This window comes from Pseudoalteromonas sp. BSi20652, assembly GCF_000239855.1.
Taxonomy (GTDB): Bacteria; Pseudomonadota; Gammaproteobacteria; order Enterobacterales; family Alteromonadaceae; genus Pseudoalteromonas.
In genome coordinates, this window is the sequence record NZ_BADT01000120.1 from 1 (window position 1) to 54,051 (window position 54,051).

General features: G+C 38.5%; 39 protein-coding genes and 5 pseudogenes. 22 read left to right on the forward strand and 22 right to left on the reverse strand.

The annotated features are described in order from the left end of the window. The first annotated feature begins 541 nt into the window (after positions 1 to 541). Both P20652_RS18245 and P20652_RS08150 read left to right on the forward strand, forming a co-directional pair. Positions 542 to 3,299: pseudogene (locus tag P20652_RS18245) on the forward strand (response regulator). A 484-nt stretch (positions 3,300 to 3,783) separates the two neighbouring features. After that, entirely contained in the window at positions 3,784 to 5,919 is a 2,136-nt protein-coding gene (locus P20652_RS08150; protein WP_008169244.1) for a TonB-dependent siderophore receptor, read from the forward strand. 18 nt (positions 5,920 to 5,937) lie between these two features. On the opposite strand, the gene P20652_RS08145 is transcribed toward P20652_RS08150, so the two are convergent. The 5 genes from P20652_RS08145 to P20652_RS08125 form a co-directional block, all read right to left on the reverse strand. Then, positions 5,938 to 7,047 (reverse strand): mechanosensitive ion channel family protein, encoded by a 1,110-nt coding sequence (locus P20652_RS08145; protein WP_008169247.1) that lies wholly within the window; start codon positions 7,045 to 7,047, stop codon positions 5,938 to 5,940. Positions 7,048 to 7,142: 95 nt separating this feature from the next. After that, the gene (locus P20652_RS08140) at positions 7,143 to 7,544 is read right to left on the reverse strand and encodes a DUF6691 family protein (RefSeq protein ID WP_008169248.1); all 402 of its coding nucleotides are present in this window, start codon (positions 7,542 to 7,544) and stop codon (positions 7,143 to 7,145) included. Between the two features lie 4 nt (positions 7,545 to 7,548). After that, positions 7,549 to 7,962 carry a YeeE/YedE family protein gene (locus P20652_RS08135; RefSeq protein ID WP_008169249.1) on the reverse strand — a complete coding sequence of 138 codons (414 nt, stop codon included), beginning with the start codon at positions 7,960 to 7,962 and terminating at the stop codon, positions 7,549 to 7,551. Positions 7,963 to 7,965: 3 nt separating this feature from the next. Next, positions 7,966 to 9,225 carry an OmpP1/FadL family transporter gene (locus tag P20652_RS08130; RefSeq protein WP_008169250.1) on the reverse strand — a complete coding sequence of 420 codons (1,260 nt, stop codon included), beginning with the start codon at positions 9,223 to 9,225 and terminating at the stop codon, positions 7,966 to 7,968. Between the two features lie 233 nt (positions 9,226 to 9,458). Continuing rightward, the gene (locus P20652_RS08125; RefSeq protein WP_008169252.1) at positions 9,459 to 10,883 is read right to left on the reverse strand and encodes a sugar porter family MFS transporter; all 1,425 of its coding nucleotides are present in this window, start codon (positions 10,881 to 10,883) and stop codon (positions 9,459 to 9,461) included. Positions 10,884 to 11,321: 438 nt separating this feature from the next. Between P20652_RS08125 and P20652_RS18250 the strand changes: the two genes are divergently transcribed. The 3 genes from P20652_RS18250 to P20652_RS18260 all read left to right on the forward strand — a co-directional run bounded on the left by P20652_RS18250 (position 11,322) and on the right by P20652_RS18260 (position 12,531). Further along, positions 11,322 to 11,564, forward strand: coding sequence for a hypothetical protein (locus P20652_RS18250; RefSeq protein WP_024599791.1), 243 nt, complete (start codon positions 11,322 to 11,324; stop codon positions 11,562 to 11,564). Positions 11,565 to 11,673: 109 nt separating this feature from the next. Continuing rightward, complete coding sequence (locus tag P20652_RS18255) at positions 11,674 to 12,060, forward strand: hypothetical protein (RefSeq protein ID WP_226929071.1); 387 nt, start codon at positions 11,674 to 11,676, stop codon at positions 12,058 to 12,060. An 87-nt stretch (positions 12,061 to 12,147) separates the two neighbouring features. Beyond that, complete coding sequence (locus P20652_RS18260) at positions 12,148 to 12,531, forward strand: hypothetical protein (RefSeq protein WP_139048223.1); 384 nt, start codon at positions 12,148 to 12,150, stop codon at positions 12,529 to 12,531. 63 nt (positions 12,532 to 12,594) lie between these two features. Here the strand turns inward: P20652_RS18260 and P20652_RS08120 are convergent, their stop codons facing one another. Then, on the reverse strand, positions 12,595 to 13,089 hold the full coding sequence (locus P20652_RS08120; RefSeq protein ID WP_008169258.1) for a dual specificity protein phosphatase family protein: 495 nt from the start codon (positions 13,087 to 13,089) through the stop codon (positions 12,595 to 12,597). A gap of 128 nt (positions 13,090 to 13,217) precedes the next feature. On the opposite strand from P20652_RS08120, the gene P20652_RS08115 reads away from it, so the two are divergent. Further along, complete coding sequence (locus P20652_RS08115; protein ID WP_008169260.1) at positions 13,218 to 15,374, forward strand: exonuclease domain-containing protein; 2,157 nt, start codon at positions 13,218 to 13,220, stop codon at positions 15,372 to 15,374. 382 nt (positions 15,375 to 15,756) lie between these two features. Here the strand turns inward: P20652_RS08115 and P20652_RS19835 are convergent, their stop codons facing one another. The 6 genes and pseudogenes from P20652_RS19835 to dinG form a co-directional block, all read right to left on the reverse strand. Further along, complete coding sequence (locus tag P20652_RS19835; RefSeq protein WP_008169262.1) at positions 15,757 to 15,909, reverse strand: DUF2496 domain-containing protein; 153 nt, start codon at positions 15,907 to 15,909, stop codon at positions 15,757 to 15,759. Further along, positions 15,893 to 16,174 (reverse strand): late competence development ComFB family protein, encoded by a 282-nt coding sequence (locus P20652_RS08110; RefSeq protein WP_008169263.1) that lies wholly within the window; start codon positions 16,172 to 16,174, stop codon positions 15,893 to 15,895. The genes P20652_RS19835 and P20652_RS08110 overlap by 17 nt, the downstream gene beginning before the upstream one ends. Positions 16,175 to 16,225: 51 nt before the next feature. After that, a pseudogene (locus P20652_RS20985) lies at positions 16,226 to 16,408 on the reverse strand (histone deacetylase); the annotation flags it as partial. A 199-nt stretch (positions 16,409 to 16,607) separates the two neighbouring features. Next, positions 16,608 to 17,216 carry a primosomal replication protein gene (locus P20652_RS08105; RefSeq protein WP_008169267.1) on the reverse strand — a complete coding sequence of 203 codons (609 nt, stop codon included), beginning with the start codon at positions 17,214 to 17,216 and terminating at the stop codon, positions 16,608 to 16,610. A 1-nt stretch (position 17,217) separates the two neighbouring features. After that, positions 17,218 to 17,994, reverse strand: a complete 777-nt coding sequence (locus P20652_RS08100; protein WP_002958254.1) for a TSUP family transporter — start codon at positions 17,992 to 17,994, stop codon at positions 17,218 to 17,220. Further along, positions 17,994 to 20,069 (reverse strand): ATP-dependent DNA helicase DinG, encoded by a 2,076-nt coding sequence (dinG, locus tag P20652_RS08095; RefSeq protein ID WP_008169269.1) that lies wholly within the window; start codon positions 20,067 to 20,069, stop codon positions 17,994 to 17,996. The genes P20652_RS08100 and dinG overlap by 1 nt, the downstream gene beginning before the upstream one ends. 193 nt (positions 20,070 to 20,262) lie before the next feature. Here dinG and P20652_RS08090 point away from each other — a divergent pair, with 193 nt between their 5' ends. The 5 genes from P20652_RS08090 to P20652_RS08075 all read left to right on the forward strand — a co-directional run bounded on the left by P20652_RS08090 (position 20,263) and on the right by P20652_RS08075 (position 33,332). After that, on the forward strand, positions 20,263 to 22,512 hold the full coding sequence (locus P20652_RS08090) for a DNA polymerase II (protein WP_008169271.1): 2,250 nt from the start codon (positions 20,263 to 20,265) through the stop codon (positions 22,510 to 22,512). Positions 22,513 to 22,843: 331 nt separating this feature from the next. After that, complete coding sequence (locus P20652_RS08085) at positions 22,844 to 25,732, forward strand: TonB-dependent siderophore receptor (RefSeq protein WP_008169273.1); 2,889 nt, start codon at positions 22,844 to 22,846, stop codon at positions 25,730 to 25,732. A gap of 68 nt (positions 25,733 to 25,800) precedes the next feature. Then, positions 25,801 to 26,043 carry a hypothetical protein gene (locus P20652_RS18265; protein ID WP_033017539.1) on the forward strand — a complete coding sequence of 81 codons (243 nt, stop codon included), beginning with the start codon at positions 25,801 to 25,803 and terminating at the stop codon, positions 26,041 to 26,043. A gap of 1,638 nt (positions 26,044 to 27,681) precedes the next feature. Further along, a complete protein-coding gene (locus P20652_RS08080) occupies positions 27,682 to 30,948 on the forward strand; it encodes a TonB-dependent receptor domain-containing protein (RefSeq protein ID WP_008169276.1) in 3,267 nt (1,088 codons plus the stop codon). 632 nt (positions 30,949 to 31,580) lie between these two features. Further along, positions 31,581 to 33,332, forward strand: a complete 1,752-nt coding sequence (locus tag P20652_RS08075) for a DEAD/DEAH box helicase (RefSeq protein WP_008169279.1) — start codon at positions 31,581 to 31,583, stop codon at positions 33,330 to 33,332. Between the two features lie 35 nt (positions 33,333 to 33,367). On the opposite strand, the pseudogene P20652_RS18270 reads toward P20652_RS08075, so the two are convergent. Beyond that, a pseudogene (locus P20652_RS18270) lies at positions 33,368 to 33,702 on the reverse strand (ribonuclease E inhibitor RraB). A 214-nt stretch (positions 33,703 to 33,916) separates the two neighbouring features. Between P20652_RS18270 and P20652_RS18275 the strand changes: the two are divergent. The 3 genes and pseudogenes from P20652_RS18275 (at position 33,917) to P20652_RS08065 (ending at position 40,252) form a co-directional block, all read left to right on the forward strand. After that, positions 33,917 to 35,643, forward strand: a pseudogene (locus P20652_RS18275) (autotransporter assembly complex family protein). After that, on the forward strand, positions 35,643 to 39,332 hold the full coding sequence (locus P20652_RS08070; protein WP_008169289.1) for a translocation/assembly module TamB domain-containing protein: 3,690 nt from the start codon (positions 35,643 to 35,645) through the stop codon (positions 39,330 to 39,332). The pseudogene P20652_RS18275 and the gene P20652_RS08070 overlap by 1 nt, the downstream one beginning before the upstream one ends. Positions 39,333 to 39,364: 32 nt before the next feature. Then, the gene (locus tag P20652_RS08065) at positions 39,365 to 40,252 is read left to right on the forward strand and encodes a peptidylprolyl isomerase (protein ID WP_008169291.1); all 888 of its coding nucleotides are present in this window, start codon (positions 39,365 to 39,367) and stop codon (positions 40,250 to 40,252) included. 59 nt (positions 40,253 to 40,311) lie between these two features. Here P20652_RS08065 and queF read toward each other — a convergent pair whose 3' ends face one another. After that, complete coding sequence (gene queF / locus P20652_RS08060; RefSeq protein WP_008169292.1) at positions 40,312 to 41,157, reverse strand: NADPH-dependent 7-cyano-7-deazaguanine reductase QueF; 846 nt, start codon at positions 41,155 to 41,157, stop codon at positions 40,312 to 40,314. A 59-nt stretch (positions 41,158 to 41,216) separates the two neighbouring features. On the opposite strand from queF, the gene syd reads away from it, so the two are divergent. Further along, entirely contained in the window at positions 41,217 to 41,756 is a 540-nt protein-coding gene (gene syd / locus P20652_RS08055; RefSeq protein ID WP_008169294.1) for a SecY-interacting protein, read from the forward strand. 63 nt (positions 41,757 to 41,819) lie between these two features. Here syd and P20652_RS08050 read toward each other — a convergent pair whose 3' ends face one another. The 3 genes from P20652_RS08050 to P20652_RS08040 all read right to left on the reverse strand — a co-directional run bounded on the left by P20652_RS08050 (position 41,820) and on the right by P20652_RS08040 (position 43,206). Next, a complete protein-coding gene (locus tag P20652_RS08050; RefSeq protein ID WP_008169296.1) occupies positions 41,820 to 42,593 on the reverse strand; it encodes a Zn-ribbon-containing protein in 774 nt (257 codons plus the stop codon). A gap of 13 nt (positions 42,594 to 42,606) precedes the next feature. Further along, a complete protein-coding gene (locus P20652_RS08045) occupies positions 42,607 to 42,873 on the reverse strand; it encodes a hypothetical protein (RefSeq protein ID WP_008169298.1) in 267 nt (88 codons plus the stop codon). Positions 42,874 to 42,969: 96 nt separating this feature from the next. Further along, on the reverse strand, positions 42,970 to 43,206 hold the full coding sequence (locus P20652_RS08040; protein WP_008169299.1) for a DUF2789 domain-containing protein: 237 nt from the start codon (positions 43,204 to 43,206) through the stop codon (positions 42,970 to 42,972). 178 nt (positions 43,207 to 43,384) lie between these two features. Between P20652_RS08040 and P20652_RS08035 the strand changes: the two genes are divergently transcribed. Continuing rightward, the gene (locus P20652_RS08035) at positions 43,385 to 44,038 is read left to right on the forward strand and encodes a GNAT family N-acetyltransferase (protein WP_008169301.1); all 654 of its coding nucleotides are present in this window, start codon (positions 43,385 to 43,387) and stop codon (positions 44,036 to 44,038) included. A gap of 741 nt (positions 44,039 to 44,779) precedes the next feature. Here P20652_RS08035 and P20652_RS08030 read toward each other — a convergent pair. Together P20652_RS08030 and P20652_RS08025 are read right to left on the reverse strand one after the other, a co-directional pair. Next, positions 44,780 to 45,079 (reverse strand): DUF3301 domain-containing protein, encoded by a 300-nt coding sequence (locus P20652_RS08030; protein ID WP_008169304.1) that lies wholly within the window; start codon positions 45,077 to 45,079, stop codon positions 44,780 to 44,782. Next, a complete protein-coding gene (locus P20652_RS08025; RefSeq protein WP_008169306.1) occupies positions 45,080 to 46,108 on the reverse strand; it encodes a DUF3549 family protein in 1,029 nt (342 codons plus the stop codon). Between the two features lie 104 nt (positions 46,109 to 46,212). Here P20652_RS08025 and P20652_RS08020 point away from each other — a divergent pair, with 104 nt between their 5' ends. The 3 genes and pseudogenes from P20652_RS08020 to P20652_RS18280 all read left to right on the forward strand — a co-directional run bounded on the left by P20652_RS08020 (position 46,213) and on the right by P20652_RS18280 (position 47,740). Beyond that, entirely contained in the window at positions 46,213 to 46,533 is a 321-nt protein-coding gene (locus P20652_RS08020) for a YqcC family protein (protein WP_002963030.1), read from the forward strand. Further along, a complete protein-coding gene (truC, locus tag P20652_RS08015) occupies positions 46,526 to 47,275 on the forward strand; it encodes a tRNA pseudouridine(65) synthase TruC (protein ID WP_008169308.1) in 750 nt (249 codons plus the stop codon). Before P20652_RS08020 ends, truC begins: the two co-directional genes overlap by 8 nt. A gap of 14 nt (positions 47,276 to 47,289) precedes the next feature. Beyond that, a pseudogene (locus P20652_RS18280) lies at positions 47,290 to 47,740 on the forward strand (flavodoxin). Between the two features lie 77 nt (positions 47,741 to 47,817). Here P20652_RS18280 and P20652_RS08010 read toward each other — a convergent pair. Next, positions 47,818 to 49,398 carry a LysM peptidoglycan-binding domain-containing protein gene (locus tag P20652_RS08010; protein ID WP_008169311.1) on the reverse strand — a complete coding sequence of 527 codons (1,581 nt, stop codon included), beginning with the start codon at positions 49,396 to 49,398 and terminating at the stop codon, positions 47,818 to 47,820. Positions 49,399 to 49,552: 154 nt separating this feature from the next. Further along, positions 49,553 to 50,326 (reverse strand): hydroxyacylglutathione hydrolase, encoded by a 774-nt coding sequence (gene gloB / locus P20652_RS08005; RefSeq protein WP_008169312.1) that lies wholly within the window; start codon positions 50,324 to 50,326, stop codon positions 49,553 to 49,555. A 53-nt stretch (positions 50,327 to 50,379) separates the two neighbouring features. Between gloB and P20652_RS08000 the strand changes: the two genes are divergently transcribed. Next, positions 50,380 to 51,165, forward strand: a complete 786-nt coding sequence (locus tag P20652_RS08000) for a class I SAM-dependent methyltransferase (RefSeq protein ID WP_008169313.1) — start codon at positions 50,380 to 50,382, stop codon at positions 51,163 to 51,165. Between the two features lie 162 nt (positions 51,166 to 51,327). Here the strand turns inward: P20652_RS08000 and rnhA are convergent, their stop codons facing one another. Further along, positions 51,328 to 51,792, reverse strand: a complete 465-nt coding sequence (gene rnhA / locus P20652_RS07995) for a ribonuclease HI (RefSeq protein WP_007378210.1) — start codon at positions 51,790 to 51,792, stop codon at positions 51,328 to 51,330. A gap of 68 nt (positions 51,793 to 51,860) precedes the next feature. On the opposite strand from rnhA, the gene dnaQ reads away from it, so the two are divergent. Continuing rightward, entirely contained in the window at positions 51,861 to 52,574 is a 714-nt protein-coding gene (gene dnaQ / locus P20652_RS07990) for a DNA polymerase III subunit epsilon (protein WP_008169316.1), read from the forward strand. Positions 52,575 to 52,583: 9 nt separating this feature from the next. Further along, positions 52,584 to 53,954 (forward strand): TIGR03503 family protein, encoded by a 1,371-nt coding sequence (locus tag P20652_RS07985; protein ID WP_008169317.1) that lies wholly within the window; start codon positions 52,584 to 52,586, stop codon positions 53,952 to 53,954. Positions 53,955 to 54,051: the final 97 nt, after the last annotated feature.

Below are 54,051 nucleotides of genomic sequence, written 5' to 3' on the forward strand. Positions count from 1 at the left end.
TCTTTTAAATACCACTTACTTTAAATTAAAAGCCAGTATTAAAACTCCCTATTTTTATTATTGTTTATCGCCTTCTTAGATGCACAACAATGTGCTTATAAACTTAGTTTGTGCCCAGAGTAACCTTATTAGTGATGGTTAATATTAATCTGCAGTAATGCTTAGTTAATTTAAGGGATTAAACCTGACGCTAGGGTGTTAAAAATTCTTATATAGAACAACTAAATAACGAATTCTTTCCTAGTTATCGACATGATTTTTCACCTCAAAATAGACAACTTATTAAAGCGAATTGGTTTAATAACTCTTTATATTTTCGTATTAAAGTGTTTATGGCTCCAAAATAAAATGCTTACTAAAGCTGTTTTAGTTCTAAGTAGTAAAAAACTTTTTGCTTAATAGTTATTCAGCAACGACTGGACTAATTTTTTATTGATTTTTAAGTAATTGTAGCTAGTAGACAAGGTCGAATGAGTAGGTAATAATAAACATTATATTAACTTTAATACACCGGTGTTAATCGAGATGCCCAGAGGTTTAAGTGATGTCTCAAAGAAGTAAGTGGGCACTAGCTATTGTATTAGGGCTCTTAGGTGGTTTTGCTAACCTTTCGCCATTGTATTTTTTCGACAGTTCAGAATTTTTATTTGGTCAAGCCTTTGTTCTGTGCAGCTTAGTATTTACCGGATTACGTTACTCCTGCCTTAGTTTAGCCATTGTTTCAGGTTTTTTGTTTTACAGGTGGGGCCATTGTTGGCCGAGTATTGTGTATTTACTCGAGCTTATGTGGCTTTATACATTTTGTTTAAGGCGCTCTAAACCCATACTTCCTTTAGGGACTGTATTTTGGTTTTTGGTTGGCTTACCCATAGTATCTGTGATTGGGTATGTTGTGCTCAACTTACCTTGGCTAACACTGGTTGTTGCTGTTTCTAAGTATTTAATTAATGCACTAATAAGCTTGGCATTAGTCGATTTAATTAGTGTATTTATGCCTTATGCGAGCCGTGCTTATCAAGGCCAGCCTCTTGCACGCATTTTGAGTTATGTTGTCAGTGTTATTATTATTTTGGTTGTACTGCTCACCAGTGTGTTTTTGGTAAATGATCATTACTCGCGTTTAGAATATGAAGTTAACGCACAGCTTAAAGAGAAAGCTGAATCCATAAGTACACAACTTAATGATTACTTACAGTTTCATAAAAATGCTGTTGTGATGAGCAGTGATGCTATAAGTGCCGGATTGCTACCCCAGCAACAACTTAAACGCTTAATGGTTTTGTATCCTGGCTTTACAACCAGTTTATATGCTAATCCAAATGGTTTAGTTGAAACAAGCGTGCCTCAGGCACTTTTAAAAGGGTTAAGTGAGTCGCAACGTTATGTTAATGACCGCCCTTATTTTTCGAAAGCGCTTGAATATCCTCAGGGTTATAGCAGTGGTGTTTTTCAGGGTAGAGGACTAGGGAATGAACCTATTGTTGCGTTATCTGCACCTATATATCGTGATAATAAATTTTATGGTGTAGTTGAGGGGTCTTTAAAATTAGACCGTTTAGAGCGCTTTGTTCCTAATTTGTTTGAGTATAAAGGACAATTAATTGTTTTAGATGATCAGCAGAACGTTGTATACAGTTCTTTGGCGCAATTTCAAATACTGAGTGACTTTAAGGATCATGGTTTTACAACGTTTAATCTTGGAGATAATAAGATTTTTCGCTCCAATGATAACGAGATTTATCACAGTTATCAGTATGAAGACCCTCAAAGTGAATGGCGGGTTATAACATTTTATAACCGCAAGCACTTAAGTAAAGTGGTGGCAACAGCATGGTTACCTACCTTATTGTCGAGCTTAATTTTAATAATACTTGTTGTGATGTTTATTCATCAATTAGCTAATTTGTTGGTACAACCGATTATAGGTTTAACTCACCTGATGCATGGTTTTAGTAAAACCAAGAAACAAAAATTTAATACAGAGTCTAGCTGGTATGAAGTACTGCAGTTACAGCAGCAGTTTGAAATGCTTGGCACCGCTTTAAATCACTCAATAGAAAACTTGCAAGCCTCGAATATCAAAAACCAAGATCTCAATAGGCAATTAAGTCATTTTAATCAGCAATTAGAAGTTAAAGTAGCGGAACAAACAACGGAGCTTACTAAGGCGGTTAAGCGTGCTAATGAGGCTAATTTAGCTAAGTCACAGTTTTTAGCCAATATGAGTCATGAGTTACGTACCCCAATGAACGGTATATTGGGAATGGGAGAGGTATTGCTTCGGGATGAAACTTTAACTAGTGATCAAAGAGAGTTGCTTAATACACAACAAAAAAGCGCAACAAACTTGTTAAATATTTTAAATGATATTTTAGATTTTTCTAAGATAGAAGCTAATGCAATGCAAATTAGTCCGCGTGCTACTAATGTAGAGCCATTTATCGAAAACGTACAATCCTTGTTTACCCCGATCATAAACTCCGACGAGGTTGAATTTATAGTTGAGCGAGGTGCCCGTTTACCACAATGTATAAAAGTGGATGACTTACGCTTAAATCAAGTCATTATTAATTTACTCTCTAATGCTCATAAGTTTACTAAAGAAGGTTTTGTTCGTGTGTCGTTTGATTATTACGATCAAAAGACTAAAAGTGAGTGTTGCTGATAGCGGTATTGGTATTGCCAAAGAGCAACAAACATTTTTATTTAGTGAGTTTACACAGGCTGATGCAAGTGTTGCGCGTAAATATGGTGGCACAGGCCTTGGCTTGGCTATTTCGCAGGGCTTAATTAGAAAAATGCAGGGGGAAATACAACTACAAAGTGAAGCAGGTAAAGGCTGCACTGTTTCATTTGATATTAGTGCCCCTGAAGCCATTTACACCAAGCTGACTCCCGCTGTGTTTGAAGATAAAACAATGGCTATAGTAGGTAAAAAAATATTACTCGTAGAAGATAATTTTATAAACCGACAAGTTATTGCAAAAATGCTTGAGCCGAGTAAAGTTGTAATAACGGTGGCTGAAGATGGGCTTGAAGCACTTAATATACTAAAAAACAAATCGTTTGACCTAATTCTTATGGATTGTCAAATGCCTAATATGGATGGCTACGAATGTACCAAATACATTAGGGAGAATGAGCGTAAAAATGGCACCCATGTGCCAATTATTGCTATTACAGCTAATGCCTACGAAGACGATAAGCAGCGATGTTTAAATGTGGGTATGGATGACTTTGTATCAAAACCAATTAGTAGCCACGATTTATACACCGTTATCGGTAATGTTTTGAGTTAAACTTTGCCTTTAAATTCGTATATACATTTAGCATTAGTGTTATTGCAACAATGCAGTACTCGCTGCGCATAGAGCTATTAAAGTGGCATGCCAGTGAGTATGATTGCTTTGTTTTTTACCCTCATGGCTAACATCCATGTAAGAATAAGTAAAAACCGAGTAAAGCTTCCGCGTCCTGCTCACCCCTTTACCTACATCCATGTAGTAGACAACAAAGAGTAAATAGCGGCTAGGAAGAACCCTTTGGGCAGCGCCTGTTTGGTATTAATGCTACGTTATCGCCCATTTATGGGGAATACCATACTGCATAGGCTCTGCCTTGCCTAAATGCCAAACAGACTGCTGTAAATTTAGCTTTTAAAGATCAACAGATCCTAATAATGTAGAATTTATAATTTGTAGAGATATTTTCGCAAGAATTTATAGATAACACTACTGATAATTGTTATCATTTTTATTATGTTTTTTGTTGCTCCGGATTATAATGTTTAACTCTCGTTATTTGCCTTTTAGTATTACTGCCGCGTTGTCTGTTTTTTCTCATCTATCTTACGCCCAGCAAAATGAAAATATAGAAACTATTGAAGTAACAGGGCGAGCTCAACAGTTTTATTTAGAAACTCAAAGTAAAATTGGTACAAAGACTAATTTAGATCTTATTAAGCTTCCTCAGTCTGCTCAGGTGTTAACAGAGCAGCTTATTATTGATCAAGCTGCACGAGATATTACCGACCTATACCGCTCTATTGCTGGGGTTAGCGAGTACAGCTACTCAGGCGTTACATTTCGTGGTTTTAGGGATGACGAAAATGTATTTTATGATGGAGTACGTGGTGACCCATATTCGGGCTTTGGTGTGCCGCAGTTATTTAATGTTGAACGTGTTGAAGTATTAAAAGGGCCAGCCTCTGCTTTGTATGGCGGTGGCGAACCCGGTGGCATGATTAATTACGTAACCAAAAAGCCAAGCTACACACAAAAACGCGAATTAAAACTCACACTGGGTAATTTTAATACCCGTGGTGCATCACTCGATATGACGGGTGGTTTAAGCGATACAATGGCTTACAGGCTAGGGGGGTTTTATGAAAAGCAAGACAGCTTTCGTAATAACGCAGACTCAGCTAATACCGAACTAACAGGTGGATTGTTATTTGATTTAAGTGATTCAACAACCCTAACCACAAGTATTGACTACATAAAACAAGACCTAGGCGGAAACCGCCTACGTGGCGTACCGGTAGATGATAATGGCAACTTTCTTATAGACCCTTCTTATAACGCCAATGAGTCATTTGACTATCAAGATATGGAAGCTTGGGTACTTCAAGCAGAACTTAGCCATTATTTTAGTGATGATTTTTCTCTAAGTACTACGTTTCGCTACATGGATAACGAGCGAGACCAGGCCTACCATGAGTCTCAAAGCTGGGTAGATGTAAACGGTGATGGCGTTGCCAATATTGACGATGAAACTATTAAGCGTGAATACCGTAAGCAATTTCGTGCCAATAAAGAGGCAAGTGTAACCACCGATTTTGTTTATAATTTTGGACAAGGACAATTAGCCCATCAGTTTTTATTTGGTGGTGATTACCACACCGTTGATACCGAATATGACTACTTACGTGCCCGATATGAGGCCGATGGCGTCGCTAATTTAAATATTTTTAATTTAAACTACGGTGAAACCGATCCAAGTACTTATAACCTCACCGACATGAACCGCGATGGCGTCGATACCGACCGATTTGGTATATACGTTCAAGATGTAATTAGCATAGGCGAGCAATGGGCCGTAATTGCAGGCTTACGCTACGATTATTTTAAAGAACTAAATAAAGAAACGGGTTTTAGTTACTCTGATAACGGTGTTACGCCTCGTGTTGCTGTTACTTATCAACCTGTCGAAAATACATCGGTATATATTAATTACTCTGAAAGCTTTAATCCAACATCGTCGGGCGATCAAGAAGATGTGGTAGGCGAAGGTAACTTAGACCCAGAAACAGGTAAGCAAACCGAGCTGGGTATGAAAAACCAATGGCTTGACGGCAAAATAATGAGCACGTTTGCAGTTTATCAAATTAATAAACAAAATGTGGTAATGAGCAACCCTGACGATACCGGAGTGGGTGATGGTATTACTGCACTTTTAAATATAGGTGAGGTAGAAAGCCGAGGGTTTGAAACGACGTTAGTAGGTGATCTATCTGAGTATTGGACAATAACAGCTAACTACGCATATAACGATACAGTCGTGGTTGAAGGTGCATTAGGCGAGATTTTTTCAGATACATTTGGTGATGGCTCGCGCTTTGCTAATGCACCACGTCACCAAGCGGGTTTATGGTCACGCTTCTGGCTAGATTCGATTAATTCATCAATAGCTTTTGGTGCTAACTATGTTAGTGAGCAAGTGAGCTCCGATGGTCAAAAAGTAAAACCATTTACTGTATTTGATATGAGCTGGACGAGTCGCTTTGACGACGTATTACTGAGTGTAAATATTAATAACTTGTTTGATAAAGAATATGCGGTTAGTGGATTTAGTGAGCGAAACGGCCACTTTCCTGGCAGCCCTCGTGAGATTGTTGGGCAAATAACCTACAAGTTTTAATACTTATTAGCGCGAGGGTCACTCGCGCTTTGTTTTAGTATCGTCTTGCACCTTTTTATCGCTATTAAATTTAGCGGATTCTTGAGTAGTGTTAATAGCCGTAATAGGGAAGGGAATAACAATGCCTTCTTTTTTATAGCGTTTATGCAGGGCTTTTATAAAAGCAGATTTAACCCAAAAGCGATTAAAGTATTCTTTAGCTCTAAGCATTACCGTAAAGTTAATACTTGAGCTGTCAAACGTATGATAAACCACAAACGTGTTGTAATCATCTACACCCCATTCGTGAGATATCAGTATTTCACGGGCTACTTCAAGTGTTACTTGCTCAACAAATTCTAAATCTGAATCGTAATGCACGCTTACATCAACTGGTACACTTAACTCTTTTTCAGGGTAAAAATAATTAATAATACGCGATTTAGATAATTGGCTATTAGGTATAATAATCATATTATTGGGCAACATTTTAACCCATGTTGACCGCCAACCTATATGCTCAACAAAGCCTTGCTCTTTTGATTCAAGCTCAATAAAGTCACCCACCCGAATGGGTTTATCAATTACCAATTGTACTCCCGAGAAAAAGTTTTCAAGAGTCGGTTGAAGGGCTAGCGCAACTGCCAAAGACGTAATACCTAACGAGGCGATAATAGGAGTAATAGAAATACCCAGTGTACCCATAAGTACTAGTAAACCCACTGAAAATAACGTGACGCGTATGACCCCTTTTATAATGCTTTTCGAATTAAAAATAACAGGGGATTGTTTACTGTAGTAGTTAACTGTTCCCATAATAAAGCGATCTAAAAATAATATAATTGCTAGTAGAGCCAGCACAATATTAATACTATTAAAGGGAATATGTTGCGATATTGAAGCACTAATCACTAATGTATCGTGCTCTAAAATGGTGAGCAGCACAATAAGTGTGCAAAGTGTTAAGGGTTTGGATATTGATTCAATGAGCAGAGTATCAAATATAAAAGAGGTTTTTGAGGTCCATTTTTGCAACCAATGCATGACAAAAAATCGAATAAAAACAAGTGATATAGCTAAAATAACAAGATAAAAAATAGCTCCTAGCCAAGGGTTACTGTTAAAAATTTCTAGTGTACTTTTTAGCATAACTCAAACTCAAACAATATAATTACATATATTGCAGCAAGTTATGTACCTTTTTTAAGATGAAGTGCATGCCGAGTATAACTCGGCAACAAGCGTTATACTTTTTTAGCTAACCACATACCGCCAAGTACGGCTGCAAAGAACAACCAAAATTCCATTTTAAGAGAGACGAGTTGAACAAGCCCTGGACCTGGGCATATACCACTTAACCCCCATCCTAAACCAAACAGTACAGAGCCGATTACTAATTTACTGTCGATTTTTTTTAAATCGCTTAAAGTAAACTTTTCTGCAAAAAGCGGCTTCTCTTTTTTAGCGACCCACTGCCACGTCAGCATCATTATTAGCATAGCAACAGCCATCACTATAATTAAACTTCCATCCCACTGGTTTCCAAAAGTAAGAAAATTAAGTACTTTATCAGGGTTTGTCATGCCACTAACAATAAGTCCCAAGCCAAATATAAATCCTAAAATAACAATGGTAAATGCTTTCATTTATTTACCCTACAAGGTTTGCAGTTATTATAGCAACGGCCATAAATGTGCATGTTGAAACCCAAGATCGGGTAGAAAAGCGCGACATACCACATACACCATGACCGCTTGTACAGCCATTAGCAAGCGTTGTGCCTGCACCAACCAAAAGCCCTGCAACAATAATAAGCCATGGGGGTAAGTGCAATTCGCCCTCTAATAAAGAAGGTGCAAATACCTGTACAGTTATACCCGCTAAAAACAAACCGATGATAAAATAGATCTTCCAGCGAGAGCCTGAATTTGTTTTGGTAAAAATAGATTTAACAACGCCCGATATTCCCGCTATTTTTCCGTATAAAACAAGTAATAGCGCACAGGCTATACCTATTAAAGCACCACCTATAGCCGCAGCTACCGGCGAAAATTCTGTTACCATTTTTTAAATTCCCCACACAACAGAAACACCTAAACCAGACTGTTCCATTTCAATTGATAACGCTTGGTTTGGCGCTAAAAAATTAGCACCGGCCACCTCTTTTGCTGGCGAGTAAAAAGCCATTGCGTTTAATTGTACCTTGTTACTAAATGAATGGCTAAAGCCTGTTGTAAAATGCCATTCTTGTACGCCCGGTGCTAGAATATTAAATAACACTTCAGATGATGGAATAGGTTGCTCGGTGTAAGAAATACCAAAGCGGATTTTTTGTTGCACCGTACGTTGCCATTGGTAGCCGAGTTTATAAATGGTCATGTCGTCCCAACCAAATCCAGCACCACCGTCAGCGCCTAGCGGTGCTGACATTAAGTTATTTATTGGATTTGCTATGCTTTTTACTTCACCGTAATTTATTTTTTGCCAATCAAATACAATTTCATTGTTTGGCGTAACTTTAAAAGCGGCACCAATTTGAATCGAGCTTGGCAGGTCAAACCCACCTTGCTCTGCAAATAAACCACGGTAACTATCAAATTCTTGCATTGAAACCGCAGAGCGGTAACTAGCTCCCCAGCTGAGTGACGAGTTAATTGTTTGGTTTATACCTAATTGAATACCTACCCCAGTACTTGTATCCGTTCCATTATCAGACAAATCTTGTGGCGATTGCGAAAAAAGCGCAAAACTACTCAGACCTTGCGCTTCAAACTGTTGAACTACGTAAATTGGCGATACACCAATACGTGTTTGTTCATTAAACTGATAGCTTACTGTAGGGCTAATAAATAACTGTTTTAAATCTACGCCAGCAGTGCCTGCGTAAAATGTACCGTCAGGGGCTGTACCTGCATTATATTCGGTATTCATGCCGCCATTGCCGTACACTAAAAGACCAATATTTACTTGTTCATTAAGCTGATGACCAATGGCAAATTCAGGAATAGTAAATAAAGTGTTATCACTTTTTTGTGTTTTTGCTTCAAGATAAAGTGCATTTGGGAAAAAATTATCTACTGTTGATGCCGTGTATTTACGATCAGGTGAAAACAGCTCCAAGCCTAAAGAAAATTGGGTACCATCAACTAAAAGATTTGCTGGATTATTTGCGCCCGACATTAGCTCTTCAGATAGTGCTACACCAGCGCCAGCCATGCCTTTGTGGGTCATGCCATAGCCATGGGTAAAATAACCATTGGTTGCAAACGCACTAAATGATCCTAAGGCGCATGTTAACGCTAAACTTGATACTAACTGCTTTTTCATTTAAGTAGACACTACACTGTTGAATTGAAGAGGGCGGACAATAGCGAATTTTTTATATTTCAAAAAGGAATTAAAATAGATTACATATAGTAAAAAGGAATAGATGAAGTGATCGGCTGCTTAAACGTTAAACGCGCTATTTTAGCTGTGTTTAAACGCTAGCATTAATTAAAACAGATGTGATGCAAGAGAAAAAGCGGTGATATATTTCACCGCTTTTAAATAGGGTTTTATTACATAGATTCGAGCGTTTTACCGCGCGTTTCTTTAATATATTTAACAACAAAAAATATACTTATAAGTGCCGATAACGCATAAAAGCCATAAGCACCAGCAAGGCCGATATTGGCAAGCATAATAGGGAAGGTCATGGTAATGGCAAAGTTAGCAATCCACTGTGCGCTTGCTGCAACAGCAAGCGCCGCGCCGCGAATACGGTTATTAAACATTTCGCCTAATAATACCCATACAATTGGGCCCCAACTTAAGCCAAAAAATACCACAAATAAGTTAGCCATAATAAGCGCAAACGTACCCATGTTATCGCTAAGGGCAAGTTTGCCTGCTTCATCAAGGCCCGCACTGCCAAATATATAGGTCAGTGCGCTTAGACTGATAAACATACCAATACTGCCTACTAGTAGCAGTGGTTTACGGCCAACTTTGTCAACTAGGGCAATGGCAATAAAGGTGGATACAATATTAGTAGTACCTGCGAGTACATTTATAAATAGCGATTGCGACTCGTCAAACCCAGCGGCTTGCCAAAGCTCAGAGCCGTAATAAAACACCACATTAATACCTACAAATTGCTGAAATACGCTCAACGCCACACCCACCCAAACAATCGGGTGTACCTTTTTACTGCCATCAATAAATAAATCACGAATACTTGGCTTTGTATTGCTATGCAAGGAGCGTTTAATATCGCTTATTTGCGCATCAACGTTGTCGTTCGATATTTTACTAAATACCGCTTTAGCATCGTTTACTTTACCTTGCGCCACTAAATAACGAGGCGACTCCGGAATAAACAATACACCGACTAAAAACAGTACCGCAGGCACAAGCTCTGCCCAAAACATCCAGCGCCAAGCGGCTATATCAAGCATTAAAATATTTTGCGCGCTGCCTGCTGCATCAGCAATTAAATAGTTACTTAAAAACGCAGCAAATAAACCCAGTACAATAGCGAGTTGTTGTAGTGTAGCTAAACGGCCACGTAGTGCCGGTGGTGCAACCTCAGCAATGTAAGCTGGCGCCAATACCGATGCAGCACCAATGCCTAAACCACCAAATAAGCGGTAAAAAATAAACTCCGCAGAGCTTTCGCTAATGCCTGAGCCAAATGCACTAATGGCAAAAATAATAGCGGTGATGATCATAATTGCACGGCGACCAAACTTATCAGCCAGCGGCCCCGCAGCCAGCGCACCTAGGGCGCAGCCAAGTAACACAGACGCTACATTAAAGCCCGTAGCTACACTGCTTGAATTAAATGCATTACCGAGTGCCGACACCGTGCCGTTAATAACGCCCGAGTCAAAACCAAATAAAAAGCCACCAATAGCAGCAACGGCAGAGATAAAAATTACGTAAAAAAGAGAGGTGTTTTCAGCTGTGTTGGCCAAGTGGGAAGGCGGTGTGTGCGTTGTCATAATATGCCCTGAAAGTTAATTTAAATTTAAAGGAGCATAATATCGTAAAGCGCTATGGTTGAATATGCTTGTGCGGGTATAAAGGGTTTGGCGAGTATAAATTGAGCCATTTTTAAAGGCTTTAATTTAAAGGTATTAGCTTACCGGCGTTACTTTAAAATTAAGTTACTGCCTTTTTAGATAACACAGACTGAATTTTAATAAATAATATGCTTTGTATAGGAAGTGCCTGTTGGAACAATATTACTGATCTGTACCTTTAAGTGTGCTTTTGCAATTACATAAATTGATTGGAAGTTAGGTAATTGTTTACAAGTCATTATTTGGTGGTTAAGGTAAATGCATTGAATATAGGAACATTGTCGGTTTATAAAACGACAAATATCGTCGATTAAGTTGTTATGTTTACTTCAAGCTTAGAGTGTTAATGGAATATTTATGCCAATAAAAAAATGGATTGTTCAATACGCTATAGCTCTACCAATTATTTTTTCTCTGTTGACAGGCGTTCAATACTTAAAAGGCAGAAGTCTAGAATACTCTATTGAATTCGGTATTTTGTGGGCCTTAGTATCGGTAACCATTTTTGCTATTAGGCGTTTCTACAATTATCGCAAAAATATTAATTGTGCTGTATGTAATGATATACCTAATAACAATCAAGATTCTGGTGGTAGGTAAACATAATAAGTAACAGTTGGCTACGTTTCGCTTCGCTACACAGTTTAGCCAACCATTACTTAGCCTGTTATCTAAACGTTAGTTTTCAAATAAACTTATGGAGTCAATTTTGAGGTTATTTTGTCTTATTTTAATCATGTTCGTATCTGGATGTGCAAGTATTTATGGGATTACTGGTGCTGATGAAGGAAAAAGAGTCGGCAACTCCTTTAAGTACAATATTATCCATCCGGGCTTGGGTGTAACAATCATTGAACCATATAGTGAAAAATTAATTCCTATAGAAACTATTGGTAAAAGTTCTCCCTCTCCCTTAAACCATACGATAAAATTTGGGACTTCCGAAAATATGCATACGCTAAAGATCGTTGGGAAGTATGAGAAGGACTTGTATCTTGATGATGCATACTATGGTTCTATCTGGAATGGAGATGTACTTGTAAAAAATGGAGTACTATTTATTAATGGTAAAATTGCCGAAAAAATTGAAAACTAACAAGGCAAGTCATCGGAAAAACACTTGCTGGCTGCGCCAGAGCGCTCGCGTTTCCAGCTGCGTGGGACGTTATAAGCACGGATGGATATGAGAGCACTTTATCTACTTTTAATTTTAGTTTCTATAAATATAAGTGCTGATGCTTACTTTCCCAGCTGCTTTGAGTCCTCAACTTTTGAGAGATATGGGAAAAAGCTATTTATTACACCAGATGATTTGTTAAACCGTCCTAATTGGGACTTAGGTGATGGCGAACCACCAATATCAATTGGTAATGCAACAGAAAAAGTTATGTCATTTCTTCGTGATAAATACAGTGTTGAAGACGTGATATTTGCATTTGTTCACCTAAAGAGCCAAGTTTGTTTAATAGACCAGAAAATGCAAATAGTTTGGTTTTACGTTTTCGCTGCTGACTCACCAATTAGTCTTGTTGGTATCTCAATAACTGGACGATTGATTGAGGCCTAGAATGACATTTAAAAGAATATTTTTAGCGCTATTCATAGTGCTAAATCCTCCCCAGTCTCTGCCTCACACATCAAAGCTCTCAAAGTACTCTTTTTGCAATTTTATAGTAAGCGCTTTAGGGCGAATGCCTTGTACTAGGCTGTATACTTCTTCTTTTGTGTAACCTGCCGAATTTAAAATAAGCGCAGCGACCAACCCTGTGCGGCCGGTGCCGCCTTTGCAATGTATGGCAATGGTCTGCTTTTGTAATATGGCGTGTAGTATGTCGGTTTTGTGCGTGTTCCAGCTTGATGTAAAAGGCTGTTTTGGTGCTTCGTCGTCATTTATAGGTAAATGAAACCACGTTATACCGTGCTTTTTGCACTCACTATTAATTGTTTCTACATTGTTTTTTTCAAGCTCCTTTTGAGGCATAAGTGAAAGCAGCATGTGAGTGCCAGCAGCTTTTAATGTATTGATTGAATCCGCTAGGTTTTGTGTTTTTGTACCAGGGCAAGGCGTAAAAATAATATTTGCGCCGTTATTAAGCGATAAAACATCGTATGGGTGCGCGCTCATGGTAAGTCCTTTATTTTTAATGAATTTACTTTTATACGCTTACTATAGCGTGTTTTAGTTACAAGTTTAAGATTGAATAATAAGCGCAAATACTAGATACTGTTTTTATATACAGTTGTGGCGATATTATGAAAAAAGAATTACCAGCAAAATACTATTTAGCGCATTTTAGAGAGCTTATTGAGTTTGTAACAAGTAAATGTATGCATTTACTTGAGCCCAAACACAGCGAATTTATTAGTAAAATTAATCAGCTAGATGAGCAAAGCCAGTGCATGTTGGCGCGGGTGTACTCACGCAAGCCTTATTTAGTGCAGGCGCAATCGCTCAATTATGAAGAAATAACATCGCCGCATCAGGCCATTTATACGCTAAAAAAAGCCGATATTTTATTTGAGCCAAACAAACAGCATTATGCACAGCTTTTAGGGCACTTAACCAAGCCGGCCTTGGTTGAGTTACTAAGTAATTACGACGAGCAAATAAGCTTTAAAAAGAGCGCCGCTAAAGGCGCGCTGGTGGATGTTGCGCGTGAGTTTTTTAAAGCATGCCCACAAGAGCTTGCGCCACTTTATAGCCAGTATGTAATTAATAACCGCAGTGATTACTACGAGTATTTTGAATTTTTATTTGCAGGCAAATTAAGCAGCGGTGATGTGAATCATCAAAATCGTTTTATCATGCGAGACTTAGGCTTAACCGCTACGCGCGAAGGGCACAGCGAGAGCTTGTCACGCTTTGAAACACTTGACGAAGCGCAATCAAACTATTTGCTAAACCGTTACCGGTTAGCATTTAAAAATATAACAGATGAGAGCGACTATGCTGCTTTAGCATCGCAGGTTTTAGTGCAAGCTGCACATGGTGCAATTGCCGTTGCATTAAAAAATAAATTATTAGTTAGGCTTTATAGGCAGCTAAAAGCAGTTGATAGCGAACTTGCTTTTAGCTTACTTGAAGGGTGCGTAGATGATAGCGAAGCACAAGAAATTCAAATAAGAGAGCAATACAGGCTTGGCAATAAAGAGTGGGTAAAAGCACGATTAGAAGCCATTATCGAAAACCCGCTCACCGACGATTTACTGTATTTTGCTGACGATTTTTTAATGCGTAAGTTTAATAAAAACACACGTTCGCGCTTAAGTGCCATGCTTGCCAACACCCAATGCGTGCTAGAAATAGATGAACTGTACCGAGGTGAAGTAGAGCAGGGCGTAAACGATTATTATACTCGCCAAGGTATGGCTGTATTTAATACCGAAAACACGCTTTGGCAAAGTTTGTTTGGTTTAGTATTTTGGCATGAGTTATTTGTGGATTCGCCTTATCCGCCATGCAATGAGTTTGATATTTATCCACAAGTATTAAGGCTTGGTAATTTTTATGAAGCGCAGCAAACACAAATAAATGAGCGCTTAGCACAGTGCCAAACGTCGCAAGCATTGCTTAATTTAGTATGCAAAAATGCAGCGCAATACTTTGATCAACCTAACGGTTTGTTTAGGTGGCGCAGCAATTTATTAGAGCCACTAGAAGCGCTTATTTTAAACAGCCCTATTAAGGCGCTAATTGCGCACTTAACAGCCATGAGCAAACATTATTTACAGCTAAAAGACGGCTACCCCGACTTAATGGTCATTAATAATGGCCAAGTACATTTTGAAGAGGTAAAAGCTCCAGGCGATAAGCTTAGACGCAACCAACTAACCACCATTGATAATTTAAAAAATGTGGGCTTTACAGTACACATTGCCGCGGTGAAATGGTTTGTAGATCCTAACCGTATTTACAGCGTAGTAGATATCGAAACCACCGGCGGTTTAAAAGGCGGTAACCGTATTACCGAAATTGGCCTTGTAAAAGTGCAGCACGGTAAAGTAATTGATACGTGGACAAGCTTAGTTAACCCCGAGCGACATATACCTGGGTTTATAACGTCATTAACCGGTATTAGTGACAGCATGGTTTACAACGCCCCTGTATTTGCCGAAATAGCACCGCTATTGTTAAATAAACTCGCAGGCAGTATTTTTGTAGCCCATAACGTTAATTTTGATTACGGCTTTATTAAAAAAGAGTGCGAGGTTGCAGGGCACTTTTTTAAAATGCCTAAGCTGTGCACTGTGGTTGAGTCGCGTAAAGCATTTAAAGGATTAAAGTCGTATTCACTTGGTAACCTTAGTGCGCATTTTAATTTAAATTTAACCAGCCATCACCGCGCACTTGCCGATGCAACTGCAACAGCAGAGTTGTTATTACTTATTCAGCAATCAAAGAATCATTGATTTAGCTCAGTGGCATAAATACAACGTTGGATAACAAAGAATTCAGTTGGAATGTTTCATAAACTAGAGAGCGTAGATCTTTTGTGGTTAAAATGCGTTCTATATAGGGGCAGTTTAATCGCGGCGCGAGGGTTGTAACCCAGTGGGCTCGGTAAACGTTTCTGCGTTACCCTGCTGGCTTACATACTTGTAAGAATATGTAAAAACCGAGTAACAAAGCATAAATGCCCCTAGGACAAACCCAAAGGGATGCGCATGTTTGGCGGTTATACTGCGTTATAGCCTATTTATGGGGAGCAACCACACTGCATAGGCCATAGGCTCTGCCTTGCTTAATTACCGAATTGTCTGCTGCAAATTTAACCTCGAAAATAAATAGGCCCTAGCTTGATGCTAGTTTATTTTCAAAATCATTTTTAATTATTTCAAGTGCTTTGAGTACATTTTCTGGAGCAACCTCGTGTTGCTCTAGTATCATAATTAGATCGACAGCAAGCTTAATATGTTCAGGTGCTTGATCAAGTTGATTGGTCATTTAGGTTTTTCTTTTTTGAAATTTGGCTAATAGCCACATTGATTGCAGTTTGAACCCGTTCTTCCATATGTACTCTTTCTGATTGAGGTAAATAGAATGCCATATCTACATCGTAACGAATATATCGCGGCGGGAGTTGATTTAGCACTGTACAACAAAAGTCAGCCATCACATCGTCGTCATATTTTTCATCGAGTTTTAGCCTAATTATTTCTTCAACTACAATTTTTTCGTAATAGTTATGTATGTCTTCGTGTAATCGCATATTTCACACCGCTTTAAATAATCCATTTTACTGAGTCTATACTAAGGATTGTTATAAATCGATAGCTGCTTTAAATAGTTGTTTATGAACATTAATAAGTTCATGTAAATTACGCTGATAGCCTCCGCCAATGGCGCACATTAGTGGAATTTGTTTTTGCTTGCAAAAATTGAGTATGTGAAAGTCGCGTTTATACACACCATCGAGCGATACATTAAACAAGCCTAACTCATCTATATAATGTTGGGTATAACATAGCGCAAGTTGAGATACGGTTACTTTTTTAGGCTCTTGAAAGTGAATAGCCTAAGCACCTAGATTTTCTATTTCCGTTTTAAGCAGCTGATACTTTTGAATAGGGAATCGATGACGTTCTGAAAGGATAAGGTCTGAATACAATGGATGATAATAAAGCAGCATAGTAAAGTACGCCTTAACGCAGCTGTTGTTTTTCTACTTGTTGTATTTTGTCCTCGGTGGCAGAAATTGCTTTTCTGCAACGGCCTAATCGAGCATGAGTGCTTAATATTTCAAGATTAAGTTTTTGTGCTTTAGCAGGCGACGCTTTATCCATTTGCATTTTACGCTCTTCAATCATGAGCACTAAACGGCGTTCAAACTCATGGTTTTGTTTTAATTCGTCGTAAAGCTCGTGCGATGATTGCATTATTTTTTGTACCGCTTGCTTATAAACGGTTTGTTTTGGGCGAGGTTTATAATGGCTTTTGTTTTCTTTAATCCAAATTGGCGTTGATTTAATAACGTTAAACACAGCTTGTACCTGAGCACCGATACGTTCAAGTGCGTAGGTATAAGCATGGCGATGCTCACTTGGCGGCAACCTTGTTACTTCGTCTTCTATTTCTATTACGTAATCGACTAGGTTCATGCTTTTTGTACTAAAAACTGCGCGGTCAAACAAGCTAGGTTGTGCTTGCATATAACGATTTTTAGAAAAAAGTTTAGCTTTATCAAATTGCTCAGCTTGTTGTTTTAGCGTTGCAACTTGTTGACGTAGTTTATCTAAAGCCATTGAATGCATATTAAAAGTAAGCCTCGTAAATTAGTTTTAATGCTAAAAGTATAACCATAGTATTAAATACTGGGCGAATAAATTTGCTACCAAAACGTATTGCTGAATGCGCCCCAAACCATGCGCCTAGCATAATAAAAAAGCCCATTGTTATGCCAAGTAAAAAGTTTACATGGCCGAGTGCTACAAAGGTAATTAAAGATATAAAATTAGACACAAAGTTCATCGAACGCGCTAAGCCGCAGTTGAGTAGCAGGTTCATTTTGTAAAGCATGCCATTAGAAGCTGTCCAAAAAGTCCCGGTACCTGGGCCTGCTAAACCATCAAAAAAGCCTAATGCTAAACCTTGTAGCCATTGTTTTATTTTCATCGCTTTGTTTAGTTTAGGGAGTTCATCGCCTTCGGTGGTGCTTAAATTACCAAATAAGCTATAGCCAGCAACTAAAATAATAATAATCGGGAGTAGTTTGTTTAAAAAATCGATACTTAAATGATCAACAATAACAGTACCTATCAATGCACCTATTGCGGTAGCAATAATAGAGGCTGCCCAAAACTTAGGACTAAATAAGTTCTTTTTATAATAGGTATAGCTTGCCGTTAACGAGCCAAAACTTGCTGCTAGTTTATTGGTGCCCAGTGTTAAATGTGGAGGTAAGCCTGCAGTTAATAAAGCGGGCACAGTTAACATACCACCGCCACCGGCGATAGCGTCTATAAAACCTGCGGCAAGTGCAACAGCACATAAAACAGCCCAGGTTGTTGGATCGAGTGCGAGTTCAAACATTAATAATCTATTTGTCTTTTAAAAGGTGGTAGGGTGTCGAGCATGGCTTTGCCGTATCGCTTAGTAACTAAGCGTCTATCGAGAATAGTAATACAGCCTTCATCACTCTCTTTTCGCAGCAGTCTACCACAGCTTTGTACCAATTTCTTTGCGGCGTCTGGCACGGTAATCGTTAAAAACGGGTTACCACCTTTGCTTTGTACAAATTCTGCTTGCGCTTCTTCAATTGGCGAAGTAGGTACAGCAAACGGAATTTTGGTAATTATTAAGTTCTCTAAATATTTACCAGGTAAATCAAGACCTTCCGAAAGGCTTTGTGTTCCAAATAAAATACTGCCTTTGCCTTCGTCTACATTTTTGGTGTGTAATTTGAGCAATGCTTCTCTCGACATCTCACCTTGTACTAATAAGTTAAAACCTTTTGTTCTAAGAAACTTTGTTACGTGGTCCATTTGCCAGTAAGAAGCGAATAGTACAAGGTTTGCTTTTTTATCTTTGAGGTACTCTGGCAATGTTTTAGCTAAGTGGTCACTAAAGTCTTTATCGGTAGGTTCTATTTTAGATACCGGAATACGTAAAGTGGCTTGTTTTGGGTAATCAAAAGGAGAAGGCACTTTAATAAATTTAACGCCTTCTTCTTTAGCAAGTCCTGTTTCGTAAGCAAAGTGATCGAACGAGCCGAGTGCACTTAATGTGGCAGAGCACAAAACAGCGCCCGCGCATTCTCGCCACAATTTATCTTTTAAGTAGTAACCCACTTCAATAGGGCAGTCGCTTAATAAGTGATCGTGATGATTTTTGTATTCAAGGCGTTTTATCCACCGTGCATGAGGCGCCCCTTCGCCTTTTCTAGCGTAACTAAACCATAGTTTGTTTAGTTGCTCTAAGCGGTTTATGTATTGCCCGCTTTCGCCTAGTATTGGGTCGGCAACGTAAGGTTTTATATCACCGTCGCTTACATCTTGGGTAAGGGTGTCGTGCATTTTGTTTAAACAGCGCAGCGCATCTTGCGTGGCTTCGCTTATGTCTTTAGCTTTACTGTGCAGCGATTGTGGAATTTCACCGTGCTCAAAGCGATAAGTATCGTCTTTTGAGTATTCAAAGTCGGCATTATCAAGAATGTCGCGAACTACTTTTAAATCTTTATTCGCGTCATTAATACTGTCGCAAAGTTTAAAGTTTTGCCCAATAGCTCTTTGCCCCACTAAAACCTTCGCCATTTTCCCGCTAAACTTGGTGAGCTTATCAAGCCATTCTATTGTGCCTTTAATTGTGGCAGCAGCTGATGAAAAGTCGCGTGTTATATGTGCTAAATGGTGCGCTTCATCAATAACGTAAATGGTATTGTCGGGCTCTGGTAAAATTTTACCGCCGCCTAAGTCTAAATCAGCAAGTAATAAAGAATGATTAATTACCAGCACATCCATTTGCATTAATTGATTACGCGCAAGCTGAAATGGGCACGTTTGGTGTGCTTTCATTTGGCGTTGACATGAATGTTTATCGCACGCTATTAAGTTCCACACTCTATCGGGAACGGTATCGGCCCAGCTGTCTCTATCACCTTGCCATTTTTTATTAACATAGGCGTTATATAGCTCATTCAAACATTTAGTTTCCATTGCGCTCAGTGGTGAAGTCAGCGTTGGCATAAAATCCATTTGTGTTTGGCTATCGCCATTAACAGCGTTATGTAGTTTGTGGGCACAAATATAACGATGGCGACCTTTTACTAAATCAAATTTAAAGTCGAGGCCTGAATGCTTTTTAAAAAATGGGAGCTCTTTTGCTATTAATTGCTCTTGCAGTGCAACGGTTGCGGTAGAAATAACGAGCTTCTTTTTTTGCGCTAAAGCAAGAGGCAATGCGCCTAAACAATATGCAAGTGATTTACCGGTACCGGTGCCTGCTTCAATTACGCATATGCGCTGCTTTTTATGGTATTCGCCAGCAAGCGTTTTTGCTATTTCGGCTACAAGGTAGTTTTGACTGCTACGAGGGCGATAATCGCTTAGGTTACTAGCCACATGCTGGTGTACTTGCCTAATTGTTTTTTTTAGTGAGTCAGAAAGCATGGGATGATTTACCTAAAGTATGTATATAATTACAGTGCTATGGATTTTAGAGTTATAAGAGTGTAACTACAAGAAGTGATGAGATTAATTTAGCAAATAAAGTATCTGAGTATTTATTTAGGTTGAATGTATGGCTTTAAAGCATTTTGAATTAAGTAAAAACTTAAATATATTTGAATAAGGTTTAGTAATAATGTACTTAACAGCCGGTTTTATTGTTTCTTCTCATGCTTATGATACTGCTAACGGCATCTGCTACGAAGCGTGGTTTTGTAGTGATAAAGGGCCTATAAAAACAATATCAGTTAACGAAAATGCGCTGTTTTTTATCAAAAGTAAAGATGCTGAAATAGCGCATGAAATATTAGCAGCTGAGTCACTTATCTTTAATATTAAAAGTCTTGAGTTAAAAAACTTTCAGCAAGAAGATATGTCGGCCTGTTACTTCAAATCACTTAAACATTTTTATTGTGCTGCTAAAGCTTTAAAGCAACGTGGAGTTGTATTATTTGAAGAAGATATTCGACCAATAGAGCGCTATTTAATGGAGCGCTTTATAAAAGGAGGAGCTTGGATAACGGGTAATGTTTTTTATCAAAATGGTCATACATTAGTAACAGAGGCAAAATTAAAAGCAAATGATGAGTATTCCCCAGCTCTTAATAAACTCTCGTTAGACATTGAATGTAACGAAAGTGGCGTTTTGTTTTCTGTTGGACTTGTGGGCTGCAATTTAGACTGTGTTTTAATGATTGGCGAGCCAGATAGAGAAACTGAAAACCTAGAGTTTGATATTATTTGGTGTGTAGATGAGGCTGAGCTGTTGAGGGGGGTAGAGCATTTTATTAAGCTTAGCGATCCTGATGTCATAATTGGGTGGAATGTAATTGAGTTCGATTTTTCGGTTATTCATGAAAGAGCTGAAGCACTAGGCATTAAGTTATTACTGGGTAGGGGAGATCAACCTTTATATGTTCGCAAAGGACACTTTACTCGAGTATCGATCCCTGGGCGATGTGTGGTTGATGGAATAGACACTTTAAAAAATGGTACATATAGCTTTGAGAGTTTTTCTTTAGCTAATGTTTCAAATCAAGTGTTGGGTGAGTCCAAATTAATAGACACGGCTAATAGTCTGCAGGAAATTATTAGGCAATTTAATGAAGATAAGCTTTCTTTAGCAAAATATAATCGACAAGATTGTATTTTGGTAAATAAAATTTTTGATAAATTAAAGCTACTCGATTTTTCTATTATAAGAACAAAACTCACAGGATTAGAGCTTGAAAAAAAGGGCGGCTCTGTCGCTGCTTTTATCAATATGTATTTACCAATGCTGCATCGCAGCGGTTATGTTGCTCCTAATATGGGCGATCATGGGCTTACATTCGAAAGTCCTGGCGGTTATGTAATGGAGTCTATTCCTGGGCTTTATAAAAATGTCATTGTTTTAGACTTTAAAAGCTTGTATCCCAGTATTATGCAAACTTTCTATATTGATCCACTCGGACTGATAGAAGGTTTAAAAAATCCAAACCAAAGTGTGCAGGGTTTTAATGAAGCCCTATTCTCGCGCGATAAACATCACTTACCTTTATTAATTAAAAGCTTAGCCTCACAAAGACAGCTCGCCAAAGACAATCAAGATCAAATGCTTTCTCAAGCAATTAAAATAATAATGAATAGCTTATATGGTGTTTTAGGCTCAAAAGGATGCAGGTTTTACGATCCCAGGTTATCTAGCTCTATTACATTAAGAGGGCACGAAATAATGCTACAAACTAAAAAATGGATAGAAGAGCTTGGCTATAGCGTTATTTATGGTGATACCGATTCTACATTTATTAAGCTGGACGATGATTTAACTCACGACGAGTGTAATGAGATTGGCGTGTTTTTAGCTAAAAAGATAACTACAGATTGGGTTAACGAGATTAAACAAACGCACAACTTAACAAGTCATTTAGAAATAGAATTTGAATCTCTTTATAGCCCTTTCTTTTTGCCAACCATAAGGGGGAAGCTAGTTGGCTCTAAAAAGCGCTATGTCGGTAAATTAATTAAACCAAGCGAATCAAAACTAGTATTTAAAGGATTAGAAACAGTAAGAAGCGATTGGACTAAACTTGCTCAACAGTTCCAGTTCGAACTATTTACTAGTCTTTTTGATGGAAACTTGAGCATAGATGAACTTGTAAAAGACTATACAACAAAGTTATACCAAGGTGATTTTGATCATTTACTCGTTTTTAAGAAGAGGCTAGGTCAAAACTTAATCGATTATAAGAAAAATATCCCCCCTCATGTTCAAGCAGTTAAAAAACACCAGAAAAAAATAGCGAATTTACGGTCAATAGAGGTGAATTTGTTACATTTGTTTACACAACCGCTGGAGTTGAGCTGTATCAAGGCTTTCATAGCTATGACTATGCAATTTATGTAGAAAACAGATTGTACCGTTAATTGAAATGGTTGATCTTGTTTCGCACTCAAGTGTTTATTTTGGGTTAAATTTACAAGAGAGACTTTTTTAATAACACCATAAATAGCAACATATCTGTGTTTTCATACTGTCCACATCTTATTTATTCTAGTTTTTGAGATTTTAATTATTATATTCGCAGATATTTCTTTTTCTGCAAAGGGTTGTAAACTTTTTGTTGGCTTTTTGGTGGTTTTTGTTTATTCTTTGTTTTAGTTGCTGTTAATCTTATGTAGCTAAAATAATTAAATAATGATTACTACTATAAAGTAGTAACACCAGGGAGAATCAAATGTTAAACAATCAAGTAGCTAAAGCGGTGCGTATTGCACTTGCTTTTGGCGCAGCATCAACAGCTGCATTTTCAGGTAATACAATGGCAGCCGAAGGCGCTGATAAAGTAGAAAGAATTGAAGTAACTGGTTCACGTATCAAAAGAACTGATATGGAAGGTGCGAATCCAGTACAAATATTAACACGCGATGACCTAATTGCTTCAGGTATTGGTAACGTAGGTGACATTCTTCAAGACATTCCTTCAGTCGCTGGTGCGGGAACTAATGCTTCTGTTAATAATGGTGGCTCAGGTGCGGTGCGTGTATCTTTACGCGGTTTGGGTTCTTCAAGAACGCTAGTATTATTAAACGGCCGTAGAATGGTTGCGTCGGGTAGTGGTGCCAACTCTTCTGTAGATTTAAGTACAATCCCTACAGCAATTATCAAGCGAGTTGAAATTCTAAAAGACGGTGCTTCTGCAATTTACGGTTCAGATGCTATTGGCGGTGTAGTTAACGTTATTACACGTGATGATTTTGAAGGTTTTGAAGCTACAGCAAGTTACGATGCTTCGACACATGGCGGTGATGGCGAAACTAAGAGCTACGATTTTACTGTAGGTTTAACAAGCGATAAAGGCAGCGTGGTAGCTAGTGCATATTACGTTCAGCAGGGTTCTCAGTCTTCTGGTGATAGAGACTGGTCTAAATTTTCTTTAGACATGGATCATACAGGTGAGCTTTCTAAAGGTGGTTCTTCAGCTCCACCATGGGGTCGTTACAACGGTATTGATGGTTCAGTAGCTGGTGAAGATTGTTCTTCTTTTACTCACGGTGCAGCTAATGGTCCTGGTCAATCAGACCCAAGCGATTTTTCTAATCCAACTGGTTATGATTGTTGGGATTGGGATAAAGATACTTACAACTTTGCGCCTGTAAACTTTCACTTAACTCCTGCTGAGCGATATGGCGTATTTGTTCAGAGTAACTATGAGTTTTCTGACCATGTTCGTTTCTTTTCAGAAGTTAGTTTAAACCGCCGTATTTCAGATACTAAGCTTGCTCCATTACCTCTAGCACCACTTGCGTTCTTTGGTGTGACAAATGCAAATTATTCTGCAGATAACTACTATAACCAACAATTTGGTCCTAAAGACAGAAATGGTGACTCGGTTGAGATTTCTGATTGGCGCCGTCGTATGGTTGAAACTGGCGGTCGAGATACTCAATTTCGTGTAGATACAGTTCGCGCAGTAGTTGGTTTTGAAGGCGATATCAATGACGATTGGGGTTATGAAGTTTCATACATCTTTGGTTCAAGTGATTCTACAACCAAACGAGCTGGCGGCGTAAACTTTGAAAAAGTTTCACAAGCCGTAGGTCCTTCATTCCAAGACGTTGACGGTAGCATTGTATGTGGAACTGCAGATGATCCTATCGCTGGTTGTACATCATTGAATGTATTTGGTATCCCAGGAACTGATACTCAAGTTACTCAAGAAATGTTAGATTTTATTTCGTTTGAAGCTCACGATTTTGGTTCAAACGAACAGCAAATTATTAGTGGTAGTGTATTTGGTAGTGCATTTGAATTACCAGCAGGTAGTTTAGGTATGGCATTTGGTCTAGAACATCGTGAAGAGAAAGGTGGTGATTTCCCTGATGCACTAATAGCATTAGGAATTACATCTGGATCTAGCCGTCAAGAAACATCAGGCAGCTACACTGTAGATGAGGCTTATGCTGAGTTTAATGTACCGCTACTATATGATGCACCTTTTGCAAAAGTGTTAGAGCTAGATTTAGCAATTCGTTATTCTGATTATGATACTTTTGGCGATACTACAAACCATAAAGTAGGAATTAAATGGTCTCCTATGGACGGCCTTATGTTCCGAGGAACATCATCTACTGCATTTAGAGCACCTTCAACTTCTGATTTATTCTCTGGCGCATCAGATAATAGCCCTGAAGTCTCGGACCCGTGTGCTACTAACCCTACATCATTCTGTATAGCTGACGGCGTACCAGCAGCTGGTTTTGAGCCTATTGGTGACCAATTATCTTCTACTCTTGGTGGTAACCCAGAGTTGCAACCAGAAGAAGCTGATATATTTACAGTTGGTCTAGTTTATAGCCCTGAATTTGTTGATGGTTTATCTTTCACAATCGATTACTGGGATATCGAGCTGGAAAATGCAATTAGCTCTGTAGGCGAGCAGTTAATTTTAAACAAGTGTGCTGAAAGCGGTACATACTGTGATCAAATAACTCGTTATACATCTGGTATTTTAGCTGGTAACTCAAGTGACATTGATAACAGAAACATAAATGTTGGTGGTGTAGAGTCATCTGGTTACGACTTCAATGTTGCTTATACAACTGATACGTCGATTGGTTCATTATCAGCAAGCTTAGATGCAACTTACTATGACGACTACACAATAACTCAAGCCGACGGTTCAACACTTCAAAATGCTGGCTACTACCGCCGAAATAGTGGTGATGGTAACTTCCCTGAGTGGAAAACTAACTTCAATGTATCGTTAGCTCAAGAGAATTGGTCTGCAACTTATGCATTGCGTTACATTGGTGAAGTTGAAGAAAACTTTACAAATATTGACCCTGATGATTTAGCTGATGTTAACTCTTCATTTAGAACTGAAGCCATTAATATCGGTGGTACTCTTGATTCTTATGATGTTATTAGAACCGTTGACTCACAAGTAATACACAATGTTCGCTTTAGTTACTTCCTTGATAACTACACAGCTACTGTTGGTATTAATAACGTATTTGATGAAGATCCTCCGTATGCAGCAACAGGGTTTAACGATAATACAGACCCTCGTACTTACAATACAACTGGACGTCATATATTCTTGACTCTTAACGCTAAGTTCTAGAGTTCAGAAAAAACAATAATAAAGCGCTAATATTTATAATGTTAGCGCTTTTACTTTAAGGGAATAAAATGAAAAAGCTAATCGTAATAATCATTTCAAATTTACTATTTCTATCTGGTTGTAGTTCACTGAGTGAAGACTCTCTAAGCAGTAATGAAAATATGGTATGCGAAAAAATAGCGGTGACAGGTAGTAATATTAAAAAGCGTACATGCATGTCAAAAGAGTTGGCAGAAGAAAGACGCAAAAAAAACCAAGAGGCAATGAGAGAAATTAACAAAAGAGGAAATATTTATCAAGATAGGAACTAATTTTACTACTAAGTTTAATTGCAATACTTTAACTTATGTTTGAAATCTAGATGTGTTAGTACTAATAATAATGCGGACAGGTTATCTATATTAAGTAAACTATTTGCTATTAAACTTACCCCTCCTCCAGGCTACATTATTTCATTGAGTTTCGACTATCTGCCAAACCTTGTTAACGTGGTAACTTTGTATTTAGTTGGTGTTTTCTCGTATTTCAATAACGTATGTTTTACAAAACCATTATATTTGATTTATCTCTTCGTGTAATTAAGGGGTTGATTTTAATGGTAATAAGTGTTTTAAGTATTTGTCGTGATTTATAATTTATAGCGATAATCATTGTAGAGGCTCCCGGCAAAAGTATCTGTAAATATGAATATAGAGGATATCCCGCATTACACTTATTAGGGGGTAACTCTTCTCAAGTACATTAAATATTACCAGTTAAGGCCGTATCAAATACATGCAGTTTATCTGATAATTTTGCATATTTTAACTTTGATTTTACAGTCGATGTGATACTCAAGTGAATATTATCAAATTAGTAAATAAAGAGATGGTTTCAATATTATTAGAACAAGTATTAAGGAATAATATTGGCCAGGTAGTAACCAAATGTTCAAGCACTACCTTCACAATTGAGTTCATAATTTCCTCTCATTAAACAAACACTCATCAGTCGATGCTCTTTTCGAGTATAAAAATGATAATGAACATTTTTACGACATATCAAAGAAAGTTTATTTATGATTTGCAGCTGGCTAGCTCAATAAATCAGGTTAAACACGATGTAGGCCAAATTACAAAATAATATAGCCAAACTTATAATCTGACATGTGTACCCAATAGTTCTAAACTGAATTTTTCAAACAAATTAAATGCAGGCAGTAGTAGGTATTTACATAAAAGCCACACAGGTAGTTTGGTTATAATCTGCCTATCCTAAAAAGATCAGGATAAAATTTAAGTGATTACTTCAAAAGGTTTTTCCGCATATCTAAGTTAAAAAACATAAAATTTACAACTCAGATTGCAAAATAAGGAAGGAGTAAGTAATTATGTATGTTTACACATTAATTGGGTCAATTCCTATAATAAATTTTACAAGCATACTATAAGTCATATACTCGAAAAGGCTAAAGTAATCGCATATAAATCTTATTGTTAAGGTGTAAAGCGAGGTTATCTAATTAATAGTAAAATTATTTTTTATTCCACCTTAAATAAAAGAGACACTTTTTTTAAACCTGCAGCTTTAGATAAGTCTACTAAATATGAATGTTTTTATATATTTTATCGATGCTTTGTTGCAAATCTTTACAAATATTCAAGTCATTGTTATTAAAGTGTTTTATTTTAAGGTGATATAAGCTTTAAATATACATATATTACTTTTCCAATAAAATCAGCTGCTTACTGTTGGTTTTAATGTAATGGTGAAAGATGTATTTTTTATTTTTGTTGGTTAAAAGTTAATAATGTGTTGACCTCTTTGTTTATCTAGTACTATCATCCGCAAGACAATAAAGTCCTACTGTACCTTCATATAGGCATTTTTAGCCTTATTAAGTGGCTTTATTGCGCATTAATTTTAAAAATTAAGCATAAATAATAAAATAGTATTCTAGGGAGAATCAAATGTTAAACAATAAAGTTTCAAAAGCAGTCCGTTTAGCGATTGCTTTTGGTGCAGTTTCAACTGCTGCTTTTTCTGCAGGTTCATTTGCAGCAGAAGAAGAAAAAGCCGAAAAAGTAGAAAAAATTACAGTCACGGGTTCTCGTATCCAACGCGCGGAGATTAGTGAGAGTGCTCCAATTTTTTCTTATGGTGAGGAAGATATTCGAGTAAGAGGCTTTACTAACGCTGCAGATTTGCTTAATCAATCGCCATTATTTGGTGGTTCTTTGACAACTGAAGGCGATCAAGATGCTGAGAACGCAGGTCAAAACCAAGCCAATATATTTGACTTAGGTACTCAACGTACACTTACATTGATTAATGGTCGTCGTATGGTGAGTTCACAGTCGGCATCTATTGGTGGTGGACAAGTTGATATTAACACTATACCAGTTGCTTTAATCGACCGGATTGAGGTTGTGCCTCTTACTGGTGCTGCAACTTACGGTGCTGATGCCATCGGTGGTACTGTAAACGTTATTTTGAAAGATGATTACGAAGGTTTTGAGGTAACAGCTCAATACGGTGAGAACGATGCAGGAAATGCTCGTGATTTCCAAATTAGTGCTGTCGGCGGCGGAAATTTCGATAATGGTCGTGGTAATCTAACATTTGGTGTGGAATATACCCGCACAAATGGTTTATTAGAATGTGAACAGGATTTCCTTTGTAACAATAACCCTGGTTCTGGTGGTACTACAAACGAGTTTTTAGACCGCAACGGTGATGGTCAAATAGACGACCTGAATGGTGATGGTGTTATTAACGATGACGATTTACAGTCAGTATCTTTGTTTTATGATGAAGTTAACCTTCAACTATTTACCGATTTCGGCGCTGTTACACCTGCTGGAGCTGGTTTTGCACCAAGTGTAGGCAGTGGTTCGTGGGCAGATGGTAATTTCTATGAGTTTACGCAAGACGGCCAAATTCAACAATGTAATTCAGGTCCGAGACTACCTTCTGGACGTGCCTTGCTTGAAACTTACGACGACGGTCGCGGTAATATCTGTGGCATAGATTTCTTTGATAGTGTATCTCAAATTCGTTCTCCAACTAGCCGTCATAATTTGTACGTGTCATTTAACTATGATATTACAGATAACCTTCGCTATATAAGTGATGTTGTTTACGCTAATACAAGCGGTACTGAGCTAGTTAACCAAGGCGGTTTTCAAACTGGTTTCTTTGGTGGCACGTCAGCTGCAATTACGGTACCAATTGATAACCCGTTCTTATCTTCACAGGCTCGTCAAACACTAGCAGACGCAGGCTTAGAGGGTGATCAATTTTCTATTCACCGTTTCAATAACGACTTAGTATCGTCAGGTGGTAACTCTAACGAAACGCATACTTGGCGCGTAAGTAATGTTCTTGAAGGTGAATTTGAATTCTTAGACCGAGAATTTTATTGGGATGCAGCTGTCGTTCATGGCCGCTCAGATGTGAACATCAGAACAACGGGTATTGTTGATGGACGTTTTCTAAATGCAGTCGATGCACGTAGTATTGACGATGCAATGTTGACTCAAATACGTGATGCCCGTGATGATATAAATACATTGGATGAGGCATTAGAAGCCCTACAAGGCTCTCGTTCAGCATTTACAGGTGGTTTCCAACGTGGAGATACTATTTGTGGTGCTTACGCTGACCTCGCTGCAGGTTCACTTGAAGGCTTCAATTCGCAAGCTTCTGGCTCTGGCTTGACCGATGAAGACCTACCGTTTTTAGATGGATGTCAACCACTTAACTTATTTGGCTCACAGGCATCAAATGCTTCACTCGATTTCATTACGGGTGGCTCGCAAATGTCTCAAGCGAGCAATATGCAAACCGTTTATACATTCAACCTTGGGGGTGCTGCTTTTGATTTACCTGCAGGCCCACTTGATTACGTAGTTGGTATTGAGCGACGTATTGAAAAGAGCAAATATGAGCCTGCAGTTGGCGGTAGGGTACCAATTACGCGTAGCTCGATTGATCGCCCAGTTAATGGTGGGTACGATACAAACGAGTATTATGTAGAAATCGTTGCTCCTGTAATTTCAGCTGATATGGATATTCCATTTGTACAATACCTTGAAGTAAGCGGCGCTTACCGTAATCAAGAGTTCAATACAAATGCTCCTGCTGGATTCGAAGATCGTTCAACAGAAGAAGATGTTGTTCAAGCTAGCATGAAGTGGGTAATAAACAACGACCTATCTTTACGTGCTACCTATGCAACAGCGTTCAGAAATCCATCAATTAACGAGTTGTTCCAACCAATACAACAATCGTTTATATCGGGTGACGATCCATGTGATGCACGTTATGTTGGTCTTGGGCCAAACCCAACTGCACGTAAAGCTAACTGTGAATCATTAGGAATAGATACTGATACATTTACGTCGTCTATCTCTGACGGTACTATATCGACCGGTTATGTTTCAGGTAACCCTGACTTAAATCCAGAAACAAGTAAATCATACACTTACGGGTTAGCTTGGACTCCAGATTTTGTTGAAAATTTACAAATAGGTATTGATTACTACAACCTTGAAATTGAGGGTGCAATAGACGATGTTACATTTGAGACATTAGCAGCAAATTGTTATGATTCACCTGATTTTCCGAATGAAACTGCTTGTGATACATTCACTCGTGGAGATGACAATCAAGTTATTCGTGCAGGAAATCAGCCAGCTAACGTAGCATTAGCGACGTTTGAGGCAGTATCATTGTCTGTGTTCTATAGCCATGACTTAGGTGAGTGGGGTAATTTGAATATTGCTTCTACTACGCAGCACAATATCACAAATGAAAACCAAGCTACTGCAACATCTGAAGTTCAGGAAGATGTAGGTGATTTCTCAGATCCAGAATGGACGGGTACATTCGATGTTAATTGGATGTATGAAGATCTGTTTGTTAGTCATCGTGTACGCTGGCAGAACAGAACGCTGATTGATTCACTCGAGCAGCAGTTATACTCGTATAATTTCCAGCGTTCTGAAGACGGTACATTAACGGGCGACTTTACTAATGAAAATGCTTCGCGCTTTCTGCATGATCTAAGTATTGGTTATAACCTAGGTACATCAACTACAGTTCAGCTAAATATCCAAAATTTACTCGATCGTACAGCTGATGACTTAACCGCTACTTCGTTCGGTTTTAATCAGTTTGGTTTAGATGAGCGTTTAGGCCGTCGATTTAGCTTACGTTTTAATCATAAGTTTTAATGATTATTTCGCTACATAACTCTTTGCATTTGTTTGTATTAGAGTATTAGCTTGAAAGCTAACATTTAATAATTGAGGCGTTTTATTTCTTTTAGACTTATTTGTTAGCTTTTCGATACTATATAATGCTCCTATTATCTATTGATAATAGGAGCATTTTTTGTCGTTTACTAAGGGTTAAGGTAAACGCCAATTCTGCAGGATATTCTAAATTTATTTTAAGCCTCCTATTGATGTCAGTGAAGGCCAAGGTCGTCAGGGCCACTTATTAAAAAGCTTTGGTTAGGCTGGGAGTTATGTTTTCTTTTTTTAAACTCAATTTAAGTGTCGTTGATTGAAGCGAATATTCACTATTCTATGATAAGCCGTGTTTTGTGCTTTTACATCAACAACTTTCATAAGCACTAGGAAAAGATCTTTTTAGTTGAGTAGTTTATGATTTCTGAGACGGCTAAAGTGCGTTCAAGTCTATTATGAAGTCTAAGAAAGAGTGAGTAGATCACCAATAGATTCAACATTATTTATGTAGGTAATAACATTCCCCAACTCTTTTATAAATTGAAAACATAAGTAACGTAATATTATGAGCTTTTTGTTATTATTAACATTATTAAGTTTTCGTCTATACCTAAATGACATATACCCTTAGACCTTACCAGCAAGAAGCCGTAGAACGCACCGTTTTACACTTTAGAAAGAGTAATGATCCTGCCGTTATTGTGCTACCAACCGGTGCAGGTAAAAGCCTTGTTATTGCTGAACTTGCCCGTATTGCTAAGCAAAAAATATTAGTGCTTGCTCATGTAAAAGAGCTGGTAGAGCAAAATTCGCAAAAATATAAAAGTTTTGGTTTAGAAGCGAGTATATTTTCAGCAGGTTTAAAAGAAAAGTCATTAAACCATCAAGTAACCTTTGCCAGTGTGCAATCACTTTCTCGTAATTTAAATAAATTAAATGAGCATTATTCGTTACTTATTATTGATGAATGCCACAGGGTAAATGGGGATAAAAAAAGCCAGTACGGAAAAGTAATAAGTAGTTTAAAAGAATATAACCCTCAGTTAAAAGTATTGGGTTTAACAGCAACACCATATCGCCTAGGAATGGGGTGGATATACTATCATCATTATCATGGCTTTGTTAAAGGGACTAAAGAAAGCCCGTTTAAAAGTTGTATTTTTGAATTGCCGCTCAGGTATATGATCAAACATAATTATTTAACGCCGCCGAACGAAGTTGATGCAGCGATTAGCCATTATGATTTTTCGTCTCTAGATAGCAATGCATTTGGGCAATATACGACAGATGATATGAATGCGCTTTTAAAAAACAGTGAGCGCGCAACGAAAGCTATATTACAGCAAGTAATTCAGTACAGTGAAGAGCGTGAAGGTGTTATGGTTTTTGCCGCCACGGTAATGCATGCTCAGGAAATATTAAGCTACCTACCAGCTCATCAAAGTGCACTTATAACAGGTGATACGCCAAACACTGAGCGCGATAAAATCATTAAGCAATTTAAAGCTAAGCAATTAAAGTATCTAGTTAATATATCGGTACTAACAACCGGCTTTGATGCGCCACATGTCGACTTTATAGCTATTTTAAGACCTACAGAATCGGTTAGTTTATATCAACAAATTGTGGGGCGAGGTTTAAGGTTATCTGAATCGAAAACGGATTGCTTAGTAATAGATTATGCCGGCAATGGTTTTAATTTATTTCACCCTGAAGTAGGTGACAAAAAAGGCGATAGTGATAACGAGCCTGTACAAGTGCTTTGCCCAGGTTGTGGGTTTGCGAATATATTTTGGGGTAAAACAGACTCCACTGGCAAAGTAATAGAGCACTTTGGCAGGCGTTGCCAAGGCCTATTAGAAGATGATGATGGACATAAAGAGCAGTGCGATTATCGTTTTAGGTTTAAAGAGTGTGAGCAGTGCGGTGCCCAAAATGATATTGCTGCACGTAAATGCCATGATTGCGGCGCGGTAATGGCCGACCCTGATGATAAGTTACGTAATGCATTAAACTTAAAAGACGCACTTGTGCTTCGATGTAGTGGGTTGTCGGTAACTCAAATTAAAGATGAACTTATTAAAATAACGTATTTTGATGAAGATGGTGCAAGTTGCGATGAGGTATATAACCTTGCAAATAAAGGCGGGCAATTTATATTTAATAAGCAATTTGGTCTACGAGTAGGACTTGGACAAACACCTATTAATTTTAAAACTGCAGAGCAAGTAGTAAAAGCACAATTTGAATTAGTACCACCGGATTTTGTTATTGCACGAAAAAGCAAAAAGTATGGTTGGAAAGTGGCTGATAAGCTATTTGACTATAAAGGGGGTTTTAGAAAGGCAAATCAGTTAAGCCGCTAAGCTTAACTGACAGAGTACATTGAACTAACAGGCAATTAAGCTTCGTCACTGTCCATTAATCCCCAGCCGTCACCGTATCCATTAAAGCTATTAGCAATGCTTTCAATGTATTGCTCTGCTTGTCCTAGAAGGGTGTGCTCTGGCACCATTTGTACTTGAGTGATTACTTCCCAAACGCCAGTGTCTTTACATTTTTCAAGTTTAGCATTTTGAACTAATGCATCAGAGACTATTTCTTTAGCAAATTTTTCAGCATCGGCTTCTTGTTCAAATAAAATAAAAAATCGACTTGGTGCATTTTATTTAAATCAATGCCAGCAGCGGCTATTTCGGCTAAAAGTTGGCCGTTATCATCATCAGGGAATTGCATTAAAAACTCATTTAAAATTAATTTTTTATTCGTAGGCGCTATTGTAACTAAAATATTGTCTTAACGCGTACTAATTTTAATTATGCTGATATTTATTCAAAGTTAAATTTACGCGTTAGATTGTTATTAAGTTAATGTGTTGCTCATTATGGCTATGCTAATATGCGCGTAATTAGCCAGTTTTATGTAAGATTTTAAAAGTAAGGATATTTACTTGTTTATTAAATTTTTACGTTGCATATGTGTTGTGAGCGCTTTAATTGCGACAAATAGCTATGCGGCAGAAAAAGTCATAGAAGATTACGAAATTAAAGGGTTAAGTGGCGATTTAGAAAATAACGTAGCCCTTTATCTCAAGCAGTTAATTGGCGAAAAGCCAACCCGTACACTTCGTCGTTATGCTCAAAAACAAGTACAAAATAGCATCAAAGCACTTGGCTATTATAGCCCGACCGTCGAGGTTATTTATGATAAAGACGACAGTGAGCTAATTGTTAAAGTAGAACGTGGGCCTGCAACTCGTATAGAAGCAATTAATATTACGCCAAACGGTGATGGTCAAAATGATCCACAATTACAGGCATTGATTAAAAATACTAATTTAAAGCAAGGCGATGTTTTAAATCATGGTAGATACGACTCTGCTCATAAAAAAATAGAATCTATGCTACTAGAGCTTGGCTATTTTGATGCCAAGTGGCCAGCGCGCAAATTAGAAGTGTCGATTAAAAAAATAGTGCTGCTATTACTTTTATAATTGATACCGGAGTTAGGTATCAGTTTGGCAATATACAAATTGCCAGTAGTACACCCGCTGAAAAATACATACGCTCTATAGCGCCTTTCTCTCAGGGCCAACCTTATAAATCAACGCATATTGCTGACTATAACCTAGATTTATCAAGTACCCCTTATTTTGCGAGTGTGCGTGTTTATGCTGACATTGCAGCGCGTAAAAACAGCCAAGTACCGATTAAAGTTGAAGTATTACCCAAGCCAGCTAACAGCTATGAAATTGGCGGTGGTTTTAGTACTGACTTAGGGCCTAAGGTGCGTTTTAAATGGAGTAAACCGTGGATCACAGAAGACGGCCATTACCTCGAAACTAATTTAAATGTGGCACAAAAGCAGCAAGATATTTCCATGGCTTATACAGTTCCGGTTGATGATCCTAATGATGATTTATGGCGATTCTCTGTCGGTTATAAATTAGAAGATGAGCTCACAAACGACACTTACAGTGAAATATTAACAGGGCAAGTTCAGCGCCAATGGTTGACCGAAAATAAGTGGGTGCGGACTGCATTTTTACGCCGCGACCAAGAAACCTACCGTATTGGTGATGAAGACGAAGAAAGTACCGAAATGTTAATGCCTGGCATTAGCTACGCGCGCAAAAAATCAAAAGGCGGCACGACTCCCTATTGGGGAGAGCAGTGGCTTATATCTGCTGAGTTTGGCTTAGATGATGTGCTTTCGAGTACTAATTTGATTAGGGTGCAAATGCAACATGCATGGCTACGCACTTATTTTGACCGCCACTTGGTGTTTTTAAAAGCGAATGTGGGAGCAATGCTTGTTGATGATATTAACAACGTGCCATTTTCACTTCGATTTTACGCAGGTGGCGATCAAAGCGTTCGTGGTTTTGCGTACCAATCAATTTCGCCTGAGAACGATGACGGCGAGCTAATAGGTGGTAAGTATTTACTATCGGGCACGATGGAATATAACTACCAGTTTGCTAAAAATTGGCGAGCAGCTTTATTTGTAGATGGTGGTACTGCGACTAATGATTTTTCTGATGATTTTGAAGTAGGTGCTGGTTTTGGTTTTCGCTATTTAACACCCGTTGGCCCTGTGCGTATAGACCACGCTTGGGGATTAACAAAAGAAAGTAAAAGCACACGTTTAAGTATTACCATAGGGCCAGAAATTTAATGTCATTATTAAAAAAGATTACAGCCGCCGTAAGTGCTATTTTTGTCACGTTAGTTGTTGCACTATTTTGTTTGTTATTTACCGCACCCGGTAATCAATTTATTGCTTATAGTGCAAACAAAGCGGTAGATGGACTACATATTGAAATTAAAGATGGCCGTTTTATTTATAACGATGCCTTTAATGTACGCTTTACTAACAATGGGCTGGATTTTAATGCTCAACAATTGAAAATTGATTTGTTTTGGTGGCAGTGCGATGGAATTTGTATAGATAACTTAAGTGCTAAATCTATAAATTTAACATTACCAAAAACTGCAGAGTCAGAAGAAGAAGCCGCGGCAGAGCCGCTTAAAAAAATTAGCTTACCTTTTAATATTGCTGTAAAAAACATTGCGATCAATAAATTTACTCTAGAGCATCCAAGTGCAAACGTAAGCGTTAATAACTTTAAACTCTCAGCAAAAGCAGAGGGTTCAAAGCTGACGGTTAAAAGCCTGAATATTCCCACCATACTTATTGCTTTAAAAGAGCAAGAACAAGATGCGAAAACACAAACGGCGCAAAATACTCAAGCGCCTTTAACGCACCTACCTGCATTACCTAATATAGAATTTACTTCGCCACTTGACTTAGTTGTTGAAGACTTTGAAATAGCTAACATTACGATTGAGCAAAACGAAGCCCAGCATGTTATTGAAAACATCTCGCTGCAATTAAGTGTGGAAGATGCGGTTATTAATTTAGAGTCATTCTCAGCAAAGTATGAGCAGTGGCAGCTTAATACGCATCTTAACGCTGAGCTTACAGGGAACTTGCCCGTAAAAGGGGATGTTGTTTTACAAAGTGACGAGCATCAAGCCAATTTGCAGTTGAATGGCGACTTATCAAATCTAAACTTAAATTTAGAAACACAGGGGCAATACCCACTTAGTTTAACGGCAACAGCAAATTTAAAGCAAAAAAACTATCCGTTTGAGTTAAATGGAAAAATTAAGCAGTGGCTTATTGATGCACAAAGTAATGAGCTTAAATTGCGAAATGTAAGCCTTAACGCACAAGGTAATGCCGACGACTATCAGCTTAGCCTACAGGCGAATAGCCAACTAGGCGCGTACCCAGCTGTTGACTTAAATACCCAATTAAAAGGCAGTCTTACCAAAGCAACTCTACAAGCGCTAGGCATTAAAGCAAACGAAAGCAGTGCAACTATAAAAGCCAATGTTGATTGGCAAAAAGGCATACAGGCTAACTTTAATGGCACGCTTGCTAACTTAAAAGCGCAGTACTTAACTGATGCCGTTACCAGTGATATTTCAGGACAGTTTAAAGGCTCGTTTAATGCAGCTGTCGACAAGTGGCAGCTACAAATGAATAATACAAAGTTAAGCGGATTACTTAACGACGTGCCACTAGAATTTGCCTCAAACTTTAAGCTCGACAACACGTTAAAAGCTAATATTGATAGCTTTTATTTAAGTAGCGGCACCAATAAATTAGCACTAAGCGGTCAAGTTGATGACACTTGGCAGGTTGATGGCAAAGTAACACTAAAAAGTGATGAAAAAGCTAATATTCCATTTACTGCCGACGGCAACGCAAATTTAAAAGTGAGAGGGGAAAGGTTAACGCCCTCTGTTGATTTAGCACTAATACTAGATCGCTTTATTTTTGATGAAATAAACATTAATAAATTATCAGTAAAAGGGCAGTTAGATACCGCAGCCGATTGGCAAACCGATGTTTCGGTAAGTGTTGGTTCGGCGCTGGTGGCCGAACAGCAAATTAATAGCGTTAAAATTGATATTAGCGGCGACAAAACAGATCATCAACTTACGGCATCTGTAGATGCCGAGCAAGGCAGTATAGAGCTTGAAGTTAATGGCAAAATTAATAATACCACTTGGAATGGCGAGCTTAGTAATGTAACGCTCAGCGATAAAAAGCTTAGTTTTAGTAATACTAGAAATATTGCCATTATGGTTAATACGCAAAGTGGCGACTTTGATGTAAGTGCACATTGTTGGGCATCTGATCAAAGTGAATTATGTATAGACACCTTAGCGCAGTCAAAAAATCTCGGTCAGTTAAATGCTAAACTAAGCAACTTAGCACTTGAGGAGCTTAAGCACTTTTTACCTAATAGCATTCGTACTCGCGGTAATATAGCTGGCGATGTAGCACTTAATTGGCAAAGCGGCGCGCTTAAAACATTACGCGCAAATATCGATTCTAGCGACTTAGAAGCAGTGCTAACCTCGGAAGAAGATCGTTTTAAATTACCAATCGAAACTTTAACTATTAGTGCGTTTTCGGATTCTCAAATTGGCAAGCTTGAAGCTAATTTAGAATCAAGTGTATTAGGCAAAATTAATACACAAATTAATATCGACGATATACAAAATACGCAAGCGCTTAACGGCACTATAAATATTGATAAAATACTCCTTTCAGACTTACAACCTTTTCTTGAAACCCTTGAGCAGTTAAAAGGTGATATTAGCGGTAAAGTCGCGTTAGCAGGTACGTTAAAAGATCCATTATTAAATGGCGAGCTTAATGTGAGCGATATTAGTTTAGAGGGCGAGCAATTACCTATAGCGCTGCAAAAATCAAATATAAACGTATTGTTTGATAAAACAACAGCCACAATAAAAGGCAACTTAAACGACAACCAGGGCGGTAAAATAAACCTCACCGGTGACGTTGATTGGCAAGGTGCGCAACCTGCTGTAAATGTGGCGGTAGTTGGCGAGCAGTTTTATGTACGCGCGCAGCAAGGGGTTACTTTTAAAGTATCGCCGGATTTAAAAATAGGCTTGGCTAATAATGCACTCAAGCTTGCTGGTGAGGTAGTTGTGCCTTACGGTCGTATAATGATTGAAGAGCTTCCTGAGGGCGCGGTGCAAGTTAGCGATGATGAAATTATTGTTGATCAAAAAACCGAGGCCACAGAAACAGTCCCGTTTGATTACGACATAGATTTAAAAGTGATTGTTAAAAACGATGTAAAAGTAGAGTCGTTTGGCTTGGAATCAAAAGTTGCGGGTGATTTAGCGATAAAAATGAGTCAAGGTGCACCAATTATAGCCACAGGTGAGCTTAACTTAATTGAAGGTACTTACTTAGCCTTTGGGCAAGATTTAATAATCAGCACCGGGCAAGTCGGTTTTAGCGGTTCAATTGAACAACCATTTTTAAATATTAAAGCAATACGTAACCCCGATACGACTGCAAATGGTGTCATTGCAGGGGTGACGCTCACGGGTAATGTTGAGCAACCAACGCTTAAAATATTTTCTGAGCCTGCGATGGATCAAGCACAAGCACTTGCATATTTACTTAATGGCCAACCTTTAGGTGATGGAGAAAGTTCGTCAAGCGATGCTATGCTTACACAGTTATTACTCTCTCAAGGGGTTAGCCGCAGCGAAGGGGTTGTTTCTAAGGTAGGTGAAACCTTTGGGTTGTCAGATGTAAGTTTAAGCTCATCAGGTAGTGGTGATAGTACCAAAGTAGAAATATCAGGATACGTAGCACCCAGTTTGCAAGTTAAATATAGCGTGGGTGTATTTGATTCGCTCAGTGAAGTGGCTGTGCGTTATCAGTTACTTTCACAGTTATACATAGAGATAACAAGCGGCCTATATCAAAATGTTGATGTGCTATATAAGTTTGATTGGGAATAACTAAAACTATAATAATTATAAGGATATAAGCGATGAAAAAAATTATATTGCCAGCTCTACTTAGTGTTTTATTGAGCGGTTGTGCTCAACAACTCGGTGATGATGTTGCTAAACAAGAGCTACCTTTATTGAGCGCGAGTGAGGTAATTGCTAGTGCAACAGATAATGACTGGCGAGTAGTGGATGCTCAAAATATTTTAAAGATAACGCTGCCAACGGGCGATGCGTACATTGAGCTTAATGAACAGTTTGCTCCAAAGCACGTTCAAAATATTAAAAAACTAGCGCGAGAACGGTTTTATAAAAATACTAGCGTTTATCGGTTTGTTGAAGGTTTTGTAGCGCAAGGCGGGGACAGCTCGGGTAAAAAGTTAATTAAAACGGCAGATAAAACAGTCCCTGCTGAGTTTTATTTAACAACAAACAAACCACTTTTAATTACTGAGCTAAATGGCGACGGATATGCACCAGTTACTGGCTTTTTAAACGGCTTTGCAGTTGCTCAAAATTCAGCACATACGCAAACATGGCAAGTGCATTGTAGTGGTGTGTTTGCAATGGCGCGCGATAACGATATAAATAGTGCGAGTACGGAGTTTTTTGTAACGATAGGGCAAGGCCCGCGCTACCTTGATAAAAACATTACGGTGTTTGGTCGAGTGCTAGAAGGTATAGAGCATTTTAACCGTTTAGCGCGTACGCCAAGTGCAGGAAAAGCATTTAACCCAATTACCAATATACAAGTCCTTGGCGATGTACAAAGCGATAAAAGTATATTTAAAGTGATGAAAACAAACTCATCGGTGTTTAAAAACTTAATCAATGCTCGTAAAAACCGTGTTGAAGCATGGTTTGTTAAAGCACATAACTACGTTGATGTGTGTGGTATGCCCATACCCACTAAGCGTGAAGTTAATTAAAGAATGTAAAAAGGAGCCTAGGCTCCTTTTTTAATACTCATATTTCAGTTTAAAATAAACTACTGACGATTAATTTTAACTGCAAATGGCGTATCGTTATAATGCGTAGAGCGATACGGGTTTATATCAAGCCCGCCGCGACGAGTATAACGCGCGTAAACCTCTAACTCTTTAATATTAAGTTGTGTTGTTAAATCGCTATAAATACGCTCAACACACTGCTCATGAAATTCGTTATGCGTTCTGAACGAAATTAAGTAACGCAGTAACGATTCGCGACATATTTGCTCGCCTGTGTATCGTATAATCACACTTGCCCAGTCAGGCTGGGAGGTAATTAAACAGTTCGATTTAAGTAAATGGCTATAGAGCGTTTCTGTAACTACGTTATCATTTTTTGCTTTAAGTGAATTAGCATCAATATCGTAATTATTAATCTCAATATCTAAGTCATCAATACATTCACCTGGCAGCGCTGTACACGGTAAGCAATTGTAATCATCAGGATTATATAAAGTCACTTTGACAGGGCTGTTAACCGCGTTTGATAAGTCATCAATTAAATGCTGTTTTACTACATCAATGCTTTCAAATCGGGTTTGGTTAAAGCTATTTAAATAAAGTTTAAACGACTTTGACTCAATAATATGGCTGCTTTGGCATTCAAAGGTAAATAAGGCCACGGCAACTTGCGGCTTACCTTTAGTATTTAGCCATGAAAGCTCGTAACCTGTCCAAATATCTTGGCCTTTAAATGGAAGCTCTGCTTCGTCAATATTTAAAGCATCACGATTTAGTTTGCGCGCAATAGGGAAAAGCAAGCTTGGCGTGTACACATCTACATACTCAGTAGATTGGCCTAATACGCTACCTTTAAGGTCTGGAGAATTGCTGTAATCTGTCATGTTTGCTCTTAAATAGTTACAATAGGGACATTATATCTAATTTAAATGAGTTTCACAGTATGTCTGTTGCATTGCTTATAGAACAACTTCATCAAACATTTAGCGAAAATACCCTTAAAAACACCACAAAGTACCCACTTATTGCGCACGACGAGCAATGGCCAAGCCCATGTGAAGTTGGTGAGGTTGACGAGCAAGGAAACATTCAATGGCAGGGCGCGCGTCAGCAACCTGCAGGTTCGCTTAATGATTTAGCCAGTGCACTAGAGCTTGAGTTTCCAAAAGAGCTTAGCGAGCTATACGGACATATGTACGGTGGAAGTATTTTAGCAAGTATTGATGGGCATCAGGTTGAATTACTACAAGCATGGAATGAAGAAGATTTTAATTTACTACAGCAAAATATAACGGGCCACGTTTTAATGAAACGCAAGCTCAAGCAACCAGAAACAGTATTTATTGGTTTAACAGATCAAGATGATTTACTAGTGAGTGTATTGGTGCACACTGGTGAAGTATGTTTAGAGCACGTAGGCAAAAACACACACCATGTACTTGCACCTAACATTAATGCTTTTTTAAAGGCATTAGAGGTTTAAAACGTGTTTAATAAATCAGCTTAGCGTTATCACTAAGCTGATTTTAAGCACTCACTAAAGTTGTTACTGAAAATCCCACGATATATTAGACACTAAGCCACACGGCTCACACCTAAAGTCGAATAACCCAAACCACGATTCAGGTAATTTCCAATCGCCATTGCAGCTAGGGCATTTTCGTTCAAGTTCAGACGCTTTATCTACGCCGCCTACACGGTATAAATAATAATAGGTTGGCTTTTTAGTTAAAAAACTAATTCGCTTTGTTATGTCTTTTCCGCGTCTGTATAAGTCGCTTTGGATACTCGATATTTCTTCAAGTGCCGGAAACTCACAACGGGTTGCGCCATTAATTTGAATTTGATCGCAGGCTTGCCAATCTTCTTGCCATTTTATAAGTGTTTTATAGTCACCATTAGCAATTGCCGGAATACGAAATAGCGGCACAGGCAAAAAGTCATCACCACAATAAAGCGGGCTGCACGTATGCACATAGGTTGTATATAAAATATAACCAGATGGTTCTTTGCAGCAATCAGCGCCGTTGGAGTGAATATCTTGTCCAATCACTTTTACTTTTGGCGCAAGTAGCCCCGCACTATGTAACTTTTCGATACTGTGCTTAACAAACGGGCTGTTATTTAGCGGGTGCATTGCATCTTCAGTAGGGCACATCACTCGGGTAATAAAAAAGCCGTCTTTTAAAACGGTTGGAAACTCTTCACCCATTATTTGACCATTAAAACGCAGTGCATTTACTAAGCGATTTATTGCTTGTTCGGCTTGTTCTAAGGTGGTGTCTTGGTAGCAATCAAAAGTTAAATCAACAACGAACATTTATAGTCTCAAATTATTTTTGTTCTAGCAGTGCAAGAAGTTTATCGAGTTTTTGCTCAATTCTATCTAATTGACTTGTTTTAAGCTCAGTACTATCTGACTGCTGTGGGTTTCTCATGAAGTTATTAATTGAATCAGGATTGTTTTTATATTGGCTTACTGCTGCAATAATCATCGGCATAGGAACCGGTTGCGCCAAACGGCCTTTAGTTAGAGCTACAGTAGGGGTTTTGCCTTCATCAAGAAGGGCTTTAATTGCATCAAATACAACTGAATTCATTAGATATATAACTCTTTAGTAAAATAAATACGCAGCATATAAATGCCGCGCAGATGCTATGTTAGCAATAAATAAGGGAGGGTACATTAAATAAAGTTACTTACTTTGACGAATGCGTACATCTAACTCGTCAATTACTTCACTCCAGTCTCCGTCTTGTGCAAGGGATTCAGCTAAAAAGTGCTGTTGTGCTTCATCCCAAAAAGAAGCTTCTTGGAGTAGTGTTGTGTCTTCTAATTCATGTGAGGCAATAAATGTATCTATTTGCTCATCACTATTAGGTAATTCAAGTTGTGCAAAAAGTGTGTTAATGTCGTGTTTTGTCGTATCCATGATATTGCTCCTTTAAATGAATGAAAATTCATACTAGTACTTAACTGTACCTCCTGCTAGTTAAACTCTCGCTGAATTTACGGTTAATAATTTTAGGTATATAGTTAGGTATATAGTTAGGTATATAGTTTGGTATATAGTTAACGCAGTCTATAGCTAAAATAATAAAGGAAATACAATGAGTGTAACCACGCCAGCTGATACGTTCAGCGTACAGTATTTAGCCGCAGAAGATATTAGCACTGCAGCGAGCCTAATTTATCAGGCTTATCATGACGATCCTGTATTACAAAACATGCTTAGCTACAATGACGAAAATAAATCAGTTTACGAAAAAAAATTACGATCATTAATTCGCGAAGAGCTCAGTAGTTTTTGGCAAGAAAAGCAGCCATTAATTGGTTTATACCGCAACGATAAATTAAAAGCAGTAGCGTGTGTATTTGAATCTAATAGCCAATTACAAGCGCAGCGTTATTGGCACTGGCGTTTAAAATTAATGCTGAGTGCGGGCTACTTACAAACAAATCAATTAATCGATAAAGAACAAACAATTAGAGATGCCCTTAAAGAGAAAGGCAATTACTACTTTTTAGCTTTTATTGCCGTAGATCCGCATTTTCATGGGCAAGGGTTTGGTCGTTACCTACTACGAGGGCTTGATGATTTAGTTAAATGTAACGCTGAGTCAACGGGGATGGCTGTATTTGTAACGCGTAAAGAACACACTGAATTTTTTAAAACCGAAAAGTTTGAAGCATTTAAACACCTTACTTTTAACCAAGTAGAGGGCGAGTTACTGTTTAAATCAATAATTGAGCCAACTATTTAAAATTATGACGTAAGCCAATGCGCCCAAACGGACATAAGACCGTGAGATATATCTCACATTATCGTGAGCATTATCAGTTAAAGGCTATTAATAAATAGCCTTTTCTCATTCAAGCTATTGTAATATAAGGTCTATTTCTATTTTTCATTTTTGTGACATTTATTTATTTAATGTTAAGTCCTATTTCTCCCCCCTGATTGCTTTAAACTTCTCTTTGTCAAGACGACATAGCTCAATGATTGAGTTACTGCCAAGGATAGGGAATAGGCAACATAGCAGACGCTAGCAGGAAGCATAAAGGACAAGCTAAAACGGATACAAGGAAGAATAAGGAAGTGCATGAAGCACTTAGTAACTAGGAGTTACTTTAGGATAATTACGGATGACGCTACAGGAAGTAGCAGGAGCGTTAGTTTACGCAGGACAGCCAAGATGGCAAGTGGATATTGCAAGATGCAATAAGTGGCAGGAGCTACTTAAAAGGATTGCCAAGGATGATGCTACGGATGTAGCCAAACGATAGATTTCGTGGGTTTGCCAAGGTGGCTATGGATATTGCAGGATGCAATGTGAGGGTAAACAAGGTTGTTTACTCGTTCAGGGGATGATAATACGGATTTAAGATAGTGGATATCTAGCAGGATGCAGTCCAATTGGGGCGTAACTTTAGTTACGCCTTAGTTTTTTGTGTTGGAGTAAATTTATTAATTTAAGACACACACTCCTAAAGTATATTAAGTTTTATATTTTATGCGGCGGAACAACCACACTTTTCAAAAACTCATTTTCCATAATTAACACACCTTGATAAGCATTTTCACCATCGCTTGAAAACTCAAATATAAATTCACTTTTAATACCAGGCTTACCGTTCTTTAAAAAACCAAAGCGGCGTTTTATGCATGCAACGCTCATCAATTGCACCTGCAGTTGGTCACTTTGACGTTTAGCATGAACGTTCGCCGCTTCAGCAACCTTTCGGTTAAGCCAAAATAAGTAAATTACACTACCAATAAGTATGAACGTCCATAAACTTGCCATTTAAGAAAATAACCTTCCAATTGCACGCGCGAGGGTTTCGCTACGATTTTCTTTACGTAATAAGCCTAATAAATGCGGGCGAATAGTCGGTATTGCAACTAAGTCAGCAAAAATACTTGGAAACAATTCTTCAATTTTTTGATGATGCGCGCAATTATCCATAAATACATGTAAGCGTTCAGGGTTTTCTAATTGCTTAAAACACCGCCCAGCTATTGTTAGTAACACGTCAGAGTCGTGTCTTACCGGTGAGGTTAGTACAGTATCGACTAATTGAGCGCATAACCCTTGAGCTTGACCTTTTGATGCAGATCTTAGTGCTGCGGTTATAGCCACTGTGTCGTTGTTACTAATTGCGGCCTGCGTGTAATCAACAAGTAACTCACTCATTGAGGTTGGTATTTCAACGTGTTCAAGCATGGCACTGAGTGGTTGTAGTACTTCAATAGGTAAATGCGCCCATGCTTTTTGCAGATTACTTAAGTTTGTATCGCTGTCTAAGCGTAGTGCAAAATCGGCAATACCCTGTAGTGCAACACTTTGCCAATTATCAAAACCAATTTTACCGCTAAAGTACAGTTGTGCATGCTCGTAATACTGCGATGCAGGCTGTTTTAATAGTATTTTTACTTGGGCGTTAAATGCCGCTAATTTATTTGCGTTTGGTGTAAAAACATAAGGGTTATTATCAAGCTTTCCATCGGCTTGCTCACCTGTAATTTCAGTGCCTAGCGCTTGAATAACCATATCAGCAAAGTGATCGCGACTAGCACTTACCAGCATACTTTGCTCATCAAGTGGAAACTTTAAAAACCATACATACGGTTCTTTACTGGCTTTAGTATCCCAAAATTGAATAGCGAGCCATGCATGACCAGCAAGTGGATAAGGGTAAGGCACTTGAGCTTGTTCAATAGCTAAAAATTGTTTTTTATCAAGCTTAGTAATGTGCCTGCCAATATCAAAAGCACGCCACTGAGTACCCGCACCATCTAAAAGCTGACCTAATGTAGCTATTTGATCACTCATTGTTTTCTCAACTGTTTTTACTGCAAAATTACATTAATTATACGTCATAGCCGCCTATGAGGGAACAGGGTATAATTGCATTACATATATAAAAGAGGGTGGTTATGTACCAGCAAACCCAAACTTATTTAGTGCAGCTAACAGCACTTTTACAAAAACACGCGCTTTGGCAAAGTGAGCCAATAGACGCTGAGGCACTGCTATCAAATACTCCTTTTTGTCACGATACAATGGCATTTGAGCAGTGGTTACAATTTGTATTTATTGAAAAAATACAGCAATTAATAACACATAGGCAACCACTGCCGCGTAACTTTGCTATTGCCCCTATGGCGCAAATGACACTTGTGAATAAAGCCGGAAGCGATGAAATAATTGAATTACTAACAGCCCTTGATACCTTTTTAGGAGAACCAAATGAGTGAGCGTCCAGCGCCTATTGAATATGGCGAGCTGACTATTTTGTATCAAGATGAAAACTATGTGGCTATAAATAAGCCTTCAGGTTTATTAGTGCATCGCTCGTTTTTAGATAAACACGAAACCCAGTTTGCTATGCAAATGTTGCGCGACCAGCTAGGGCAACATGTATTTCCAGTACATAGGCTCGATAGACCTACGTCCGGCGTATTACTGTTTGCATTGAGCTCTGAAGCTGCTCGCGATATGAACCAGCTATTTATTGAGGGCACCATTGCTAAGCGCTATTTGGCCTTAGTGCGCGGTTTTGCACCAGAGTCGGTATTTTTAGATAAACCGCTTAAAGAAGAACTTGATAAAATAGCCGATAAGTTTGCAGATCAAGATAAAGCACCGCAAGAAGCGCAAACCCAGTTTAATTGCTTGCACCAAGCTGCATTGCCTATTCCTATAGGTAAGTATCCAACAGTGCGTTACTCGTTAGTTGAGTGTTTTCCAAAAACCGGGCGCAAGCATCAAATTCGCAGACACTTAAAGCACTTATCACTGCCTATCATTGGTGATGTAAATCACGGTGATAACCAGCATAATCAATTTTTTAGGGATCATTTTGAGCTAAGACGCCTAATGTTATTTGCAACAGAGCTTAGTTTTGTGCACCCTTATAGTAATGAATCAATAACAATTAAAGCGCCACTAGGTGAAGACATGCTTGAAATATGTAAGCAGCTAGGTTGGCCAGAGTAAGAAAAGGATTATTAATGGCACATATTAGTATTTTTGTAGGCAGCGTTAATGGCGGTGCAGAGCGTTTAAGCGATGAAGTTGCAACCACAATAGAGCAAGCAGGTCATACTGCAATAGTAATTACTGAAGCATCACTTGATGATATAAAAAAATGCATCGCATATTTTAATTGTTACCTCCACAACAGGGCAAGGTGATGTCCCGAGTAATTTGGCAGGATTGTACTTTGCAATGAATAGCACTTTCCCAATGCTTACCGATAAACCGTTTGGTGTAATTGCAATGGGTGACAGATGTTACGGCGATACATTTTGTGGCGCAGGGCGTAGCTTTGACGAGCTACTTCGCGATTTACAAGCAAAGCCTGTGGGCAATCGCCTAGAAATAGATGCATGTGAAGATTTTGAACCGTGGCCAGTAACCGAGCCTTGGTTAAAAGCATGGCTGGAGAAACTACCTGCTTAATACTTTAATTTTAAAGTATTAAAAAAGGAGCGCATGCGCTCCTTTTTATTTTTGTAGTTTTAATATAGTTTTATAAATTAACTACTTCTGACATCTACCTTAAGTTTTAGCTTTTGGCCAGGTTGTAAGTATTTTTGACCGGCTAAATTATTCCACTTAATAATTTCGTTAACGCTTAGATTAAACTTAGACGCAATACGTGCAAGTGAGTCACCACGGCGTACTTTGTATGTAATAGTACGGTTAGTGCTTGCCGTTGCTTGTGGTTTATTAGCTGACTTATACACAGTAAGTTTTTGATTTAGGCGCAGTACAGAGTTTTTCTTTAGCTTATTCCATTTAGCCAGCTCATCCATAGTTACGTCATATTCGCGGCTAATGTCCCATAACGTGTCGCCACTTTTAACTGTGTGCGAAAGCTTTGTACGAGTTGCTTTATTAGCCGCTAAACGCATCTGCTTTGGTAAATGCTCGCTATTTATAGCGCCATCAGTAAGCGGGACTAATAATTCTTGGCCTACTTTAATTGTATTTGATTTGAGTTTATTAAGCGATCGGATTGCACTTGAGCTCGTTGTGAACTTTTTGGCTATAACCGATAAACTGTCGCCTCGAGCCACAATATAACGTTGCCAGCGTAATCTGTTTTTAACATCAGTGTTTGCTAGTTTTTGGCTAAATTGCTCTACTTTATCAACAGGCAGTAATAAAGAATGCGGGCCATTAGGATCAGTTGCCCAGCGATTAAAACCGGGGTTTAATCTGTATAGCTCAGTAAGCGTCATGTCGGCCATATCAGCAGCAAGTGCTAAATCTATTTGAGAGCCAACATCAACCACTTCAACCACTTGTGCATTAATTACTGGTTGCCATGTAACGTTAAAGTCATCTGAGCGTTTTAATAAATCGGCAAGTGCTAATAATTTTGGTACGTAGGCTGTTGTTTCGCTTGGTAAATCAAGAGACCAAAAGTCGGTAGGTAAATGCTTTTTACGATTCTTTTTAATAGCGCGCATCAAGCGCCCTTCACCTGAATTATAAGCAGCAATCGCATTTAGCCAATCGCCTTCAAGTGTTTTATGCAAATACGATAAGTAATCAAGTGCTGCGCGAGTCGACTGCACTATGTCGCGGCGACCGTCGTACCACCAGTTTTGTTTTAAATCGAATCGCTCACCGGTTGCAGGCATAAACTGCCAAATGCCCGATGCACTGCGATTAGAATAACCAAACGGATCAAATGCACTTTCTACAATAGGTAGTAGTGCAATTTCGATTGGCATTTCGCGTTTTTCTACTTCTTCAACAATAAAGTGTAAGTAAGGTTCTGCACGTTTAGAAATACGATCTAGATACGATTGGTGGCGAGCGTAATAATTACGTTCAGTAACAACAGGGCGGTTTTGCGGTATTTCGATAGAAAGTTGGTAGCGAATTCGCTCCCATACATCATCAAACACGGGAGCTTCTTGCTCATCAGGGTCAATTTGCTGATATTGTGCGTTTACCATCAATGCATTGTTAATGTCGTTAGGACTTGCGCCTTCGAGTTGTTGGTTTGCTTGCGTGGCGACTTGAGAGTCTGAGTCTAATGTTGTCAGTGTTTGACAACCACTTAGCGCTAACGCCAAGGCTACTAATAGGGGAGATTTATTCATAAATACCAATACATCGGGTAAAAAACTCGGCGAATACTACCTATTATGAGTAAACATTGCCACTTAATGACTTTTAAAACGCAGGAATAGAATCATCACTATATTTTAAGTTAATGATTCTAATAAAATAAACATTAAAGTATTAGTTTATGCATTAAAAGTTGTCTTTGAACTGTCTCAGACTAGCAAAGTTCCCCCAAGGTTCATTGTTTTTTGTAACCGAGATGAATTTTTCTGGCACTAACTCTGTAACTGTTGGCAAATCGCTACGCATAAATGGATTTATTTTTAGCTCTTGGCCAATAGAGGTGGGTAGGGAAATTTGATTATTACTGCGTAACTCATCTACTTTTTTACTGTACGCAAGGAGTTCTGGATTGCGTGGCTCTACGGCCTTAGCAAAGGCAAGATTAGCCTGCGTGTATTCGTGCGTGCAATACACATTGCAGCTTGCAGGCAGCTCTCTTAATTTATTAAAAGATTTCCACATTTGCTCTGGCGTGCCTTCAAATAAGCGCCCACATCCGCCGCTAAATAATGTATCGCCTGTAAAAGCAAGTTCATCATTTGTGTAACAAATATGATCAAGCGTGTGCCCAGGAGTTGCTAAAATAGTAAAGTTAATATTAAGCACACTGATGCTTTGTCCATCAGAGAGTGCGTGAGTGACGCCTTTAAATGGACTATTTTCAGGGCCATAAACCGAAATATCTGGATAGGCGTCAACTAATTCAGCTACGCCATCAGTGTGGTCATAGTGATGATGCGTAATTAAAATGCCACCAAGCGTTAGTTTGTGCTCAGCTAAGTACGTTAATACGGGATGTGCTTGGCCTGGATCGACTACCCATGCTTGGTTATTGTTATCGGTAGTTAAACACCAAATGTAATTATCAGAAAAGGCTTTAATTGCTTTGACTTGCACCATGGTAAATTGCTCTATAAAGTGACACTTATCGCATAGTATAACGAGCTCAAAAAATGAAACCAGCCCTTAGTTTTCAAGAAGGACCCAAACCACTGTCGTGGCAGCAGTTTCCTCATGGGGATTATTTACGCACAGATATTGAACGTAAAATGAAGCAATGGCTGCCGCGTATGTTTGGCTATCATATGCTTAAGTTGGGTAATTTAAGTGGCGAATTAAACACAAGTATAAGTACGATTAAACACCAAGTGTGTGTTGCAGAGCCTGGGCCTTACACTGGGGTAGTTGCTGACATAGATGAACTGCCTTTTTACGAACATAGTATTGATGCTTGCATACTAAGCCACTGCTTAGAGTATCATTCAGACCCACATCACATTTTACGAGAAGCGCATCGCACGCTTATTCCGGGCGGTTATATACTAGTGACTGGTTTTAATCCGTTTAGTTTGTGCGGGCTTGCACAAATGCTGCCTTTTAGTGGTCAAAAATTACCATGGACGGGGCGCTTTTTTACCCCTGCGAGGGTTAAAGATTGGCTAAACTTACTTGGGTTTGAAATTGTAAGTGACGAACGTTTTATTTATTCATCACTGGCAAGAGGTAATAGGTTATCAAGATTTGAATTTTGGCGTACTTTTGCAAAACAGTATTTAAAGCCAATGGGCAGTGTTTATATGCTGGTGGCACGAAAAAGAGTTGCGCCACTTACGCCAATAAAACCTAAGTGGCATGCAAGGCCGCAGTTTGCACCGGTAAAAGGGGCAGGGCTTAGACAAACGTCAAAGCAACACTTTAAATCGTGCGACCAAAAAAATAATACCAATTGCATTAAATAAGTGATCTATTATAGCGCTAAGGAAATAGCACATTAACAAGGCGAAAATTGTGACATATAGTTGTTCTATATTAATAATTTTTAACGCAGTTAGTGAGTTACTTAATGCGATAGAATGAACATGTTTTTAATAAAATTGGTATAACAACTAGCTTAAAATAAATTAAGGCTGGTAGCCTACATCTTCAAGTAAATCTTTGCTGCCAGCGGCATCGCGCGCTAAATCGTCAACTATTTCGTTGTACTTATGGCCACTATGCCCTTTAACCCATTTCCAGGTTACATTGTGCTCGCTACAGGCTTTATCTAGGCGTTTCCATAAATCGACGTTTTTAACCGGCTTTTTAGCGGATGTTAACCAGCCACGTTTTTTCCAGTTAGTGATCCACGATTCGATACCTTGCTTAACATATTGGCTATCGGTTGTTAGGTTTACTTCGCATTCTCGAGTGAGTGATTCTAGGGCTACAATAGCCGCGAGCATTTCCATTCGGTTATTTGTTGTGAGTTTATAACCTTGGCTCATTTCTTTTTCGTGACCGTTATAAATCATAAAAATACCATAACCGCCGGGGCCTGGATTACCTAAACATGAGCCGTCGGTGTAAATCTCTACGGTTTTTTGCACTGTTTTACCTTGATCTTATGTACAATAAAGTGATTATAGAAAGATACCAGAATCAGGCTAAATTCGATATGGCACGTAGACAAATAGTTTTAGATACAGAAACCACCGGCATCGACCCTAAACAAGGGCACCGTATTATAGAAATTGGGTGTGTGGAGTTAGTAAATCGCCGTTTAACAGGCAATAACTTTCACGTTTATATAAACCCACAACGGCCAAGTGAAGAAGAAGCAATCGACGTTCACGGTATCACTAACGAATTTTTACGTGATAAACCGTTGTTTCATCAAATTGCCCAAGAGTTTTTCGACTATATTGAAGGAGCTGAACTAGTTATTCATAATGCGCCGTTCGATATTGGCCATATGGATAATGAATTTGCACTGCTTAATCAGGGTTATCCTAAAACAGAAACTTTTTGTCAAGTTCTCGACACGCTTAAAATGGCGCGTGACTTGCATCCAGGTCAAAAGAACAACCTTGATGCATTATGTCGTCGTTACGATGTAGATAACGGTAAACGAACGCTTCACGGCGCGCTACTGGATTCTGAAATTTTAGCTGATGTTTACCTTGCCATGACGGGCGGTCAAACAAAGCTGAATTTGAATCAAAACAAAGATGACGGCAGCGAGCAACAAAAGGGCGGTATAAAGCGTTTAAATAGTGATAGAGCCCCATTAGTTGTTCTGCGAGCAAGCGACGCTGAGCAAAGTGCACACGAAGCACGATTAGATCTTGTAAACAAAGAAGGCGGCCAATGTATATGGCGCGCTGAATAAGGCGATTTAATGAAAACGATGTATTTTGTAACAGCGTTATGTACAGCTAGTTTATTTACTGGCAATGCATATGGCGTTAAACAAGTAGAAGTGCTCAAGCGCGATGGGCATCAAAATGAGATCCCTTTACTTGATAATCGTTTTCGCATAGATAGCAAAATAGATGAAATAACACTGCTGTTTTTTAGAAAATCAGGCGCGCCTGCTGTTATTTTAGTGAGACCCGATGGCAGCAAGTACTTTGCTACTGACTCAGTTAAAAACCCTAACTTAGATTGGTTTGACGAACTTAGCTACGATTTAGTCACCATAAAAAAACCAATGCCAGGTCCTTGGCAAGTAATCGGCAGTATTTTACCCGACAGCAGAATAGTTGTATTAGGCGAAATATCTCTTGAGGCAGAGCCTCTTCCTTCAATGTTGTTTAGAGGGGAGACAATAAAAATCACCGGCAAAATACTAAACGACGGTGAGCCAATTAACACAAACCTATTTAGGGATGTTGTTAGCCTTAATGTTGACTTTGTAAGTACTAACAATGAAAACTTTGCTAACTTTGGTGCAGGCATTCAAGAAGTAGCTGAATTTAAAGACGATGGACGAGGATTTGATGAGCGTCCTAAAGATGGTGTTTTTACTGGCGAGTTTACTTTAGATTTTCCTGCGGGTGAATGGACACCAGAGCTTTACGTGGCAACACCTCTGCTGCAGCGTCGCATTGTGCAAAATACAATAGAAGTGCACGAGCCGCCTTTTGTAACCGAAGTCGCTTTAGCAGAGCAAGACACAGACGAGCATCTGTTAACTATAAATATAGACCCAAGTATTGTTAAGTCAGAAACAGTCATCATTCAGGGAAAAATCTACTATCCCAATAACGAAGAGCAAATGTTTACCATTGATGCTGCAGCTAAAGACTCAAGGCAACTTAGTGTTAAAAATTATGATTGGGGTAGATATAGTGTTGAACTGTCTGTTTTTGGCACTAATATTAATGGCCGTGAATTTATGGCAACGCTACCAACGTATAAATTTGAGATAGAACGACCCATAGAAGCGGTGCCCGAAATTGATCCTGCAACGATTATTACACCAGATAAAATGATTGAGAGTGAACCTGTTGAAGAAAAAATGGCCACATCGACAATTATTAGTTTAATTGTAGGCTGCAATACGCTTATTTTATTACTCGGATGGTTGTTAATTCGTATATTTGTTCAGAAAAAACCGATTAAATTTAAAGTGAAGCTGCCTTTTTTAAAGAAAAAGAAAACAAGCGAAGGTGATGTTGCCGACACTAAAAAAAATCAAGTCGGTAAAAATGGTTCAAAAAATGACAAATCAGGTGAAATTTTAAACCTTTCGATGACAGATGACTAAAAAACCTATAAAAAAACAAAAAAGCCCTTGACGAAATAGGGGTTGGTTCGTATTATTCACGCCGCTGTCAGGGAGACCTAAACAGCAACGAAAATAT

Coding starts and splice junctions, on each gene's coding strand:
- P20652_RS18260 (WP_139048223.1), top strand. CDS start 12,148: ATGAGAGCACTTTATCTACTTTTAATTTTAGTTTCTATAAATATAAGT.
- P20652_RS19835 (WP_008169262.1), bottom strand. CDS start 15,909: ATGACCAATCAACTTGATCAAGCACCTGAACATATTAAGCTTGCTGTC.
- P20652_RS08075 (WP_008169279.1), top strand. CDS start 31,581: ATGACATATACCCTTAGACCTTACCAGCAAGAAGCCGTAGAACGCACC.
- P20652_RS08100 (WP_002958254.1), bottom strand. CDS start 17,994: ATGTTTGAACTCGCACTCGATCCAACAACCTGGGCTGTTTTATGTGCT.
- P20652_RS08040 (WP_008169299.1), bottom strand. CDS start 43,206: ATGGATACGACAAAACACGACATTAACACACTTTTTGCACAACTTGAA.
- P20652_RS08135 (WP_008169249.1), bottom strand. CDS start 7,962: ATGGTAACAGAATTTTCGCCGGTAGCTGCGGCTATAGGTGGTGCTTTA.
- P20652_RS08145 (WP_008169247.1), bottom strand. CDS start 7,047: ATGCTAAAAAGTACACTAGAAATTTTTAACAGTAACCCTTGGCTAGGA.
- queF (WP_008169292.1), bottom strand. CDS start 41,157: ATGACAGATTACAGCAATTCTCCAGACCTTAAAGGTAGCGTATTAGGC.
- P20652_RS08090 (WP_008169271.1), top strand. CDS start 20,263: ATGTACTTAACAGCCGGTTTTATTGTTTCTTCTCATGCTTATGATACT.
- P20652_RS08065 (WP_008169291.1), top strand. CDS start 39,365: ATGAAAAAAATTATATTGCCAGCTCTACTTAGTGTTTTATTGAGCGGT.
- P20652_RS08035 (WP_008169301.1), top strand. CDS start 43,385: ATGAGTGTAACCACGCCAGCTGATACGTTCAGCGTACAGTATTTAGCC.
- P20652_RS07985 (WP_008169317.1), top strand. CDS start 52,584: ATGAAAACGATGTATTTTGTAACAGCGTTATGTACAGCTAGTTTATTT.
- syd (WP_008169294.1), top strand. CDS start 41,217: ATGTCTGTTGCATTGCTTATAGAACAACTTCATCAAACATTTAGCGAA.
- dinG (WP_008169269.1), bottom strand. CDS start 20,069: ATGCTTTCTGACTCACTAAAAAAAACAATTAGGCAAGTACACCAGCAT.
- P20652_RS08125 (WP_008169252.1), bottom strand. CDS start 10,883: ATGACAACGCACACACCGCCTTCCCACTTGGCCAACACAGCTGAAAAC.
- gloB (WP_008169312.1), bottom strand. CDS start 50,326: ATGGTGCAAGTCAAAGCAATTAAAGCCTTTTCTGATAATTACATTTGG.
- P20652_RS08070 (WP_008169289.1), top strand. CDS start 35,643: ATGTCATTATTAAAAAAGATTACAGCCGCCGTAAGTGCTATTTTTGTC.
- P20652_RS08130 (WP_008169250.1), bottom strand. CDS start 9,225: ATGAAAAAGCAGTTAGTATCAAGTTTAGCGTTAACATGCGCCTTAGGA.
- P20652_RS08105 (WP_008169267.1), bottom strand. CDS start 17,216: ATGCATTCAATGGCTTTAGATAAACTACGTCAACAAGTTGCAACGCTA.
- P20652_RS18250 (WP_024599791.1), top strand. CDS start 11,322: ATGCCAATAAAAAAATGGATTGTTCAATACGCTATAGCTCTACCAATT.
- dnaQ (WP_008169316.1), top strand. CDS start 51,861: ATGGCACGTAGACAAATAGTTTTAGATACAGAAACCACCGGCATCGAC.
- P20652_RS08025 (WP_008169306.1), bottom strand. CDS start 46,108: ATGAGTGATCAAATAGCTACATTAGGTCAGCTTTTAGATGGTGCGGGT.
- P20652_RS08110 (WP_008169263.1), bottom strand. CDS start 16,174: ATGCGATTACACGAAGACATACATAACTATTACGAAAAAATTGTAGTT.
- P20652_RS18265 (WP_033017539.1), top strand. CDS start 25,801: ATGAAAAAGCTAATCGTAATAATCATTTCAAATTTACTATTTCTATCT.
- P20652_RS08140 (WP_008169248.1), bottom strand. CDS start 7,544: ATGAAAGCATTTACCATTGTTATTTTAGGATTTATATTTGGCTTGGGA.
- P20652_RS08115 (WP_008169260.1), top strand. CDS start 13,218: ATGAAAAAAGAATTACCAGCAAAATACTATTTAGCGCATTTTAGAGAG.
- P20652_RS08030 (WP_008169304.1), bottom strand. CDS start 45,079: ATGGCAAGTTTATGGACGTTCATACTTATTGGTAGTGTAATTTACTTA.
- P20652_RS08050 (WP_008169296.1), bottom strand. CDS start 42,593: ATGTTCGTTGTTGATTTAACTTTTGATTGCTACCAAGACACCACCTTA.
- P20652_RS08150 (WP_008169244.1), top strand. CDS start 3,784: ATGTTTAACTCTCGTTATTTGCCTTTTAGTATTACTGCCGCGTTGTCT.
- truC (WP_008169308.1), top strand. CDS start 46,526: ATGAGTGAGCGTCCAGCGCCTATTGAATATGGCGAGCTGACTATTTTG.
- P20652_RS08000 (WP_008169313.1), top strand. CDS start 50,380: ATGAAACCAGCCCTTAGTTTTCAAGAAGGACCCAAACCACTGTCGTGG.
- P20652_RS08085 (WP_008169273.1), top strand. CDS start 22,844: ATGTTAAACAATCAAGTAGCTAAAGCGGTGCGTATTGCACTTGCTTTT.
- P20652_RS08045 (WP_008169298.1), bottom strand. CDS start 42,873: ATGAATTCAGTTGTATTTGATGCAATTAAAGCCCTTCTTGATGAAGGC.
- P20652_RS08080 (WP_008169276.1), top strand. CDS start 27,682: ATGTTAAACAATAAAGTTTCAAAAGCAGTCCGTTTAGCGATTGCTTTT.
- P20652_RS08120 (WP_008169258.1), bottom strand. CDS start 13,089: ATGAGCGCGCACCCATACGATGTTTTATCGCTTAATAACGGCGCAAAT.
- P20652_RS08020 (WP_002963030.1), top strand. CDS start 46,213: ATGTACCAGCAAACCCAAACTTATTTAGTGCAGCTAACAGCACTTTTA.
- P20652_RS08010 (WP_008169311.1), bottom strand. CDS start 49,398: ATGAATAAATCTCCCCTATTAGTAGCCTTGGCGTTAGCGCTAAGTGGT.